The 56,133-nt window shown below is 64.9% G+C and carries 56 protein-coding genes, 1 tRNA gene and 1 pseudogene (2 of these 58 running past the window's edge); 38 read left to right on the top strand and 20 right to left on the bottom strand.

Annotation, left to right across the window (positions count from 1 at the left end; genetic code table 11):
- Window positions 1-326 carry the 5' portion of a DoxX family protein gene (locus IBJ06_RS05825; protein ID WP_292158143.1) on the bottom strand. 73 nt of this gene lie to the left of the window's left edge, so 326 of the gene's 399 nt are visible here — the first part of the coding sequence; the start codon lies at window positions 324-326; its stop codon lies beyond the left edge, outside the window.
- A gap of 76 nt (window positions 327-402) precedes the next feature.
- On the bottom strand, window positions 403-1,947 hold the full coding sequence (locus tag IBJ06_RS05820) for an AMP-binding protein (protein ID WP_292158530.1): 1,545 nt from the start codon (window positions 1,945-1,947) through the stop codon (window positions 403-405).
- A gap of 205 nt (window positions 1,948-2,152) precedes the next feature.
- Here IBJ06_RS05820 and lipA point away from each other — a divergent pair, with 205 nt between their 5' ends.
- The 15 genes from lipA to IBJ06_RS05740 all read left to right on the top strand — a co-directional run bounded on the left by lipA (window position 2,153) and on the right by IBJ06_RS05740 (window position 16,745).
- Window positions 2,153-3,115 (top strand): lipoyl synthase, encoded by a 963-nt coding sequence (lipA, locus tag IBJ06_RS05815; protein WP_292158528.1) that lies wholly within the window; start codon window positions 2,153-2,155, stop codon window positions 3,113-3,115.
- A 7-nt stretch (window positions 3,116-3,122) separates the two neighbouring features.
- On the top strand, window positions 3,123-3,575 hold the full coding sequence (locus IBJ06_RS05810) for a type II toxin-antitoxin system RatA family toxin (RefSeq protein ID WP_292158141.1): 453 nt from the start codon (window positions 3,123-3,125) through the stop codon (window positions 3,573-3,575).
- Complete coding sequence (locus tag IBJ06_RS05805) at window positions 3,572-4,681, top strand: NAD(P)/FAD-dependent oxidoreductase (RefSeq protein WP_292158139.1); 1,110 nt, start codon at window positions 3,572-3,574, stop codon at window positions 4,679-4,681. Before IBJ06_RS05810 ends, IBJ06_RS05805 begins: the two co-directional genes overlap by 4 nt.
- A complete protein-coding gene (locus IBJ06_RS13305) occupies window positions 4,674-5,708 on the top strand; it encodes a GNAT family N-acetyltransferase (protein ID WP_365812097.1) in 1,035 nt (344 codons plus the stop codon). Before IBJ06_RS05805 ends, IBJ06_RS13305 begins: the two co-directional genes overlap by 8 nt.
- Before the next feature lie 125 nt (window positions 5,709-5,833).
- Entirely contained in the window at window positions 5,834-6,016 is a 183-nt protein-coding gene (rpmF, locus tag IBJ06_RS05790; protein ID WP_292158137.1) for a 50S ribosomal protein L32, read from the top strand.
- Between the two features lie 106 nt (window positions 6,017-6,122).
- Window positions 6,123-6,740 carry a hypothetical protein gene (locus IBJ06_RS05785; protein WP_292158135.1) on the top strand — a complete coding sequence of 206 codons (618 nt, stop codon included), beginning with the start codon at window positions 6,123-6,125 and terminating at the stop codon, window positions 6,738-6,740.
- 81 nt (window positions 6,741-6,821) lie between these two features.
- Window positions 6,822-8,099: a phosphopyruvate hydratase gene (gene eno / locus IBJ06_RS05780; protein ID WP_292158133.1), complete on the top strand. Its 1,278-nt coding sequence runs from the start codon at window positions 6,822-6,824 to the stop codon at window positions 8,097-8,099.
- A gap of 110 nt (window positions 8,100-8,209) precedes the next feature.
- On the top strand, window positions 8,210-8,542 hold the full coding sequence (locus IBJ06_RS05775; RefSeq protein WP_292158131.1) for a septum formation initiator family protein: 333 nt from the start codon (window positions 8,210-8,212) through the stop codon (window positions 8,540-8,542).
- 117 nt (window positions 8,543-8,659) lie between these two features.
- Window positions 8,660-9,679 (top strand): pyruvate dehydrogenase (acetyl-transferring) E1 component subunit alpha, encoded by a 1,020-nt coding sequence (gene pdhA, locus IBJ06_RS05770; RefSeq protein WP_292158129.1) that lies wholly within the window; start codon window positions 8,660-8,662, stop codon window positions 9,677-9,679.
- A 2-nt stretch (window positions 9,680-9,681) separates the two neighbouring features.
- Window positions 9,682-11,070, top strand: coding sequence for a pyruvate dehydrogenase complex E1 component subunit beta (locus tag IBJ06_RS05765; RefSeq protein WP_292158125.1), 1,389 nt, complete (start codon window positions 9,682-9,684; stop codon window positions 11,068-11,070).
- On the top strand, window positions 11,067-11,366 hold the full coding sequence (locus IBJ06_RS05760) for a DUF5076 domain-containing protein (protein WP_292158123.1): 300 nt from the start codon (window positions 11,067-11,069) through the stop codon (window positions 11,364-11,366). Before IBJ06_RS05765 ends, IBJ06_RS05760 begins: the two co-directional genes overlap by 4 nt.
- Window positions 11,367-11,373: 7 nt before the next feature.
- A complete protein-coding gene (locus IBJ06_RS05755) occupies window positions 11,374-12,645 on the top strand; it encodes a pyruvate dehydrogenase complex dihydrolipoamide acetyltransferase (RefSeq protein ID WP_292158121.1) in 1,272 nt (423 codons plus the stop codon).
- Between the two features lie 10 nt (window positions 12,646-12,655).
- Window positions 12,656-14,059 (top strand): dihydrolipoyl dehydrogenase, encoded by a 1,404-nt coding sequence (gene lpdA / locus IBJ06_RS05750; protein WP_292158119.1) that lies wholly within the window; start codon window positions 12,656-12,658, stop codon window positions 14,057-14,059.
- 126 nt (window positions 14,060-14,185) lie between these two features.
- Window positions 14,186-14,902, top strand: a complete 717-nt coding sequence (locus IBJ06_RS05745) for a DUF305 domain-containing protein (protein ID WP_292158117.1) — start codon at window positions 14,186-14,188, stop codon at window positions 14,900-14,902.
- 22 nt (window positions 14,903-14,924) lie between these two features.
- Window positions 14,925-16,745, top strand: a complete 1,821-nt coding sequence (locus IBJ06_RS05740) for a hypothetical protein (protein WP_292158115.1) — start codon at window positions 14,925-14,927, stop codon at window positions 16,743-16,745.
- 118 nt (window positions 16,746-16,863) lie between these two features.
- Here the strand turns inward: IBJ06_RS05740 and IBJ06_RS05735 are convergent, their stop codons facing one another.
- The 5 genes and pseudogenes from IBJ06_RS05735 to IBJ06_RS05715 all read right to left on the bottom strand — a co-directional run.
- Complete coding sequence (locus IBJ06_RS05735) at window positions 16,864-17,667, bottom strand: MBL fold metallo-hydrolase (protein WP_292158113.1); 804 nt, start codon at window positions 17,665-17,667, stop codon at window positions 16,864-16,866.
- Window positions 17,664-18,452: a TatD family hydrolase gene (locus IBJ06_RS05730; protein ID WP_292158111.1), complete on the bottom strand. Its 789-nt coding sequence runs from the start codon at window positions 18,450-18,452 to the stop codon at window positions 17,664-17,666. The genes IBJ06_RS05735 and IBJ06_RS05730 overlap by 4 nt, the downstream gene beginning before the upstream one ends.
- Window positions 18,446-19,423, bottom strand: a complete 978-nt coding sequence (locus IBJ06_RS05725; RefSeq protein WP_292158110.1) for a DNA polymerase III subunit delta' — start codon at window positions 19,421-19,423, stop codon at window positions 18,446-18,448. Before IBJ06_RS05725 ends, IBJ06_RS05730 begins: the two co-directional genes overlap by 7 nt.
- Complete coding sequence (gene tmk / locus IBJ06_RS05720) at window positions 19,420-20,064, bottom strand: dTMP kinase (RefSeq protein WP_292158107.1); 645 nt, start codon at window positions 20,062-20,064, stop codon at window positions 19,420-19,422. The genes IBJ06_RS05725 and tmk overlap by 4 nt, the downstream gene beginning before the upstream one ends.
- Before the next feature lie 86 nt (window positions 20,065-20,150).
- Window positions 20,151-20,537: pseudogene (locus IBJ06_RS05715) on the bottom strand (septal ring lytic transglycosylase RlpA family protein); the annotation flags it as partial.
- 307 nt (window positions 20,538-20,844) lie between these two features.
- On the opposite strand from IBJ06_RS05715, the gene IBJ06_RS05710 reads away from it, so the two are divergent.
- Both IBJ06_RS05710 and IBJ06_RS05705 read left to right on the top strand, forming a co-directional pair.
- A tRNA-Ser gene (locus IBJ06_RS05710) sits at window positions 20,845-20,934 on the top strand.
- A 138-nt stretch (window positions 20,935-21,072) separates the two neighbouring features.
- The gene (locus IBJ06_RS05705) at window positions 21,073-21,423 is read left to right on the top strand and encodes an AraC family ligand binding domain-containing protein (protein ID WP_292158105.1); all 351 of its coding nucleotides are present in this window, start codon (window positions 21,073-21,075) and stop codon (window positions 21,421-21,423) included.
- 21 nt (window positions 21,424-21,444) lie between these two features.
- Here the strand turns inward: IBJ06_RS05705 and IBJ06_RS05700 are convergent, their stop codons facing one another.
- Window positions 21,445-22,227 carry a glutathione S-transferase gene (locus tag IBJ06_RS05700; RefSeq protein WP_292158104.1) on the bottom strand — a complete coding sequence of 261 codons (783 nt, stop codon included), beginning with the start codon at window positions 22,225-22,227 and terminating at the stop codon, window positions 21,445-21,447.
- A 410-nt stretch (window positions 22,228-22,637) separates the two neighbouring features.
- Here IBJ06_RS05700 and IBJ06_RS05695 point away from each other — a divergent pair, with 410 nt between their 5' ends.
- Entirely contained in the window at window positions 22,638-23,399 is a 762-nt protein-coding gene (locus tag IBJ06_RS05695) for a DNA polymerase III subunit epsilon (RefSeq protein ID WP_292158102.1), read from the top strand.
- 2 nt (window positions 23,400-23,401) lie between these two features.
- Here IBJ06_RS05695 and IBJ06_RS05690 read toward each other — a convergent pair whose 3' ends face one another.
- Window positions 23,402-24,058: an OmpW family outer membrane protein gene (locus IBJ06_RS05690; RefSeq protein WP_292158100.1), complete on the bottom strand. Its 657-nt coding sequence runs from the start codon at window positions 24,056-24,058 to the stop codon at window positions 23,402-23,404.
- Between the two features lie 282 nt (window positions 24,059-24,340).
- Between IBJ06_RS05690 and IBJ06_RS05685 the strand changes: the two genes are divergently transcribed.
- Window positions 24,341-24,553 (top strand): cold-shock protein, encoded by a 213-nt coding sequence (locus IBJ06_RS05685; protein WP_123286543.1) that lies wholly within the window; start codon window positions 24,341-24,343, stop codon window positions 24,551-24,553.
- 64 nt (window positions 24,554-24,617) lie between these two features.
- On the opposite strand, the gene IBJ06_RS05680 is transcribed toward IBJ06_RS05685, so the two are convergent.
- The 3 genes from IBJ06_RS05680 to IBJ06_RS05670 form a co-directional block, all read right to left on the bottom strand.
- Window positions 24,618-25,079, bottom strand: a complete 462-nt coding sequence (locus IBJ06_RS05680) for an NfeD family protein (protein WP_292158096.1) — start codon at window positions 25,077-25,079, stop codon at window positions 24,618-24,620.
- Window positions 25,080-25,097: 18 nt separating this feature from the next.
- Entirely contained in the window at window positions 25,098-26,105 is a 1,008-nt protein-coding gene (locus tag IBJ06_RS05675) for an SPFH domain-containing protein (protein WP_292158524.1), read from the bottom strand.
- 93 nt (window positions 26,106-26,198) lie between these two features.
- Window positions 26,199-26,606: an NUDIX hydrolase gene (locus IBJ06_RS05670; protein ID WP_292158523.1), complete on the bottom strand. Its 408-nt coding sequence runs from the start codon at window positions 26,604-26,606 to the stop codon at window positions 26,199-26,201.
- A gap of 73 nt (window positions 26,607-26,679) precedes the next feature.
- Here IBJ06_RS05670 and IBJ06_RS05665 point away from each other — a divergent pair, with 73 nt between their 5' ends.
- From IBJ06_RS05665 to IBJ06_RS05650, 4 genes are all read left to right on the top strand, one after another.
- Window positions 26,680-28,086, top strand: a complete 1,407-nt coding sequence (locus IBJ06_RS05665; RefSeq protein WP_292158094.1) for an FAD-binding oxidoreductase — start codon at window positions 26,680-26,682, stop codon at window positions 28,084-28,086.
- A 78-nt stretch (window positions 28,087-28,164) separates the two neighbouring features.
- Entirely contained in the window at window positions 28,165-28,935 is a 771-nt protein-coding gene (yaaA, locus tag IBJ06_RS05660) for a peroxide stress protein YaaA (RefSeq protein ID WP_292158092.1), read from the top strand.
- Window positions 28,936-29,067: 132 nt separating this feature from the next.
- On the top strand, window positions 29,068-29,856 hold the full coding sequence (locus IBJ06_RS05655; RefSeq protein WP_292158522.1) for a 3-hydroxybutyrate dehydrogenase: 789 nt from the start codon (window positions 29,068-29,070) through the stop codon (window positions 29,854-29,856).
- 4 nt (window positions 29,857-29,860) lie between these two features.
- Entirely contained in the window at window positions 29,861-30,895 is a 1,035-nt protein-coding gene (locus tag IBJ06_RS05650; RefSeq protein WP_292158090.1) for a patatin-like phospholipase family protein, read from the top strand.
- Here the strand turns inward: IBJ06_RS05650 and IBJ06_RS05645 are convergent.
- Window positions 30,892-31,812, bottom strand: coding sequence for an L-threonylcarbamoyladenylate synthase (locus IBJ06_RS05645; protein ID WP_292158088.1), 921 nt, complete (start codon window positions 31,810-31,812; stop codon window positions 30,892-30,894). The genes IBJ06_RS05650 and IBJ06_RS05645 overlap by 4 nt on opposite strands.
- The gene (locus tag IBJ06_RS05640) at window positions 31,809-32,351 is read right to left on the bottom strand and encodes a cytochrome b (protein WP_292158086.1); all 543 of its coding nucleotides are present in this window, start codon (window positions 32,349-32,351) and stop codon (window positions 31,809-31,811) included. The genes IBJ06_RS05645 and IBJ06_RS05640 overlap by 4 nt, the downstream gene beginning before the upstream one ends.
- A gap of 104 nt (window positions 32,352-32,455) precedes the next feature.
- Here IBJ06_RS05640 and IBJ06_RS05635 point away from each other — a divergent pair, with 104 nt between their 5' ends.
- From IBJ06_RS05635 to IBJ06_RS05625, 3 genes are all read left to right on the top strand, one after another.
- Window positions 32,456-34,240 (top strand): acyl-CoA dehydrogenase, encoded by a 1,785-nt coding sequence (locus IBJ06_RS05635; RefSeq protein WP_292158084.1) that lies wholly within the window; start codon window positions 32,456-32,458, stop codon window positions 34,238-34,240.
- Between the two features lie 91 nt (window positions 34,241-34,331).
- Window positions 34,332-36,605 (top strand): S9 family peptidase, encoded by a 2,274-nt coding sequence (locus tag IBJ06_RS05630; protein ID WP_292158083.1) that lies wholly within the window; start codon window positions 34,332-34,334, stop codon window positions 36,603-36,605.
- A 426-nt stretch (window positions 36,606-37,031) separates the two neighbouring features.
- Complete coding sequence (locus tag IBJ06_RS05625; RefSeq protein ID WP_292158082.1) at window positions 37,032-38,372, top strand: hypothetical protein; 1,341 nt, start codon at window positions 37,032-37,034, stop codon at window positions 38,370-38,372.
- Window positions 38,373-38,415: 43 nt separating this feature from the next.
- Here the strand turns inward: IBJ06_RS05625 and IBJ06_RS05620 are convergent, their stop codons facing one another.
- On the bottom strand, window positions 38,416-38,883 hold the full coding sequence (locus tag IBJ06_RS05620; protein ID WP_292158081.1) for a response regulator: 468 nt from the start codon (window positions 38,881-38,883) through the stop codon (window positions 38,416-38,418).
- 262 nt (window positions 38,884-39,145) lie between these two features.
- Here IBJ06_RS05620 and IBJ06_RS05615 point away from each other — a divergent pair, with 262 nt between their 5' ends.
- Window positions 39,146-39,622, top strand: a complete 477-nt coding sequence (locus IBJ06_RS05615; RefSeq protein WP_292158079.1) for a hypothetical protein — start codon at window positions 39,146-39,148, stop codon at window positions 39,620-39,622.
- Between the two features lie 3 nt (window positions 39,623-39,625).
- On the opposite strand, the gene IBJ06_RS05610 is transcribed toward IBJ06_RS05615, so the two are convergent.
- The gene (locus tag IBJ06_RS05610) at window positions 39,626-40,081 is read right to left on the bottom strand and encodes a surface-adhesin E family protein (RefSeq protein ID WP_292158077.1); all 456 of its coding nucleotides are present in this window, start codon (window positions 40,079-40,081) and stop codon (window positions 39,626-39,628) included.
- Window positions 40,082-40,368: 287 nt separating this feature from the next.
- On the opposite strand from IBJ06_RS05610, the gene IBJ06_RS05605 reads away from it, so the two are divergent.
- Complete coding sequence (locus IBJ06_RS05605; RefSeq protein WP_292158075.1) at window positions 40,369-41,112, top strand: 3'-5' exonuclease; 744 nt, start codon at window positions 40,369-40,371, stop codon at window positions 41,110-41,112.
- A 680-nt stretch (window positions 41,113-41,792) separates the two neighbouring features.
- On the opposite strand, the gene IBJ06_RS05600 is transcribed toward IBJ06_RS05605, so the two are convergent.
- Together IBJ06_RS05600 and IBJ06_RS05595 are read right to left on the bottom strand one after the other, a co-directional pair.
- Complete coding sequence (locus IBJ06_RS05600) at window positions 41,793-42,113, bottom strand: hypothetical protein (protein ID WP_292158073.1); 321 nt, start codon at window positions 42,111-42,113, stop codon at window positions 41,793-41,795.
- A 28-nt stretch (window positions 42,114-42,141) separates the two neighbouring features.
- The gene (locus tag IBJ06_RS05595; RefSeq protein WP_292158071.1) at window positions 42,142-42,459 is read right to left on the bottom strand and encodes a hypothetical protein; all 318 of its coding nucleotides are present in this window, start codon (window positions 42,457-42,459) and stop codon (window positions 42,142-42,144) included.
- A 74-nt stretch (window positions 42,460-42,533) separates the two neighbouring features.
- Here IBJ06_RS05595 and IBJ06_RS05590 point away from each other — a divergent pair, with 74 nt between their 5' ends.
- Entirely contained in the window at window positions 42,534-43,022 is a 489-nt protein-coding gene (locus IBJ06_RS05590; RefSeq protein ID WP_292158069.1) for a hypothetical protein, read from the top strand.
- 43 nt (window positions 43,023-43,065) lie between these two features.
- On the top strand, window positions 43,066-43,554 hold the full coding sequence (locus IBJ06_RS05585) for a hypothetical protein (protein ID WP_292158067.1): 489 nt from the start codon (window positions 43,066-43,068) through the stop codon (window positions 43,552-43,554).
- A 253-nt stretch (window positions 43,555-43,807) separates the two neighbouring features.
- Here the strand turns inward: IBJ06_RS05585 and IBJ06_RS05580 are convergent, their stop codons facing one another.
- Entirely contained in the window at window positions 43,808-44,374 is a 567-nt protein-coding gene (locus IBJ06_RS05580) for a recombinase family protein (protein ID WP_292158065.1), read from the bottom strand.
- Between the two features lie 1,084 nt (window positions 44,375-45,458).
- On the opposite strand from IBJ06_RS05580, the gene IBJ06_RS05575 reads away from it, so the two are divergent.
- Window positions 45,459-46,478: a hypothetical protein gene (locus tag IBJ06_RS05575; protein ID WP_292158063.1), complete on the top strand. Its 1,020-nt coding sequence runs from the start codon at window positions 45,459-45,461 to the stop codon at window positions 46,476-46,478.
- Between the two features lie 13 nt (window positions 46,479-46,491).
- Here the strand turns inward: IBJ06_RS05575 and IBJ06_RS05570 are convergent, their stop codons facing one another.
- Window positions 46,492-46,683 (bottom strand): hypothetical protein, encoded by a 192-nt coding sequence (locus IBJ06_RS05570; protein ID WP_292158062.1) that lies wholly within the window; start codon window positions 46,681-46,683, stop codon window positions 46,492-46,494.
- A 10-nt stretch (window positions 46,684-46,693) separates the two neighbouring features.
- Here IBJ06_RS05570 and IBJ06_RS05565 point away from each other — a divergent pair, with 10 nt between their 5' ends.
- The 7 genes from IBJ06_RS05565 to IBJ06_RS05535 form a co-directional block, all read left to right on the top strand.
- A complete protein-coding gene (locus tag IBJ06_RS05565) occupies window positions 46,694-47,332 on the top strand; it encodes a uracil-DNA glycosylase (RefSeq protein ID WP_292158060.1) in 639 nt (212 codons plus the stop codon).
- Window positions 47,333-47,701: 369 nt separating this feature from the next.
- On the top strand, window positions 47,702-49,018 hold the full coding sequence (locus tag IBJ06_RS05560) for a serine/threonine-protein kinase (protein ID WP_292158058.1): 1,317 nt from the start codon (window positions 47,702-47,704) through the stop codon (window positions 49,016-49,018).
- 91 nt (window positions 49,019-49,109) lie between these two features.
- Window positions 49,110-49,484 (top strand): hypothetical protein, encoded by a 375-nt coding sequence (locus tag IBJ06_RS05555; protein WP_292158056.1) that lies wholly within the window; start codon window positions 49,110-49,112, stop codon window positions 49,482-49,484.
- The gene (locus tag IBJ06_RS05550; RefSeq protein ID WP_292158054.1) at window positions 49,477-50,466 is read left to right on the top strand and encodes a hypothetical protein; all 990 of its coding nucleotides are present in this window, start codon (window positions 49,477-49,479) and stop codon (window positions 50,464-50,466) included. Before IBJ06_RS05555 ends, IBJ06_RS05550 begins: the two co-directional genes overlap by 8 nt.
- A gap of 103 nt (window positions 50,467-50,569) precedes the next feature.
- Window positions 50,570-53,653: a BPTD_3080 family restriction endonuclease gene (locus IBJ06_RS05545; protein WP_292158051.1), complete on the top strand. Its 3,084-nt coding sequence runs from the start codon at window positions 50,570-50,572 to the stop codon at window positions 53,651-53,653.
- The gene (locus tag IBJ06_RS05540) at window positions 53,650-54,399 is read left to right on the top strand and encodes a hypothetical protein (RefSeq protein WP_292158047.1); all 750 of its coding nucleotides are present in this window, start codon (window positions 53,650-53,652) and stop codon (window positions 54,397-54,399) included. Before IBJ06_RS05545 ends, IBJ06_RS05540 begins: the two co-directional genes overlap by 4 nt.
- A gap of 1 nt (window position 54,400) precedes the next feature.
- Window positions 54,401-56,133 carry the 5' portion of a site-specific DNA-methyltransferase gene (locus IBJ06_RS05535; protein ID WP_292158044.1) on the top strand. The gene runs 1,177 nt beyond the window's last position, so the window shows 1,733 of its 2,910 coding nt (coding positions 1-1,733); its start codon is at window positions 54,401-54,403; its stop codon lies beyond the right edge, outside the window.

Here is a 56,133-nt window from a genome sequence, read left to right as displayed (position 1 = left end):
CAGCAATAGAGCGCCGCCAGCTCTCCGCCGTTCACCAGCGGGAACAGGCCGCCGGACATGGCGTGAAACTGGAAATAGGCCACAGCCATCATGCCGGACAGCAGGAAGGCGATCGGTCGTGTGAACAGGCCCAGCACGATCAGGGCCCCGCCGACCAGCTCCAGTACCCCGCCGATGCCCATCTGGCTCAGCGGCTGGAACGGGCCCATGGCCTCGGCCGGAAAGGAGAAGATCTTCTGGGTCCCGTGCTGCATGAACATGAGACCGGTGATGATGCGAAGCCCCGCCAGGGCCGTAGGACGGTGACGCTCAAGCGAATCGAACATGGTGACAGCCTCCCTTGCTGAAAGAGCGAGACTGCAATGGCTACGGTTTCAGATCAACCGTTGTTCCGATGGATCGTCAGGCGGCTTCGGCCTCGCCCTCAACCATCCGCTGGATGGAAACATAATCGGTCTTGCCGGTCCCGAGAACGGGCACTTCCTGAACCTTCATGATCCGTTTGGGCACCGCCAGATCCGGTGCCCCATGGCTCCGGGCCCATTCTGACAGGCGCGCTGGATCGGCATCCATGCGGTCCGTGACCAGGACCAGCTTCTCGCCCTTGCGGCTGTCCGGCACGGCCACCACGGCGTGGCGGGACTCGGGCCAGACGGCGCTGGCCAGCCCCTCGACCGCCGTCAGGCTGATCATCTCGCCGCCGACCTTGGCGAACCGCTTTACCCGCCCCAAGATGCTGACATAGCCGTCAGCATCGATGTCCACGATATCGCCCGTGTCGTGCCAGCCATCCTTGAGCGGCTCCAGCTGATCCGGATCATCGGGCGAAATATAGCCGGCCATGACGTTGGGGCCGCGCAGATACAGCCGTCCGCCAGTGTCGATGCCGGGGACCGGATCGACCCGCCACTCCATGTCCGGCAGCATCTGGCCGACGGTGCCCGGGCGGTTCCGGTCCGGGTGGTTGACGGCGACCACCGGGGCGGCCTCGGTCGCGCCGTAGCCCTCCAGCAGCTTCAGGCCCCCGAACCGCGTGTTGAACAGGTGGTGGGTCTCGTCCCGGACCCGCTCGGCCCCGGCCACGACAAACTGCAGCGTCGCGAAATCGTCGGGACCCGCGACCCGTGCATACTGGTTCAGGAAGGTGTCCGTGGCGAACAGGATCGAGGCCTTCACGTCGGGCAGAAGCTCGACGATCTGCTTGGCATGCAGGGGCGAGGGGTACTGGAACGCCTTCATGCCCGTCAGCAAAGGCAGCAGAACGCCGCCCGTCAGGCCGAAGCAGTGGAAGGTCGGCAGGGGGTTGAACATCACCCAGTCGGGGTCCAGGTCGATGTGCGCCGCCACCTGACGCACATTGGATACCAGGTTCGACTGGCTCAGCATCACCCCCTTGGGGCTGCCAAAGCTGCCGGAGGTGAACAGGATCACGCCCGGATCGGCCGGCCGGGTTTCGACGCGGAACTGTTTCGGGAAAAATCCGGCCATCAGCCCGAACAGCTTGTCGGGCAGGCCGATGGTCTTGCGGATGTCGTCCAGCCAGATGATCTCGGCGACCTGGGCCAGGCTGTCGGTCAGCGCTTCCAGCTTGGCCTGGGTGATGAACCGCTTGGCCGACAGGACGCGCTTGACGCCCGAGGCCTTGATCGCGGCCTTCAGGTTCATCTCGCCGGAGGTGAAGTTCAGCATCACCGGGACGCGGCCCATGGCGTGCAGGCCATAGAAGGTGACCACGACGCCCGAACTGGACGGCAACAGGATGGCCACCCGCTCGCCGGGCTCGGTCATGGCGGCGATCTTGCGGCCCAGCACCATGGCCGCCCGGATCAGGCCCGTATAGGTCAGGGGGTTGCGGTCCAGATCCTCCAGGATCGGCTTGTCACCATACTTGTCCCGCGCCGTAATGAGGGCGTCGAAGATGGTTTCCTGAACGGCCCTGGCGTGCATGTCTGGCGACAAACGATACCTCCCTGTGAGGGGTCTTGGCGCCCCTCCTTGATGTTCGGGGCAAACTAGAGACCGGAACGCCCCTTGAAAAGATAAGTTACACGGCGTGAGGGCACGCCAAAGACCCTTGCGGCTTGCCATCCGGGTGCCGAAGGCCGACATAGCGGCTCTTGAGCCCTTACGCCGCCGCCGAAGCCCCGACGCCATGGTCACCCTGATCGACACCCTGCAACGGTCGCCCGCCGAACTGCGCCACCCGGAAAAGCGCAACCGGCCGGAAAGCCCCGTGCTGAAGAAGCCCGAGTGGCTGAGGGTCAAGGCGCCCGGCTCGGGCCAGTACAATGCCACGAAATCCATCGTGAAGGACAAGGGCCTGGTCACCGTCTGCGAAGAGGCGGCCTGCCCCAACATCGGCGAGTGCTGGAGCCAGAAGCACGCCACCCTGATGATCATGGGCGACACCTGCACCCGGGCCTGCGCCTTCTGCAACGTCAAGACAGGCCTGCCCCAACCGCTTGATCCGGAGGAACCAGCCAAGGTCGGTCTGGCCGTGGCCCAGCTGGGCCTGAACCATGTGGTCATCACCAGCGTCGACCGGGACGATGTCTCGGACGGTGGCGCGGCCCACTTCGCCGAGGTCGTGCGCCAGATCCGCCAGCAGGCTCCGAACACGACCATCGAGATCCTGACGCCCGACTTCCTGAGGAAGGATGGCGCGGCCGAGGTGATGATCGACGCCAGGCCGGACGTCTTCAATCACAACCTCGAAACCGTGCCGCGCCTGTACCTGAAGATCCGGCCCGGCGCTCGCTACTTCCACTCCCTGCGCCTGCTGCAACAGGTCAAGGAGCGTGATCCGAACCAGTTCACCAAGTCCGGCATCATGGTCGGCCTGGGCGAGACCAAGGAAGAGGTCATGCAGGTGATGGACGACATGCGCAGTGCCGGTGTCGATTTCATCACCATCGGCCAGTATCTGCAGCCGACCCGCAAGCACGCCGCCATCGACCGGTTCGTCACCCCGGACGAGTTCAAATCCTATGAGGCGATCGCGCGGGCCAAGGGCTTCCTGATGGTCTCGTCCTCGCCCCTGACCCGCAGCTCCCACCACGCCGGCGACGACTTCGCCCGGCTCAAGGCGGCGCGACTGGCCCAGACGGGACGCTGAAGCGCGCTTGGCCGTCCACACCCTGACCCGCATTCTGCCGTATGAGCCGCAGCAGCTGGCCGCGCTGGTTGCCGACGTGCGCGCCTATCCGGACTTTGTGCCGTGGGTCACCTCCATGCGGGTCTGGAACGAGCGTGAGGAAGCGCCCGGCGTCAGCCTGCTGGATGCCGAGGCAGGCGTGGGCTTCGCCTTCCTGAAAGAGCGCTTCTCGACCTGGGTCCGGTATGATCGCACAGCCCCCAAGGTCGAGGTCGGTCTGATCCGCGGGCCGTTCAGGCACCTGAAGAACCGCTGGGCCTTCTTCCCGCATCCCGAGGGCGCGCGACTGGAGTTCATGATCGACTTCGCCTTCCGGTCGCCGCTCCTCGACGCCATGCTGAAGGCCAATTTCGATCGCGCGGTCGAATCCCTGATCCGTCGCTTCGAGGCCGAGGCTGCCCGCCGCTACGGCGCGTCATGAGCTTCGATTTCGACGCCACGGTCGTGGGGGCAGGGGCGGTGGGCCTTGCCTGTGGTCGGGCGCTGTCGAGGCGGGGCCTGACGGTTCTGGTGCTCGAGAAAGAGGCCCACATCGGTCAGGGCGTGTCCTCGCGCAACTCCGAGGTCATCCACGGCGGGCTCTACTATCCGACCGGCTCGCTGAAGGCGCGCGCCTGTGTCGAGGGGCGGCGCCTGCTCTATGCCTTTCTGGAGAGCCGTAAGGTCGACCACTGGAAATGTGGAAAGCTGGTCGTGGCGACCGACGAAGCAGAAGTCGGGCGCATCGAGACCATCTTACGGCAGGGCACGACCAATGGCGTCGAGGGGCTGGAGCCTCTGACCGGCGACCAGGCCCGGACGCTCGAGCCCGCCCTCAATGCCCATGCCGCCATCCTGTCTCCCGAGAGCGGCGTGTTCGACAGCCACGGCTATATGTTGGCCCTGCAAGGCGAGATTGAGGACGCGGGCGGGTCGGTTGTCGTCTCGGCGCCGCTCAAGGGGGCGGAACCACTGAGCGGTGGCGGCTTCTCGATCCGGGTGGGCGGAGAGGGGGGCATGACCGTCACCAGCCGCCTGCTGGTCGCCGCCCCCGGCCTGTCGGCCCAGGCCGTCGCCCGTTCGATCGAGGACTATCCCGCAGACCGCATTCCCGAAGGTCATTTCGGCAAGGGCGTATATTTCCGCCTGACCGGTCCGGCACCCTTCAATCGCCTGATCTACCCGCCGCCCATCAAGGGGGCGCTCGGCACCCACTACCGCAAGGATCTGGGCGGGCAGGGGGTGTTCGGCCCGGATCTCGCCTTTGTCGAGACGGAGGACTATTCCGTCGATCCGGACAGGCGCGACGTCTTTGCGCATTACATCCGTCGCTTCTGGCCCGGTGTTGAGGTCGAACGTCTGGTCCCGGACTATGCCGGTATCCGGCCCAAGCTGCATGGCGAGGGTGAGGACCAGCCCGACTTCCAGCTTCACGGTACCGAAGTTCACGGCCTCGAGGGCCTGATAGCCCTGTTCGGCATCGAAAGCCCGGGCCTGACCAGCTCGCTGGCGCTCGGGGAAATCGTCGCGGACCGGCTGGATGTCTGAGATCCGTCCCGCCACGCCCGATGATCTCGAGGCGCTGCACGCCCTGGTCCACGCCGCCTATCGCGGTGACAGCGCCCGGCGCGGCTGGACACATGAGGCCGACCTGCTGGACGGCAGCCGCATCGACCGCGCCTCCCTGCTGTCAGCGATCACCCTGCCCGATCAGATCGTGCTGGTCGCGGTCGACGGCGAGGCCCTGACTGGCTGTGTCCATATCACCGACCGGGGGGAGGGGCTGGCCTATCTCGGTATGCTGACCGTCGATCCGGCCCAGCAGGCCAGGGGTTTGGGCCGCCGTCTGATCGCCGCGGCCGAAGCGTACGCCTTCCGGCATTTCCACACCCGGCGCATGGAGATGACGGTCATTGTCCACCGGCACGAGCTGATCCAATGGTATCAGCGGCGCGGCTACGGGCTGACAGGCGAGACCCGGCCCTTTCCGGCCACCGACCCCCGCTTTGGCCTGCCGAAGCGCGACGATCTGGCCTTCACCGTGCTGGAAAAGCCGCTGGACCGGATCGTCACCGACCGACTGGTGCTGAGACCCGCCGCGCTGGACGACCTCGACGCCCTGCACGCCGTCTTCACCCGGCCGGAAGCCATGACCTGGTGGTCCTCGCCCCCGCACGAGAGCATGGACCAGACCCGCGCCTGGCTGGACAGCATGATCACCCGTCAGTACTCCGGCCTCGACTTTCTGATCGAGCGCGACGGGCAGGTGATCGGCAAGGCCGGCTTCTTTGCTGCGCCCGACATCGGCTACATCCTCCACCCCGACCATTGGGGACAGGGGCTGGCCCGTGAGGCCACCGTGGCCGTGCTGGATCGCCTGTTCGCCCTGACCGATCACGCCGAGGCCACGGCAGACGTCGATCCCGACAATGCCGCCTCGATTCGTCTGCTGGAGAGCCTCGGCTTTCGCCGCACCGGCTTTGCGGAGCGGACCTGGAACGTGGGTGGCGAGTGGAAGAACAGCTATTTCTATGCCGTTTCCCGCGCGGAATGGCTGGCTCGCACAGGCGCTTGAACTCCGGCGCGGGTTGAGGCATAAGCCGCCCTCCGCTGGCGGCTCACCCGGTTTCTCCGGGATATTGGGCCGCCGCAATTGTTTTCGCGCCCGATCGGGTGCCTCTAACCAAGATTGAGACGGACATGGCCGTTCCGAAGCGCAAAGTATCCCCCTCGCGTCGCAACATGCGTCGCGCCCACGACTCGCTGGGCACCAACGCCTATGTCGAGGACAAGGACACGGGCGAGCTGAAGCGTCCGCACCACATCGACCTGAAGACCGGCACCTATCGCGGCCGCCAGGTCCTGACGCCCAGGGAAGACTAGGTCCACCGCTTCTTCGGCGACACCTGGCTGTCTGCACCTTTCAGCGCCGTCCGGGGCACCGGGCGGCGCTTTGTGCGTTTCGCTGCCGACGAGGGAGAGTCATCACATGTCACACCACCTGAAATCGCTGTTCGCCGCAGCCGGAATGATCGCCCTGGTCGCGGCCTGCAGCCCTGAAGCCGATACTCCGGTCGAGTCCACTGCGCCGCCCGCGGCGACCCAGCCGACCGCCGGGGCCACGACGGGCGTCAATCTGACGGGCGAGGGGTGGGAATCCCTGCGGATCGGCATGACCCGCGCCGAGATCATTGAGGCCCTGGGCGAGGATGCCAACCCGAATGCTGTGGGCGGCCCCGATCCCGAAAGCTGTGACCAGTTCCGTCCTGAACGGGCGCCCGGGTCCATGCTTCTGATGGTCGAGAATGGCCGCCTGACGCGTATTTCGCTGACCGATCCCTCCGACATCATGACCGACAGGGGCCTCCGCGTCGGCGACACGGCCGCCCGCGTCAAGGCCGCCTACGGGGATCAGGCCATTGTCACGCCGCACAAGTATCAGGCCGCGCCTGCCGAATATGTCACCGTCTGGAGTCGCGGCGGGGGCGAAGGCTACATCGAGGACCAGAACGCCCGTGGCATCGTCTATGAGATCGGCGGCGACGGCACCGTCACGGCTATCCACGCCGGGGGCCCCTCGATCCAGTACGTCGAGGGCTGCGCCTGATCCCGAGACGCTGATTGGCGTTTGGCCGGGGCTGCGCTACACCCGCGCGACCTGATAATTCGCAGCCCCGAGCCGAACGCCATGACCGACATCGCCGACATCACCGCCCGCCAGATTCTGGACAGCCGGGGCAACCCCACGGTCGAGGTCGATGTGACGCTGGAAGACGGCGCCTTCGGACGCGCGGCCGTGCCTTCGGGGGCCTCGACCGGTGCTCACGAGGCGGTCGAGCTGCGCGACGGCGACAAGGCGCTCTGGGGCGGCAAGGGCGTCATGAAGGCGGTCGATGCTGTCAACGGCGAGATCTTCGACGCCCTCAGCGGGCTGGATGCCGAGGACCAGCGCCGCATCGACGAGACCCTGATCGGTCTTGACGGCACAGCCAACAAGGGCCGTCTGGGCGCCAATGCTATCCTGGGCGTCAGTCTGGCCTGCGCAAAGGCCAGCGCCATGTCGGCGGGCCTGCCCCTGCACCGCTATGTCGGTGGCGTCACGGCCCGCATCCTGCCGACTCCCATGATGAACATCATCAACGGCGGGGCCCATGCCGACAACCCGATCGACATCCAGGAATTCATGATCCTGCCGACTGGCGCGGAAAGCTTTTCCGAAGCCCTGCGCATGGGCACCGAAATCTTTCACGCGCTGAAAAAGGCGCTCAAGGACGCGGGCCACAACACCAACGTCGGCGACGAGGGTGGCTTTGCCCCCAATCTGGCCTCCGCCGAGGCCGCGCTGGAGTTCATCACGAAAGCGGGACAGGCGGCCGGCTATCTGGCGGGCGAGGACTTCCACCTCGGCCTCGATGTCGCTTCGACCGAATTCTACAGGGACGGCAAATACCGCCTTGAAGGCGAAGGCAAGACGCTCGAATCAGACGCCATGGTCGCCTACCTGGCCGACCTGTGTGAGCGCTTCCCGATCGTGTCGATCGAGGACGGCTGCGCCGAGGATGATTTCGACGGCTGGAAGCTGCTGACCGATCGTCTGGGCGACAAGGTGCAGCTGGTCGGCGACGATCTGTTCGTGACCAATCCCGTGCGTCTGGCGGCCGGCATCGGTGAGGGCCTGGCCAACTCAATCCTGATCAAGGTCAATCAGATCGGCACGCTTTCCGAGACTCTGGATGCGGTCGATATGGCCCATCGTGCCGGCTATACGGCGGTGATGAGCCACCGCTCGGGCGAGACCGAGGACTCGACCATCGCCGATCTGGCCGTCGCCACGAACTGTGGACAGATCAAGACCGGATCCCTGGCCCGCTCGGACCGCACGGCCAAGTACAACCAATTGCTCCGCATCGAGGAGATGCTGGGTGACCAGGGTCTCTATTTCGGCGACGGCATGCTGCTCAAATAAGCCGGACAACTCTGTTCAGGCGCTGAAATCCTGCGGCCAAGCTACGGTTCGTTAGGCATTTTCATGCAGACATCGGGAACCATAGTTCACGCTCAGAAGGAGCGTTCCCAGTGCCTGAATGGATGAAACCCTACGCCCTGTCCGCCTTGCTTCTGTTGAGCGTCCTCTATCTGGGGGTGCAGGCCCTGACCGGGCAGTATGGCCTGCTGACCGGGGACGAGCGCGCCGCGACCCTGGCCGACCGTGAGGCGGCGGCCTTGCGGCTGACCGAGGAGCGCCAGGAGCTGGAACTGCGCGTTCGCTACCTTCAGACCGACCACCTGTCGCGCGACCTGCTGGAAGAGCGGGCGCGCGTGCTGCTGGGCTATGCCGACCCGGCCGACCACGTCATCCGGGTCAGCCTGACGACGCCGGCCCCGACACAGGCTGCGCCCGCTCTCTAAACTAATGTTACAGCCCGGGCGGGCCGCTTTGCGTTTTCGGAACGAAGGCTGCTAAAGCCGCTTTCGTAATGACAGGCCGCGCGCAGGTGCGACGGGCCGCAACGCCGGGAGGCCCGGATGGCGAAAGCCGCCGCACAGAAATCCACGTCCGCCAAACGGTCCAACGGCCCCGCCGCGACCAAGGAAGACCTGCTGCGCTACTACCGCGAAATGGTGCTGATCCGCCGTTTCGAGGAGCGGGCGGGCCAGCTGTACGGCATGGGCCTGATCGGCGGTTTCTGCCACCTCTATATCGGCCAGGAAGCCGTGGCCGTCGGCGTGCAGGAAAGCGTCAAACAGGGCCACGACAAGATCATCACCGGCTATCGCGACCACGGCCACATGCTGTGCGCAGGCATGGATCCCAAAGAGGTCATGGCCGAGCTGACCGGCCGCATTGGTGGCTCGTCGAAGGGCAAGGGCGGCTCGATGCACATGTTCGACGTGCCGACTGGCTTCTATGGCGGGCATGGCATCGTCGGCGCGCAGGTTGCGCTGGGCACGGGCCTCGCCTTTGCCGGTCGCTATCGCGGCGATGACTCGGTCGCCTTCGTCTATTTCGGCGACGGCGCGGCCAATCAGGGCCAGGTCTATGAAAGCTTCAACATGGCCCAGCTGTGGAAGCTGCCGGCCATCTACATCATCGAAAACAACCAGTACGCCATGGGCACGAGCATCGAGCGCTCGTCCTCGACGACGCAGCTCAGCGAGCGCGGCGCCAGCTTCGGCATCCCGGGCGAGCAGGTCGACGGCATGGACGTGATCGCCGTGCGCGACGCGGTGGCAAGGGCGGTCAAGCGCGCGCGCGAAGGCGGCGGCCCCTACATCCTCGAGATGAAGACCTATCGCTACCGCGGCCACTCCATGTCGGATCCCGCCAAATACCGGGCCAAGGAAGAGGTCGATGAGGTCAAGACGACCCGCGACCCGATCGACCATGTGAAGAAGTTGCTGGCCGACGCCAAGGCCACCGAGGACGAGATCAAGGCCATCGACGCCGAGGTGAAGTCCATCGTCGCCGAGGCCGTCCAGTTCGCCCAGGAAAGCCCCGAGCCGGACCCCTCCGAGCTCTACACTGACGTCTACGTGGAGGCCTGAACGTGACCGACATTCTGATGCCGGCGCTGTCGCCCACGATGGAAGAGGGCACGCTGACCAAATGGCACATCAAGGCGGGGGACACGGTCTCTGCCGGGGATGTGATCGCCGAAATCGAAACCGACAAGGCGACCATGGAGGTCGAGGCTGTCGATGAGGGCGAAGTGCTGGAAATCCTCGTGGCCGAGGGCTCCGAAGGCGTGAAAGTCAATACGCCCATCGCCCGTCTGGCCGGTGAGGACGGCGCGGCCGCGCCTGCGCCGACGTCGGACGCTCCGGACTCTGCCAGGGCCGAGGCCGACGCACCGAAAGCCACGGCCGAAGGCAAGACAGGCGATCCCGAAAAGGCCCCGCCGGAGACGTCCACGCCCAAGGTCGAGCTGCGCGATCCCGAGATTCCCGGCGACGCCAAACTGGTGAAGACCACCATCCGCGACGCCCTGCGCGACGCCATGGCCGAGGAGATGCGCCGCGACGAAAGCGTCTTCCTGATCGGCGAGGAGGTCGCCCAGTACCAGGGAGCCTACAAGGTCAGCCGCGAGCTGCTGCAGGAATTCGGCGACAAGCGCGTTGTCGACACCCCGATCACCGAGCACGGCTTTGCCGGTCTGGGCGTCGGCGCGGCCATGGCGGGGCTGAAACCGATCGTCGAGTTCATGACCTGGAACTTTGGCATGCAGGCCATCGACCACATCATCAACTCGGCGGCCAAGACCCTCTATATGTCGGGCGGTCAGATCCGTGCGCCGATCGTGTTCCGCGGGCCAAACGGGGCCGCAAGCCGTGTCGGCGCCCAGCACAGCCAGGACTATTCCGCCTGGTACGCCCAGGTGCCCGGCCTGAAGGTCATTGCCCCCTATGACGCCGCCGACGCCAAGGGCCTGCTGAAGGCGGCGATCCGCGATCCCAATCCGGTCGTCTTCCTCGAGCACGAGATGATGTACGGCCTGGAGTTCGACGTGCCCGAGGTCGAGGACTACGTCCTGCCGATCGGCAAGGCCAAGGTCCGCCGCGAGGGCACCGACGTCACCATCACGGCCCACAGCCGCATGGTCGGCTTTGCCCTGCAGGCCGCTGAAAAGCTGGCGGAGGAGGGGATCGAGTGCGAGGTCGTCGATCTGCGGACCCTGCGCCCTCTGGATCACGAGACCATCGTTGAGAGCGTGAAGAAGACCAACCGTCTGGTCTCGGCCGAGGAAGGCTGGGGTCCCATGGGCGTCGGAGCCGAGGTCGTGGCCCGGGTCATCGAACACGCCTTCGACTATCTGGATGCCCCGCCCCTGCGCGTGCATCAGGAAGATGTGCCGCTGCCCTATGCCGCCAATCTGGAAGCCCTGTCGCTTCCGGGCGTCGACAAGATCATCAAGGCTGTGAAATCGGTGACCGCATGACCCAGGAAATCTCCGAATTCCAGCTGACGACGCCGGAAAGCGTTGCCTCCGACCCTGATGCCGTCGAGTTCACACGCATGTGGTGGTCGCGTGGCGAGCCGGTCATGTCGATCAAGCCCGCCTTCAACGACCCGCGCCAGTACGGCCACATGCTGGCGCTGGCGGCGAAACACATGGCCCACGGCTATGCCGTCCGTCACGGCCAGGATGAGCGGAAGGCCTATAACGCCATCCTCGAGGGCTTCTCGGACATCCTGAAGCGCAACGACGTCCAGACCCTCGTCGAGAAGGAGTGAGCGCCGCATGACCGACATTTTGATGCCCGCCCTGTCCCCGACGATGGAAGAGGGCGTTCTGGCCAAATGGCACGTCAAGGTCGGCGACACCGTCTCGGCCGGGGATGTGATCGCCGAGATCGAGACCGACAAGGCGACCATGGAGGTCGAGGCCGTCGATGAGGGCGAAGTGCTGGAAATTCTGGTCGAGGCCGGGACCGAGGGCGTGAAGGTCAACACCCCCATCGCCCGCCTGGCCGGCGACGACGCTGCACCCGCGCCGAAGAAGGCTGAGCCTGCGAAGGACGAGGCCAAGGCTGAAGCGACGCCCGAGCCCAAGCCGGAGCCGAAGGCTGAGAAGGCGGAGGCTCCCAAGGCCTCACCGGCCCCCGCGAAAGACGGCGAACGCATCTTCGCCTCGCCGCTGGCCCGGCGTATCGCCGCGCAGAACGGCGTCGACCTGAAGTCGGTCAAGGGCACGGGTCCGCACGGGCGTATCGTCAAGCGCGACGTCGAGGGCCTGAAGGGCGGCACCGTTGCGACCTCGACCGCCGCGACCCAGGGCGAACCCCGCAAGGTTCAGTCTCTGGCTCAGATGGGCATCCCGGACGGCAGCTATGATCTGATCCCGCTGGACGGCATGCGGAAGGCCATCGCCCGCCGCCTGACCGACAGCTTCCGCGACGTGCCGCACTTCCCGCTGACCATCGATTGCGAGATCGACGGCCTGCTGGCTGCCCGCGCCCAGGTCAATGCGATCCTCGAACCGCAGGGCATCAAGGTTTCGGTCAACGACTTCATCATGAAGGCCGTGGCCATGGCCCTGAAGGCCGTCCCAGAGGCCAACGCCAGCTATTCGCCGGAAGGCATCGCCCTGCATCACCACGCCGATGTCGCCATGGCGGTGGCCATCGACGGCGGCCTGATCACCCCGATCATCCGCAAGGCCGAGACCAAGTCGCTGGCCGAGATCGCCACGGAATCCAAGGACCTGGCCAAGCGCGCCCGCGACCGCAAGCTGAAGCCCGAGGAATTCCAGGGCGGCACCTTCTCGGTCTCGAACCTCGGCATGTTCGGCATCAAGTCCTTTGCCTCGATCCTCAACGAGCCCCAGGGCGCGATCATGAGCGTCGGGGCAGGGGAGAAGCGCCCCGTCGTGCGTGGCGACAGTCTGGCGGTCGCGACCGTCATGACGGTCACCCTGACCTGCGATCACCGCGTGGTCGACGGGGCCATCGGCGCCCGCTTCCTGCAGGCGTTCAAGCCGATGATCGAAAACCCCGTGACGATGCTGGCGTAAGGACGACACCGTGGCTGAATTCGATCTCATCGTCATCGGCTCGGGCCCGGGCGGCTATGTGGCGGCCATTCGGGCCAGCCAGCTGGGCCAGAAGGTCGCCATCGTCGAGCGCGAAAACCTGGGCGGGATCTGCCTGAACTGGGGCTGTATCCCGACCAAGGCCCTGCTCAAGTCGGGCGAAAAGTACGAGAGCCTGAGCCACCTCAAGGACTATGGCCTCAGCGCCGACAAGGTCGGGTTCGACTTCGAGGCCATCATCCAGCGGTCGCGGAACGTCGCCAAACAGCTGAACAGCGGCGTCGGTTTCCTGATGAAAAAGAACAAGATCGAGGTCATCGAGGGCACGGCGAAGCTGGAAAAGGGCAAGGCCGCCCCCAAGGTCGTCATCGACCTCAAGGCCGGGGGCAGCCGCACGGTCGAGGCCAAGGCCGTCATGCTGGCGGTCGGCGCCCGCGCCCGCGCCATCCCCCAGATCGGGCTGGAAGCCGACGGCGACCGCATCTGGGCCTATCGCGAGGCCATGGCGCCGAAATTCATGCCCAAATCCATCGTCGTGATCGGCTCGGGCGCCATCGGCATCGAGTTCGGCAGCTTCTATCGTGCGCTCGGGGCCGAGGTCACGGTGGTCGAGGCCGTCGACCGCATCATGCCGGTCGAGGACATCGAGGTCTCGAAGGCCGCGCAAAAGGCGTTCGAAAAGCGCGGCATGAAATTCCGCACCGGCTGCACCGTCAATTCGGTGAAGAAATCGACCAAGGGCGTCGCCGTTTCGATCAAATCCGCCAAGGGTGACGAAACGCTCGAGGCCGAGGTCTGCATCTCGGCGGTCGGCATCACTGCCAATACCGACGGCATCGGGCTGGAGGCGCTGGGCGTCACCATGGACCGCGGCCACATCACCATCGACGGCCACTGCCGCACCAATGTGAAGGGCCTCTACGCCATCGGCGACTGCGCCGGCGCGCCCTGGCTGGCGCACAAGGCCTCGCACGAAGGCATCCACGCCGCCGAGCACATCGCGGGCTTCAAGACGCCCAATGTCCATTCCCCCATCGCCGGCTGTACCTATGCCCAGCCCCAGGTCGCCTCGGTCGGCATCACCGAGCAGCAGGCGAAGGAAGAAAAGCGCGAAGTGAAGATCGGCCGCTTCCCTTTCAAGGTGAACGGCAAGGCCATCGCCTCGGGCGAGACCGAGGGCTTTGTGAAGACCATCTTCGACGCGAAGACGGGCGCCCTGATCGGGGCCCATATGATCGGCGCCGAGGTGACCGAGATGATCCAGGGCTATGTTACCGCCATCACGCTTGAGGCGACCGAAGAGGACATCCACGGCATTGTCTATCCGCACCCCACGATGTCCGAGGCCATGCACGAGGCCGCGCTGGATGCGTATGGCCGGGTGATCCACATCTAGGATCGCGCGCCGCGCGGGGCGAACATGAGCGATTTGTAAGGTTGGGGCAGGGGCCTTTCTCCTTGCGCCTCCGACCCTTGCGGACCTAGTCTGCCCCGCGTCGAGAATGGGTAGGGGTTTCGCGTCTTGTTTCACTATCTGGGCATTGCCCTGGCCGGTCTGATCGTCGCCCAGGACCCCGTTGCGGCCCCGATCGTGAACCCGGGCGCCCCCGGTGCCGCCTCGCGCCAGATCACGGCCGCCGAGGCCGTCGACCTCAGCCGCACGACCTATACCGAGCAGGACGTCCGCTTCATGCAGCACATGATCGTCCACCACGGCCAGGCCGTGGAGATGGTCGAGCTGCTGCAGACCCGGGCCAGTTCGCCCGCCGTTCGCGCCATCGGTCGCCGCATCGCCCTCAGCCAGGAAGCCGAGATCGACCTGATGCAGAACTGGCTTCTGTCGCGCGGCCTGCCGCTGGAAGCCGCAGACCTGCACGCTGGCCACGGACCTGCCCCGTCGGCCTCAACGGCCCACGACGCTCGTACGGGCCACGACGCCCACGCCGGCCATGGCGGCCACGGCGCGGCGCCGGTCGATCCCGACACGGTTCCGATCATGCCCGGCATGTTGTCACCGGCCCAGATGCGCGCGCTGGCCGCCGCCGAAGGGCCCGAATTCGATCGCCTGTTCCTCGAGGGCATGATCCAGCACCATCAGGGTGCCCTCGACATGGTCGATGAGCTGCTGTCCTGGCCGGACTCCGGCAATGATCCGATGCTGTCGGACTTCGCGGCATCCGTCGTCGCCGACCAGTCGGCCGAAATCCTGCGTATGCAATCCCTTCTGTCTGAACTCTGAACCCTTGACCCAAGGAGCGGCCATGTTTGTTCGCAAAGCCCTGTATTCATCCGTCGCCGCCATGGCCGTCCTGCTGGGGGCCAGTGTCGCCTCGGCCCAGATCCAGACCATTCCCTCCGACGAGCGGACCACACTTGCCCCGGGCATCTATGATGCGGCCTCGGCCAGCTCGGGCCTCGCGCTCGAACACACCCTGGCGCCGCCTCCCGGCTTCTTCGATCCGGACGCCATTTTCGCGCCGCCGACCACCCGCGAAGAGGCAGCGGCCTATCGTGCCAATCCGCCGCGCTACAGCCCGCTGGCCCTGGCCAACAGCGACATGGCCGTCTCGGGCGGCCGCCTGTTCGTCGGCAATTTCAACGGCTTCAACATCTATGACATCAGTGGGGCAGGGGCCCCCGAACTGGTGACCTCCGTGGTTTGCCCGGGCGGGCAGGGCGATGTCTCGGTCCACGGGAATCTGCTGTTCATGTCGGTCGAGCAGAACAACGGCCGTCTGGACTGTGGCGCTTCGGGTGCCGACGGGGCCGTGAACCCCGAACGTTTCCGCGGCGTGCGGATCTTCGACATCAGCGACATCAAGGCCCCGCGTCAGGTTGCGGCCGTCCAGACCTGCCGTGGCTCGCACACGCACACCCTGGTGCCGAACCCGGCCGATCCGAACATCCTCTATATCTATAACTCGGCCACGGCCGGCGTTCGCCGCAGCGATGAACTGGCCATCTGCTCGGATGGTGACCCCGCCACCAACCCCGACACGGCGCTCTATTCGATCGACGTGATCGAGGTGCGTCTGGACCGTCCCCAGGACGCCGCCATCGTCAACCGTCCGCGCATCTTCGAGGATCGCGAGACCGGACAGGTGGCCGGTCTCTGGAAGGGCGGTCGCGCGGGTGTCGCCAGTCAGGCGACGGCGCAGACCAACCACTGCCACGACATCACCGTCTTCCCGGAGATCGGACAGGCCGCCGGAGCCTGCTCCGGAAACGGCATCCTGCTCGACATTTCGGATCCCAAGAACCCGCAGCGCATCTCGGACATCTTCGATCCCGACATGGCCTACTGGCACTCGGCGACCTTCGACAACACCGGCACCAAGGTGGTCTTCACCGACGAGTGGGGCGGCGGCACGGCACCGCGCTGCACGGCCGATGCACCCGGCAACTGGGGCGCCAACCTGATCGCGACCATCACCAACGGTGAACTGCGCGGACGGTCCTTCCACAAGCTGCCGTCGATCCAGGGACCGGCCGAAAACTGTGTGGCCCACAACGGCAACATCATTCCGGTGCCCGGCCGCGATCTGATGGTCCAGGCCTGGTACCAGGGCGGTGTCTCCATCATGGACTTCACCGATCCGATGGCCCCGACCGAGATCGCCTATTTCGACCGGGGGCCGCTGGGTGACCGGCTGATGATCGGCGGTTCGTGGTCGGCTTACTGGTTCAACGGCCGGATCTATTCCGCCGAGATCGCGCGCGGCCTCGACGTGCTGCGTCTGGTGCCGTCCGACCAGCTTTCGGCTGCCGAGATCGCCGCCGCCGAAGCCATCATGACGGACGAGATCAACCCCCAGACCCAGACCCGGATCAGCTGGGCCGACACGCCCGACGTCGCCGGGGCCTATCTCGATCAACTGCAGCGCGCCGGCGCGATTGAGGCAACCCTGGCCCAGCAGGTGACCGGAGTGATCACCGGCTGGCGCGGAGGTCGGATCGACGCCGCCGCCGCCACCGCGGCGTCGGCTTCGCTGAAGGCAGCTGCCGGAGCCCAGGGCGTGGCGCCGCTGGCGGCGCGCCGTATGAACGCGCTGGCCGATGTTCTGACCCGCGCCGCAGGCTAGTCTGCCGCGAACCGAAAGGGCCCGCCGGGGAACGCACTCCGGCGGGCTTTTTCGGCTCTCCGTTTATCGCCTAAGATATATTATGCGAAATAAAGAACGGGCCGCAGATTGCCTCTAATCAAAGACTGAAGTTTGCGGTCCACCCGTCATGGGCGACATCGACATGGGCCGGCAGGCGCGACTTCAGCGAGCGGTAGTCGAGGTCGAGGTGCAGGTTGGTCAGTAGAGCGTTCGGCACGCCGGTTCGTTCAATCCACTCCAGCGCGCGGTCGACGTGGGCGTGGGTCGGATGCGGCGTCCAGCGCAGCGCATCGACGATCCAGAGCTCACTGCCCCGCACGGCCTCCAGCGCCGTTTCATCCAGGGCATCCACATCGCTGGAATAGCTGACCGGGCCCAGCCGATAGCCGACGGACCGGATCGGCCCATGCCCCTGGTCAAAGGTCACGACGGGAATGGCCCCCCCTGCTCCCTCGACCGACCACGGCGTGCCATGCGGAGGGATGTCCCGCGCTTCCAGCAGAGCAGGATAACCCTGCTGGCTCTCGAAAATGTATCGGAACCGTTCCTCCAGGGCCTCGCGCGTCGGGGCGTCCATCCAGGCCGGAATGCGCGCGCGGTTGCGCAACACGAAGACCCGGAGGTCATCAATGCCGTGCGTCTGGTCGGCGTGGTCGTGGGTATAGAGCACGGCATCGACGTGCTTGAGCCCGGCCGCCAGCGCCTGCTCGCGCAGGTCCGGCGAGGTATCGATCAGGGCCGTTGTCTCACCGTCTGCGCCCGTCAGACGCGCCAGCATCGAACAGCGCATGCGCCGGTTCCGGGGCTCGGACGGATCACAGGCGCCCCAGTCGCCATCGCCACGCGGCACGCCGCCCGACGAGCCGCAGCCCAGGACGACGATCTCCAGTTCACCGCTCATGCCCCCTCCGGCCGGGGAATGCGGTCGAACAGGGCAAAGAAGGCATCGGTCGTGCGCGCCTCGGCCTCATCGCGGGTCCAGCCCCGGATCTCGGCCAGCTTGTCCAGCACGTGCCCGACCCAGGCCGGCTCGTTTCGCCGGCCCCGGTGCGGCACTGGCGCCAGATAGGGACAGTCGGTCTCGACGATGATTCGGTCGCCCGGCATGTCGCGGATCACCGCCCGCACATCCTCGGCCGCCTTGAAGGTCGCAATGCCCGAGACCGAGAACCATGCGCCCAATTCTGCTGCCAGTTCCGCCAGTTCCGGACCACTGGTGTAGCAGTGCATGAGGAGTTTGAACGGTCCGGCTGCCATCTCCTCGCGCAGGATTCCGGCCATGACCTCATCGGCCTCCCGCGTATGCACCACCAGCGGCAGTCCCGTCCGCCGGGCCGCCTCGACATGCACCCGAAACACCTCCGCCTGCGTCTCGCGCGGGCTGAGATCATAGTGGAAGTCCAGCCCGCACTCGCCTATTCCAACGACCTTTTCTCGCTCTGCCAATTTCACCAGTCGATCGACGGTCAGATCCGCATAGTGCCGCGCCTCATGCGGGTGCACCCCGACCGTGCACCAGATGTCGTCATGCGCCATGGCCAGCCCGTGGGTGGCTTCGAAGGTCGCCAGCCGGTCGGAAATCTCGACCATCAGGCCGACCCCGGCCTCGCGCGCCCGGGCGATCACCGCATCGCGGTCTTCATCGAACTGCGGCGCGTGCAGATTGACGTGGCTGTCGATCAGCATGCGGCGCGCGCCCTTGCCCGGTCCAGTTCGGCCATCAGGGTGAACAGCACATCCTGCCGGTCCAGGTTCAGCCCCGCCGTCTGGTCCGCCCGCGTCTGGATGCTGGACCACAGCTCGGCCCAGGCCTCCGCGCCCGGCCCGCCCGACAGGGCCCGGCCCTTCACTGCGGCGGCCAGCCGATCAAGGATCAGCTCGAACCGGGGCCCCGCATCCGCGCGCTTCAGGCTCTCGGCGACCGGGATCACCGCGCTCAGGTCGGAATCCCGCATCCAGCCGTCGACCAGGGCGTCGATACCCGCGACCTCATCTCCTGCCAGCGCCAGGGCCCGGCCCGGAGATCCTCCCGCCGCCCGCGCCGCCGCCCGCGCCTGGTCTTCGTCCAGCCCCAGCCGACCCTGCAACAGACTTGTCAGCCGGTCCTCACGCCACACCGGAAAGCTCAGCCGCCGGCATCGCGACCGGATGGTCGGCAACAGCCGCCCGGGCGAGTGGGCCACCAGAAACAGCACGCCGCGCTGTGGTGGCTCCTCAAGAATCTTCAGCAAGGCGTTGGCAGCATTGACGTTCAGGTCATCGGCGCTGTCCACGATCGCGACCCGCCACTCGGATCGCGACGGGCTCTTGGAAAAGAAGCCCGGCAATTCCCGCGCCTGATCAACCGAGATGGTCCGCCGGGCCTTGCTGCCCTCGGTCACCCGTTCCAGCACCATCAGGTCGGGATGCGACTGGGCCGCAATCAGCTGGTTGGTCGGATCTCCGGGCGCACTGCCCAGCGGCCCGCGCGCGGGGTCCGGTGCCGCCCCCAGCAGGCGCCGCGCCGCGCGATAGGCAAAGCCCGCCTTGCCCACGCCCTCCGGCCCGCACAACAGCCAGCCGTGATGCAGCCGCCCGCCCGCCATGGCGTCAACGAACGCCTGCTCGGCCGCCTCATGGCTGACCTCGTCATAGCGATCACGTGGGTGAGCCGTCACGCCGGAACCTTCGGCAGGGGCAGCCGCGCCTCGATCGCGTCCCAGACGCGCAGGGCCACGCCGTCCTCCGTGCCCCGCGCATCAATCACCCGACAGCGCTCGGCATGGTCGGCCGCGATGTCCAGAAAGGTCCGCCGCAGTCGCGCGTGAAACGCCAGCCCCTTGGACTCGAACCGCGTCTCGAACAGTCCCCGGCCAAAGGCCCGCTCCAGCCCTTCCTCGACCGGCAGGTCAAAGATCAGCGTCAGGTCCGGCTGGTCCGTCCCGACCACGGCCTGGTCCAGTGCCTCGATAAAGGCCCGGTCCACCCCGCCGCCCCCGCCCTGATAGGCCCGGCTGGAATCCGCGAACCGGTCACAGATCACCCAGTGGCCGGCGGCCAGGGCCGGGCGGATGGTCCGCTCCAGATGGTCATTGCGCGCTGCGAACATCAGCAGCACCTCGGTCGTCGGCGACCAGCGTTCGCCCTCGCCATTGACCACCAGGTCGCGAATCGCCTCGGCACCTGCGGAACCGCCCGGCTCCCGCGTCAGCAGCACTTCCAGACCCCGCGCGCGCAGACGCTCGGCCAGCCGCCCCGCCTGGGTCGACTTGCCGGTACCCTCCCCGCCTTCAAAGGTGATGAACCGTCCGCGCGTCATCCGCTCAGAATGGCGACATGCCGGGGGGAAACCAAGCCCGATGCGTCGATATCAACAGCCGCGATGGCAGCAACCCCGCGCTATATCCTCGGGGCCGGTCCCAGATAGCGCACCCGCACCCGGCCCACACCCCGCTGCAGCAGCCCCAGCTCATCCGCCGCCCCGCGCGACAGATCGATGATCCGCCCATCCACGAACGGTCCCCGGTCATTCAGTCGCAGAACCACGCTTCGGCCATTGTCCAGATTGGTCACTTCCACCAGACCGGGCAGCGGCAGGGTCTTGTGCGCCGCCGTCAGGGCGTTCTGGTCGAACCGCTCGCCGGTCGCCGTGGGCCGTCCGTCAAAGCCCGGCCCGTACCAGGAAGCCAGGCCAACCTCCTCATAATTCGGATCTTCGGCCGGATGGTACCAGCGCCCGCGGATCTGATAGGGCCGCATGGTGCCCGGCACGATCGGTGCGGGATTGTCGACCCGCACTGACGCTCCGGACCGCGACCCGCCCGTCAGCCCCGTCGCCCGCGCGCCCAGCCGCACCGTGCCCGCCGCGATGTTGTAACCGCCTTCGGCCACATCGCCCGCCAGCCCGGCCGCGGCCCCCACCGTGCCACAGGCCGACAGGCTCAATCCCGCCAGCGCAATCAACAGGATGCGAACTGCGGATGCAGATGTGGACATGGCGCGCCGACCCCGAAGCCAATTTGAGGCGGCCAGCATGCCCGCATCATTTTCTTCTTTGGTTAACGCCCCCTCCCCCTGCTATGACGCCGGTCCACTCCGGGGACAGGTGGCCGAGTGGTTTAAGGCAGCGGTCTTGAAAACCGCCGTAGGTGGAAGCCTACCGTGGGTTCGAATCCCACCCTGTCCGCCACGCCCGTCGGAGGAGCCTCCGACCAGGGTCGACCGCGAGATCCCGACCGATACCTTGCATTGACCGGTGCGCTTCCAGGGACGGCGGAACCTCGAGGTTGACGGGCGATTTCCATTGTCTGTTCAGCGGAGCGAGACAATGAAGGTGCAGAAGTTTTCGATCGCGGACGCCGTGATGGAGCGATCACCGGGTCAGGAGGCCGATGTGTTCGCCGGCAATCTGCTGGACGAACGACACGGTGGTCCGGTCACCATCGGCTATGGCCGCTACGGACCGAACCAGAGCCTCAGTGAAACCATGGCGGTGCACGACGTCATGGTCGTTCTGGAAGGCGAGCTTTCCGTCTCGACCGATGACGCCACCTTGACGGCGCGGCCTGGCGAGATCGTCTACATGCCCAGGGGAGAGGCCGTCACCCTCCGCTCGCACGCCGAGGGGGCCGTCACCGCCTATGTCACCTATCCGCACTGGCGACAGCCGGAGGGGTAACAAGGGGATCGCTGCGAAACCTCACCCTTTCTGTCCGCGCGCGTCCAGGACCTTGCGAAGCGAGGCTTCGATCTTCCCGCCGCTCCAGCTCTCTCCATACTCGGCGCCCGACCGCTCCGCCCGGGCGGCAAGGGGCGGCAGGGCCCCCACCCTGCGGGACAGGGCGGCGGTCATCGGCGCGGCCTCCCTTGTGATCTCGTCGAGCGCGGGAAAGCGGTCGCCCATCGTATTCCACAGCGTCGCCGTCACGATGTCCGCCAGCCCCGGCCGGGTTCCACCCAGAAGAAATCCCGAGCGCCTTTTCAGACCGTGGCGCCGCCCGGTCTCCTCCCACAACGACAGCCATTTCCTGAGACGCGGCTCGAACGCCGCCCAGCGCGTGTCGGTCCACATCTGGCGGCCCCCGTCGAGGGTCAGTTCGTCGATCACATCATTGGCGTCACCGACGATCTTCAGTGTCATCGCGCGGCCCCCCGGCGTGTCCGGCAGCAGATCCAGCGTCTCGCCGAGATAGGAGAGGATCGCGGGCATCTGGGAGATCACGACCTTGTTCGCCTCGTCGACAAGCACGGGCGGCCCCATGAACGGGACGGGCATGGCGTGCACCGGGCCTTCCATGAGCCGGGAAATTTGCCGGCTGTCCGGCTCTGTCCAGGTCTTGCCGGCAAACGCCAGGATCGCCCGCACGAATTCGCCCCGAAAGGGCAGCGGCCAGTAATAGAGGGTATAATCGGTCATCGCGTGCACTCCATGGAGGCTTGCTCCGGTCAACGCGTGCGAACGGCCGACGTTCAGGGGGCGCATGGCAGTGTCGCCCGGGATCGGGTCTCTTGACCGAGGTCCCATACGCCTTCGCGCCACGATGTCCGCCGATCGCGGATGCTCGAGACAATCTTCCCGACCAGGCTGCGGGTTGTGGCAGGATAAAGTCTCGGCAGGCGCGGGGTGCATCCATGAAGGAACGATGGGTCATGGCATCCGCTTTGAAGCGGTTGAGACTCAGAGGTCGGGTTCAGACCTCTCAGGCGTTCAAGGTGGAGTCAGGCCTGGAGTACGGACAGCTGACTCCAGCCCGCAGGAGAGCAGAACCTCCTGTGCAGACAGGGATTTCCGGCCTTATGGAGAAAGTGGAGTCTGTTTTTGGCCTTTGACTCCCCCCGGTCCCGTTTCAGACTATTCAGACGGTTCAGACGGTTTTTTCTGCGGAACCCCGAATGAGTGAAGCTGTCATCACCCGCGTCCGGGTCATCGACCTGGAGACCGCCGGAAGCAGCGCGTCGGATGTCTGCGAGGTCGGCTGGCAGGATGTCGAGCAGCGGGCGGACGGGACATGGCAGGTCTCGGCCATGTCGCGCGGGGCCCGTTTCGTCGACCCGGGGCGGCCGATCTCGCCCGGCACCATGGCCGTGCATCATATCCTCGACGAATGGGTGGCCGGCGCGGGCTACTGGCGGGATGTGGCCCCCGATGTTCTGCGGCCTGAAGGGGGTGCGCGCGCGCTGGCCGCCCACCGGGCCGGCTTCGAGCAGCGTTTCTGCACCCCGGACATGACCGGTGCGGCGGACTGGATCTGCACCTGGAAATGCGCCCTGCGCCTGTGGCCGGAGCTGCCGCGCTTTTCCAACCAGATGCTGCGGTATCTGCGGCGTCCCGAGGGGCTGGACCATGATCTGGGCCTGCCCGCCCACCGGGCCCTGCCCGATGCCTATGTCACCGCCCACCATCTGCGTGACATGCTGAACACCGTGTCGCTGGACCAGCTGCTGGAGTGGAGCCGCGAGCCCGGCCTGCTGCCGCGTGTGCCGAGCGGCCCGAACCGGGGCCGACCCTGGTCAGACCTCGGCGATGCGGCTCTGGCCGTGCTCGCCCGCGACCGCGATATCGACATCCGCTTCAGCGCCGAAACGGAGATCGGGCGGCGCACCGGACAGGCCGGGACCAGGGGGCCCGGTCCTGTCCAGCGGACCCTGCTGTGAGATCAGAACTTGCGTCCCACGCCGATCGACACGACCCACGGGTCCAGGTCGACGTCACTGGTCAGGGCACCGCCGTTGATCTCGGCGTCGGTGTTGAACCACACCTTCTTGACGTCGACGTTCAGGCTCCACGGCCCGGTCAGGCCAACGTCGGCACCGGCCTGCAGGGCCAGCCCCAGGCCATCGTCCAGATCGACGGTGAAGCCGTTCTTGTCGTCGCCCGAATAGAACAGCATGGCGTTGACGCCGGCACCGACATAGGGGCTGAAACGGCCTTCGGTCACCGGGCGGTATTGCACGGTGACGACCGGCGGCAGAACCCAGGTCTCGTGCACAACCACATCGGTGGCCCCGCCCTGGGCACGGATCTCATGTTTCGTGGTGCCCAGAATGGCCTCGACCGCGAAATGGTCGGTCAGAAAATAGGTGAAGCCCAGGGTCGGCATCAGGTCGTCGGACACATCGACCCGCAGGCCGGTGTCGGCCCCGGCCGCTGTCAGAATCTTGTCCTCGGTCGTGGGCGCGACCTGGGTCAGGCGACCGGTCACGATCCAGTCGCCGGCGCGCGGCGGGCTCCATGGTTCGGCGGTCTGGGCCTGTGCGGCTCCGGCGGCGCCGACCATCAGGGCGAGGGTCAGCAGGGCGGTTCTGGCGGTCATCTCGGACATCCCCGGCGGTGGACTCGCACCATGCGTTCCAGCGCCCGGGTCATGCGGTGCACCCGTCCGGCGACCTTGGCCTTGATCCAGGTCAACGCCGCGCCGGGTGCGGCAATTCGGCCAAGGCCTTGCTTTCGCCCCGGTTCACGCGCATACGGGGCGGGTCAACATCTCTGCGCAACGCCCTTTTTCTACTTTGCGACGCATCGAGATAAGCCGTTACCTCAGACACGACGGGCCCAGGGAGTGTTTCCCCGGGCCAACGCCAACGGAGGTCTCAACATGGCTACCGGCACTGTTAAATGGTTCAACACCACCAAGGGCTTCGGCTTCATTCAACCCAACGATGGCGGCACGGACGTGTTCGTCCATATCTCGGCCGTCGAGCGTGCGGGCCTCGGCTCGCTGAATGAAGGCCAGACGGTCTCGTACGAGCTGGAGCGCGATCAGCGCAGCGGCAAGACGTCGGCCGGACAACTGCAGGTCCAGGCCTAAGCCTCGGATTTAGTTGCGTTTAAGGGGCCCGTCTTCTCTTCAGAGAGGGCGGGCCCTTTGCTGTTCAGGATGCCCGAACCTTGAGCCGGGCCCCCTGCACCGCCTCGACCACGACGCGCGAGCCGACGGCCGGCGCGGCATCACCCTCAAGCTCGGCAGCCCATTCCGAGCCCGAGATGAACACCCGCCCGCGTCCGTCGAGGAAGGGGGTGATGACCTGGGCATGCTGGCCGATCAGGCGCGCGTCCCGGTCGTTGATGTCCGGCACGTCTGCCGGATTGACCCGCGTGACCACCCGCCGAGACAGCAGCGTCAGAACCGCCGTCAGCAGTCCGAAGACGATGATCTCGACCGCGAAGCCGTAGCGCAGGCCGATGGCGGTCAGCACCGCCACGACCCCCGCCGACACCGCCGGCCACAGCAGCCACTCGGTCGAAAAGGCCGACTCGATGGCCAGCAGGACAAGACCGACGCCCAGCCAGATCCAGTACGGCTGGGTGGCGTGAAGGGAAATGAGCGCTTCCATGGCCGGATCCCTTCAGGGTCAGGTACGGGGCACGGACCCACCGCCGGCCGGGCGAGTGGGCGGGGTGAGCGGGGTGCGCGGCGCGGCGGTCCGCGGGGCTTGCGGCGCGGTCGGCGGCGTACGGGTCTGCTGATCCCGGGCCAGGCCCACCAGTTCGCTCACCCCGGCCAGGGTGCCGACCAAGCCGGACATCTCGGCCGGCACGATGACGGTTCTCTGCTGCGGGCTGCGGGCCAGTTCGGCGAATGCCTCCACATACTTCTGGGCGACGAAGTAGTTGATGGCATTGACGTCGCCGGCGGCGATCGCCTGGGACACCATGGCGGTGGCCTTGGCTTCGGCCTCGGCTTCGCGTTCGCGGGCCTCGGCGTCGCGGAAGGCAGCCTCGCGACGGCCCTCGGCCTCCAGAATGGCCGACTGCTTGGCCCCTTCGGCGCGGGCGATGGCGGCCTGCTTCTCGCCGTCGGCCTCGGTGATGACGGCGCGACGTTCGCGCTCGGCCTTCATCTGGCGGGCCATGGCATTGGTGATGTCGACCGGCGGGGTCAGATCCTTGATCTCGATGCGGTTGACCTTGACGCCCCACGGCTCGGTCGCGGCGTCGATCACGGTCAGCAGGCGGCTGTTGATGCTGTCGCGCTGGAACAGGACCTCATCCAGTTCCATCGAGCCGATCACGGTCCGCAGATTGGTCGAGCACAGCTGGGTGATGGCGTAGTGCAGGTCCTCGACCCGATAGGCTGCGGCCGAGGCGTTCATCACCTGGATGAAGACGATCGCGTCGACCTTGACCATGGCATTGTCCTTGGTGATCACCTCCTGCTGGGGAACATCCAGGACCTGCTCCATCATATTCATCCGACGCCCGATGCGCTCGACGAAGGGCGTCAGCAGGCTGATGCCCGGCGACAAGGTCTTGGTATATTTACCGAAACGCTCGACCGTGAACTCGCGGCCCTGCGGCACGATCTTGACCACGCTGAACAGCAGGATCACCGCAAAGACGACGACCACAATTCCAAAGATATCCAGCATTCCCATCAGCCACGCATCTCCCTGTGTTTGCGACAGGCTAGGCCGGAAAATGCCGGTCCGCCACAGAAACCGGACAGAGCCGCATCACTCTGCCGCGAGCCGGGATGCCGCCAGCCGGATGACACGCACGGTCTCGTCCCAGGCGACGTGGCGCTCGATCCCCTCCAGCGGCCAGAACCGGGCCTCGGCGGCATCGTCCCCGGCGACCGGATCACCGGATCGCCAGCGCGCAGCAAAGTCGATCAGGACATAGTGACGACCGCTGTCGGGGAAGATCCCGTCGACCACATCGATCAGCGGGCCCAGGTCGGCTTCGACCCCTGTTTCCTCGGCCAATTCCCTGAGCGCGGCCGTACGCAGGGTCTCTCCGGGTTCGACCCGCCCTCCGGGCAAGCTCCACTCCCCCAGTCGTGGGGGCCTGCCTCGCCGAATCAGCAGCACCTGATCACCGCGCAGGCAGATCACCCCCACGGCCGCCACCGGCGCGGTCATGGGCGGACAGTCGGTCGGCGAGAGATCGGCCATCCGCCCTTTTCCCCGGCCCCGGCATCTGAGACAAGCGGATATGGCTGTCCCCTCCCCTGCGGCGATCTCCGAACTGAAAGCCGCCCTTGGTCCGAAGGGATGGAGCGAGGATCCGGCCGCGCTGGCCCCGCATCTGCGTGAATGGCGGGATCGCTGGCAGGGCCATACCCCGCTTCTGCTGCAGCCCGGCTCCACGGCGGAGGTCGCCGCCGCCGTGACGATCTGTGCGCGGCACCGGGTGGCCATCACGCCCCAGGGCGGGAATACGGGGCTGGTGGGCGGTCAGATCCCGATGGGCGAGGTGCTGCTGACCACGCGACGGCTGCGTGCCATCCGCGACGTCAGCCCGCTGGACGACGCCCTGACGGTCGAGGCCGGCGTGACCCTGCATGAAGCGCAGCAGGCGGCCCTCGCGGTCGACCGGCGCTTTCCGCTGAGCCTCGCGTCCGAGGGCACGGCGACCATCGGCGGGGTCCTGTCGACCAATGCCGGAGGCACGTCGGTGCTGCGCTACGGCATGGCGCGCGATCTCGTCCTGGGGGTCGAGGCGGTGCTCGCCGACGGCCGGGTGTTCAACGGGCTGAAGCGGCTGCGCAAGGACAATACCGGCTATGACCTGAAGCAACTGCTGATCGGGGCCGAGGGGACCCTGGGCATCATCACCGCCGCGACGCTGAAGCTGTCCCCGGTCCTGCGCGGGCGGGCGACGGCGATCGTCGGGCTGGAGACCCCGCAACAGGCTGTGGCCCTGCTGGCCCGCGCCAAGGCCGAATCGGGTGGCGGGGTCGAGGCCTTCGAGCTGATGAAGCGGCTGGGCACCGAACTGGTGCTGAAATGGATCCCGGATACGCGGGCGCCGCTGGAGAGCACCCCACCCTGGTCGGTGCTGATCGAGCTGGGTTCCGGGGATCCCGACGCGGCGTCTCTGGCCCTGGAACGCCTGCTGGCGGGAGCCCTCGAGGACGGGCTGATCACGGATGCCGCCATCGCCGCGAACGAGACCCAGGCCGCGGCCTTCTGGCGACTGCGCGAGGAACAGTCCGCAGGGCTGAAGCCCGAGGGGGGCGGCTGGAAACACGATGTCTCCGTGCCCGTCTCGCAGATCGCCGACTTTATCGAGGAGACCTCGGCCGCCGTCGAGGCGTTCGAACCGGGTGCCCGGATCAGCGTCTTCGGTCACGTCGGCGACGGCAACCTGCACTATGACGTGCTGTGCCCCGGGGGCGCGGACCTGACGGCTTTCCTCGGTCGTTGGGAGGCCGGGTCGCGAATCGTCCACGACATCGTCGCGCGCTACGACGGCTCCATCTCGGCCGAGCACGGCCTCGGCCGCCTGAAGAGCGACGAGGCCCGCCGCTACAAGTCGGAGGTCGAGCTGGACGCCATGCGCGCTGTTCGCAAGGCTCTGGACCCGTTAGGCATTCTCAACCCCGGCGTCCTTTTCTGACGCCCTGCGACGGACTGCCGCCGGTTTCATTCCCTAGCGAACCTGCCTAAGTCAGCCGTCGTCACAGGGAGACCCGACGTGCTGATGATCCTGTCTCCGGCCAAGCGGCTGGATTTCTCCGTCCCCGTAACCGCAGTGCCCGCGACGACGCACCGGATGACGGACGACGTCCGCAGCCTTTCGGTCACCGCCCGTCGCCAGACCCAGGCGGATCTGCGGCGGCTGATGGGGATTTCGGCGGATCTGGCGAAACTGAATCAGGCCCGGTTCAAGGCCTTTGATCCAGACAGCGAAGAAGGGCTGCAGGCCGCCCTCGCCTTTGCCGGCGATGTCTATCAGGGCCTGGACGCCCGCAACCTTACGACCGACGATCTGGCCTGGGCCCAGGACCATTTGCGGATTCTCTCGGGGCTGTATGGCCTGCTCCGCCCGCTGGACCGGATCCAGCCCTATCGGCTTGAAATGGGGACCCGGCTGAAGACCCGGCGCGGATCCAGCCTGTATGATTTCTGGAGCGACCGCATCTCGAAGGCCCTGAATGCCGATGCCGAGGGCCATGCCGATCCCACCCTCGTCAACCTGGCCAGCCAGGAGTATTTCGGGGCCGTGGACGCCAAGGCGCTGAAGTTGCCCGTGGTCAACATCCATTTCCGGGAAGAGAAGGACGGCGAGAGCCGGATCATCTCCTTCTTCGCCAAGAAGGCGCGGGGCACCATGGCGCGCTATGCCATCGAGAACCGCATCGACCGGGCCGAGGATCTGAAGGCCTTCGACCGCGACGGCTATGGCTTTCAGGCCAGTCTGTCGACCGATAGCGACTGGATATTCACCCGAACAGGAAATTCCTGACACCGCCGCGTGGCGCAGCGCAGCATCACCGGCTATAGATCACGCCACGTTTCACTCACGAATAGGCATTCGATGTTCCAGTGGCCCAAGCGCGGTGACAAGGCAGAGTCCGAACAGGCCCGCCCGCGCGACATGAACGACCTGCGTGGCCAGGTCGCAGTGATCACGGGGTCGACCTCCGGGATCGGTCTGGCCCTGGCCCGGGCCGTGGCCGCGCGTGGCGGCGATGTGGTGCTGAACGGACTGGGCGACCCGTCCGAGATCGAGCGCAACCGGGCCGAGATGGAAGCCGCCTGCGGCGTGCGTGTCCGCTATCACGGGGCTGATATGCGTCATGGCGAAGAGGTCGCCGACATGGTGGCCTTCGCCAAGCACGAGCTGGGCCGGCTGGACATTCTGGTCAACAACGCTGGGGTCCAGCACGTTGAGGCCATCGAGAAATTCCCCGCCGACAAGTGGGAACAGATCATCGCCATCAACCTGTCGTCGGCCTTCTATGCCACGCGGGCGGCGGTGCCGATCATGAAGGCCCAGGGCCGTGGCCGGATCATCAACGTCGCCTCGGCCCACGGTCTGGTGGCCAGCCCCTTCAAGTCCGCCTATGTCGCGGCCAAGCACGGCGTGATCGGCCTGACCAAGACCGTCGGCCTGGAGCTCGCGCGCGAAGGCATCACCTGCAACGCCATCTGCCCCGGCTTTGTCGAGACGCCGATCGTCGACAAGCAGATCGCCGATCAGGCCCGCACCCACGGCATCTCGAAGGATCGTGTGCTTGAGGAAGTAATCCTCAAATCCCAGCCGACCAAACGGTTCGTGACGACCGATGAACTGGTTGGCATCTTCCTCTATCTGGTGTCGGATCTGGGCGCCTCGGCCAACGGGACGGCCTTCTCCATCGACGGTGGCTGGACGGCGCAATAGCTGGATGGTGCATCAGGCCCCTCCCCCGCCGGTCTGTCTGGCCCTGCAGGGGGGAGGCTCGCATGGGGCCTTCCAGTGGGGTGTACTGGATCGGCTGCTGGAAGCAGGGGCGCTGGATTTCCGCGCTGTTACCTGCGCCTCGGCCGGAGCGATGAACGCCGCCGCCCTGATCACCGGACTGGAGGCCGGCGGCCTTGAGGGCGCGCGCAAGGCGCTGGACAAGCTGTGGCGCGAGATCAATCAGTCCGGCGGGCGCAATGTCTTTGGCGACAGCTCGATCTGGAGCGCGACCTTCAGCCCGGCCTGGATGAAGGACACGCCCCTGTGGCGGTCGGCCGAAAGTCTGGCCATGACGATGTCGCCCTATCAGTTTAACCCCTTCAACCTGAACCCCCTGCGTCGGGTTCTGGACACGGTTGTCGATTTCGACGCCGTTCGGGGTTCGGACATCCAGCTGTTCGTGGCCACGACGGCGGTCAAGCAGGGCCGGGTCCGCCTGTTCGACAATACGGAACTGACCATGGATGTGCTGCTGGCCTCGGCTTGTCTGCCGCATCTGTTCCAGGCGGTCGAGATCGAGGGCGAGCCCTACTGGGACGGGGGCTATCTGGCCAATCCGCCGCTCTGGCCGCTGTTCTACGCCTCGACGCCCGACGACATCCTGCTGCTGCCGCTCAACCCGTTCCGGCGGGACGAGACCCCGCGGGATGCCGATGTGATCATGGATCGCCTGAACGAGATCGTCTTCAACGCCCCGCTGGTCGCCGAGCTGCGGGCCGTGGCCTTCGTCCAGGATTTGATCGAGGCGGGGCGTCTGAACCAGACGGGCGACGACGGCTATCGCAAGCTGCGCATGCACGCCATCGAGGCGGACGCCCATCTGTCGGACCTGCCGCTGCGGTCGAAATTCGACACCGAATGGACCTTCCTTAACCGGCTCAAGGACAAGGGCCGGGCAGCGGCCGAGGTCTGGCTGCGGGACTGTCTGGTCCAGATCGGGAAGTCGCCGAGCATCGACCTGAAGGCGCGCTTCCTCTAGCCGACGAAGCCGGCGGCCCGACGCAGGCGGTCGTTGATAGCCTCGCCCAGACCTGTGTCGGGAATCGGCGACACGGCGATGCCCGTCGGATGCTCACGGTCCGCCTCGCGCAACAGGCGGAACAGGCGCGCGGCGGCTTCGGTCAGGTCACCCGTGGTACTCAGACTCCAGCGCGCCTCACCCACGCCCGGGCCAAAGCCCAGCAGGATCTCTCCGGGACGGGCGTCCGGAGCCTCGATCCGGACCGGCGCATCGGGCGCATAGTGCAGGGTCAGGCGGCCCGGCGACCTGTGCCCCTCCCCCGCATCGGCCTCCAGGGGGCCGACCACGCCCTCGATCTCCGCCCGCGTGACGCTGCCGGGCCGCAGCAGGCGCGGGCGATCCCCCAGCAAGGACACGACCGTGCTCTCCAGCCCGACGATGCAGTCGCCGCCGTCCAGCGCCACCGATGCCGCAGGACCGGTCTCGTCGACCGCGTCGCGGAAGGTCGTGGGACTGGGGCGCCCCGACCGATTGGCCGAGGGAGCCACCACGGGCCCGCCAAAGGCCGTGATGACCGCGCGGGCCAGAGGATGTCCGGGCACGCGCACCGCCACACTGTCCAGCCCCGCACGTGCGAGATCACAGACCGGACCGTCCGGCAGGGCCTGCAGCACCAGGGTCAGGGGACCGGGCCAGAACCGGTCAGCGAGGGCCTCGGCCATCGAGGTCATTTCGCCCACGCGTGCGGCCGCCTCGACGCTGTCAACGTGGGCGATCAGGGGATTGAAGCGCGGACGACCCTTGGCGGCAAAGATTCGCGCCACGGCCTCCGGGTTCGCGGCATCGGCGGCCAGTCCATAGACGGTCTCGGTCGGCAGGATGACCAGATCCCCGCGATGGAGGGCCGCAGCGGCCTCCGCGACAGGATCGCTCACGGTCGGCGCGGAATGAAGGGCAGCATGCGGTGCAGCACATTGTCACGGTCGACGAAGTGGTGCTTCAGCGCGCCGATGATGTGCAGGGCCAGCAGGACGTACAGCAGCTTGGCGCCCATCTCGTGCGCGTCCATGAACCGGCCCGCGACCTCGCGCCCGCCAGAGATCGGCAGCAGGGGCCAGTTGAACAGCCCGAACCAGGGAATGTCGCGGCCCGCCGCGGACGACGCCGCCCAACCCCCCAGCGGCATGCCGATCAGCACGACGTAGAACAGCACATGGGTGCCGCGAGCCATAAGCCTTTGCCATTTCGGCATTTCCGCCGGCAGCGGAATGGCCGGATTGGCGATCCGCCAGCCCAGCCGCACCAGGGTCAGGACCAGGATCGACAGGCCGACCGATTTGTGAAGGCCCATCCATGGCCCGCCCTCGGTCGCATCGTGAACCATGATCAGGGCGATCTGGCCGATCACCAGCACGCCAATCAGCCAGTGCAGGAACAGGGACACCTGGGAGTATCGATTCCGGGGCTCGGCCATGACTTCCCTTCCGTGACGGCAGTGGACCAAACTTGGCAAATCCGGCCATCGCGGCCAAGTGTCTGAATGATCCTATCGTTACCCGCTCGATCAAGGGAGTCCCGATGAGCTACCGCGCCCCGCTTCGCGACCTGGGCTTCACCCTGAAGCACGTCCTTGGCCTTGAGGACCTGCAGGCCACCGGGGCCTTCCCGGACCTTGATGTCGATCTGGTCGATGCCGTGCTGGAAGCCGCCGGTCAGGTGGCCGAGGGCACGCTGGCGCCGCTCAATGTGCCGGGCGACCGGGCCGGGGCCCGGCTGGACGGCGACGGCGTGGTCCCTGCGCCCGGCTTCGCCGAGGCCTACAAGACCTTTGTCGAGGGGGGGTGGATGGGGCTGGCGGCCCCGGTCGCCCATGGCGGACAGGGCCTGCCCAAGGCGCTCGAGCTGGCCGCCTACGAGCCGGTGCATTCCGCCAATATGGCCTTTGGCCTGTGCCCCATGCTGTCACTGGCGGCGATCGAGGCGCTGGAGGCGCACGGCACCGAGGCGCAGAAGGCAACCTATCTGACCCGGCTGATCTCGGGCGAGTGGACCGGGGCCATGGTCCTGACCGAACCCAACGCCGGGTCGGACCTCGGAGCGCTCACGGCGACCGCCACGCCGAACGGCGACGGCACCTACAGCCTGACGGGCCAGAAGATCTTCATCACCTGGGGCGACCACGACATGACGGACAATATCGTCCACATGGTGCTGGCCCGACTGCCCGATGCCCCGCCGGGCCCCAAGGGCATCAGCCTGTTCCTCGCCCCCAAATTCCTTGTGAATGCCGACGGCTCATTGGGTGAGCGCAACGCCTTCCGTCCCGTCGGGGTCGAGCACAAGCTGGGCATCCACGCCTCGCCCACCTGCGTCATGGCCTATGAGGGGGCGACTGCGGAGCTGGTCGGGCGGCCGAATGAGGGGCTGGCCCATATGTTCGTGATGATGAACGCGGCCCGCGTCGCCGTGGGTGTCGAGGGCGTGGGCATCGCCGAGCGCGCCTATCAGCACGCCCTGGCCTATGCCACGGACCGCCGTCAGGGCCGGTCGGTGTGGACGGGTGAGGCCTCGGCGCCCATTCTGGACCACCCCGATGTGCGCCGCACCCTGTCGGTGATGAAGGCAAAGGTTGCCGCCGGCCGCGCCATCTGTCTGGCGACCGGCATGGCGGCCGATCTTGCCCGCAGCTCGTCCGATCCCGACGTCGCCCGCCAGTGGAAGGGCCGCGAGGACCTGCTGACGCCGATTGCCAAGGCGTGGTCGACCGACATGGGGGTCGAGGTCGCCTCCATGGGCATCCAGGTTCACGGCGGCATGGGCTTCATCGAGGAGACGGGTGCGGCCCAGTACTATCGCGACGCCCGCATCGCCCCGATCTATGAGGGGACCAACGGCATCCAGGCCATGGATCTGGTGGGCCGCAAGCTGTCGCAGGACGGCGGGGCCTCGGCGCGCCTGCTGATCGAGGAGATGAAGACGGTGCTGACGCCGCTGGCGGCCCTCTATGACGGCAAGCCGGTCGAGCGGATGGCCAATGCCCTGTCGGCGGTCGAGGACGCCACGCTCTGGCTGCTGGACCGCAAGGCGACCGAGGACGGAGCTGCCGATGTGCTGGCCGCTGCCGATGCCTATCTGAAACTGATGGGCGATGTCATCGGGGGCTGGTTCCTGGCCCGCGGTGCGCTGGCCGCCCAGACGCTGAAGGCCAATGGCCAGGGCGATGCCGACTGGTTGGACGGCCGCATCGCATTGTATGAGGTCTATGCCGCCAATGTGCTGGGCCATGTGTCCAGCCGTCTGGCCGCCATCGGCCAGGGCGGCGACCTGCTTCTGCGGATGACCCCCGCGGTGCTGGCCCCCTGATCTCCATCATGGCCGTTTGTTCATTTGACGGGTCGACACGACGCCGATCATGGTGCCGCATTCCGATTTCCGCCCTTTGCTGGAGCCTGTCATGAACCGTCGGCAGATGATCGCGTCCACCGCCGCCACCGCCCTTGCGGCCGCCGCCTCCCCGACCCTTGCCCGCCCCGCGAAAGGCCCCCTGCCCGACATGCCCGTGCCCCCCGTCGCCAAGAAAATCCCCGTCACCATCGAACAGCTGGGCCGCATCCGCGTGGACGAATATCAGTGGATGAAGGACGACAACTGGCAGGCGGTGCTGCGCGATCCGACCCTGATCAAGGCGGACGTCAAGGAACACCTGATCGCCGAGAACGCCTATCGCGAGGCGATGATGGCCTCGACCGAGCCGCTGCAGGCCACGATGTTCGAGGAGATGAAGGGACGGATCAAGCAGGACGAATCCTCTGTTCCTGTGCCGGATGGTGCCTGGGAATATTACGTCGAGTACCGGACGGGCGAGCAGCATCCGCATTACATGCGGCAGGGGCGGGCGGGTCCGTACAACCTGTTCGATCTCGACTTCCATCCCGTCACCCCGCCGCACGCTGCGGAAGAGCTGCTGGATGCGAACGCCCTCGCCGCTGGAAAGGCCTATTCTGAGGTCTCCGCGACCGAGCACAGCCCCGACCACAAGCTCTTTGCCTATGCTGAGGACGCGCAGGGCTCGGAGGTGCACCAGATATATGTGAAGGACTTGGCCACAGGCGAGGTACTGCCTGATCCGATCCAGTCGGCGACGGGGAATTTCACGTTCTCGCCGGACAGCCAGTGGATCTTCTGGACCAACCGCGACGACAACGGGCGGCCGGACAAGATCTTCCGTCGCCCCGCCCGCGGCGGCGTAGCGGCTCTGGTCTATGAGGAAGCCGACGACGGCATGTTCATCAGCGTCGGGCGGACGTCCGACGACGCCTTCGTAATCATCTCAATCGCCAACCAGGAGACCTCCGAAACCCGTTACATCTCCCGCGACGAGCCCACCGCCGAGCCGAAGGTGCTCGCCCCCCGTCAAGAAGGCATCCTCTATGACGCCGACCATGCGATGTATCGCTGGCTCATCCGCACAAACGCCGACGAGGCAGTAGATTTCAAGATCGTCGAAGCGGTCGGCGAGGAATTGGGCCGGGCCCACTGGCGGGATGTCATTCCTCACCGGCCGGGTCGTTATATTGAGGGGTTTACCCCTTACGTCGGCAATCTGGTCCGGCAGGAGAGGGCCGACGCCAATACGCGGATCATCATCACACAGTATCCTGGCACGCGTGCCTATCCCGTCGGGACACCCGTACCGCCACTGGGATTCGGAGAGGACGAGCACGAGATCGAAGTCGCCGAGCCGGCCTATTCGCTGGCACTCTCAACCGCCTTGGAGTTCGGCGGAGATACCATGCGCTACAGCTACAACTCGCCATCAACACCAACGTTGATCTACGACTATAGTATGGGTACCCGCGAGCGGACCCTGCGCAAGGTCCAGGAGGTCCCCTCGGGCCACAACCCGGAGGACTATGTGGTCGAGCGGCTGAACGCCCCGGCCAGCGACGGCCAGCTGGTGCCCGTCACCATCCTGCGCCGCAAGACGACCCCGGTGAACGGCTCGGCCCCGCTGCTGCTGTACGGCTATGGCTCCTACGGCATCCCCATGTCGGCCAGCTTCTCGACCAACCGGCTGTCGCTGGTGGACCGGGGCTGGATCTATGCCATCGCCCACATCCGGGGCGGATCGGACAAGGGCTGGGGCTGGTTCCTCGATGCCCGCCGCTTCACCAAGAAGAATACCTTCACCGACTTCATCGCCGCCGCCGAGCACCTGATCTCGACCGGCCACGGCAAGGCCGGGCACATCGTGGCCCAGGGCGGCTCTGCGGGTGGCCTGCTGATGGGCGCCGTCAACAACATGCGGCCCGACCTGTGGGCCGGCGTGATCGGTCAGGTGCCGTTCGTGGATGTGATCAACACCATGAGCGACGTCAGCCTGCCGCTGACCCCGCCCGAATGGCCCGAGTGGGGCAATCCGCTCGAGGATGCCGAGGCCTATGACTACATCGCCAGCTACAGCCCTTACGACAACATCGAGGCCAGGGCTTATCCGGCAGTGCTGGCCACCGGCGGCCTCTCGGACCCCCGCGTGACCTATTGGGAGCCCGAAAAGTGGGTCGCCCGCCTGCGCCCCGCGACCACTTCGGGCAAGCCGGTGCTGCTCAAGATCAATATGGAGGCCGGCCACGGCGGGGCCTCGGGGCGCTTCGACTATCTCAAGGAGGTCGCCCATGACTTTGCCTTCGCCATCTGGGCCATCGACAAGGGCTGGGAAAAGGCCTGACAACGTGGGCTCGACCCGGCCGAATCTGCGGTCTAGAAGACGGTGATGGCAATCCTCCGCACCCTGTCGATCCTGATTGGCGTCCTCGCGGTGCTGGTGCTCGGCGCTGCGTCGGGGCCGGTGGAAGCCGAACCCATGCCCTGTCACGAGCAGGGCATGCAGATGACTTCGTCTTCTGAGACACCCGAGCCCTCCAAGCCGGTCGGCACCGCAATGGCCTGCTGTGTCATGTGCGTGGTTTCGCCCCTGCAGGGCTCTGTCACCCCCTTGGTGTCAGTTGCCCCTTCCACACCGGCCACCTGGGCGGGCCAGGGGTCAACAGGCCTCGTCTCGTCTCCGGAAGCGCCCCCTCCACGATCGCCTGCCTCACTCTGAAAGCCGCGCTGGTTCGCCAGCACTCTCAAGACCTTTCAAGAGGAGGCCGTTATGGCTGTCCGATACCTTGCCGCGCTGCTGTGCGGCACCTGCCTGACCGTGGTTGCACCTGCCGCCATGGCCCAGGACTCCCACGACCACCACCCCCCTGCCGACCCGCATGCCGGCCATGACATGGGCGCAGATGTCCGGTCGGCTGATCCGCACGCCGGCCACGCCATGCCCATGACCAGCGTGCTGAGCGGCTATCCCATGACACGCGATGCCTCCGGCACCAGCTGGCAGCCGGACATGTCCGAACATGGCGGCATTCATTGGGGTCAAGGCGACTGGTCCTTGATGGCCCATGCGGTCCTTGATCTGGTCCATTCCGACCAGGGCGGGCCGCGCGGTGACGCCAAAACCTTTATTGCCGGCATGATCATGGGCTCGGCCCGTCGGGACTTTGCCGACGGCTCGACCCTCAACTTGCGGGGTATGATCAGCCCCGATCCGTTGATGGGCAAGGAAGGTTACCCCCTCCTCCTCGCGGCCGGCGAAACCGCAGACGGCCTCACGCCGCTGGTGGATCGCCAGCACCCCCATGACCTGTTCATGGAGTTGTCGGCCTCCTACGCCCGCCCCGTCTCGGATCGCGACTCACTGTTCATATACGTAGGCTTGCCGGGAGAGCCTGCCTTTGGACCGCCCGCCTTCATGCACCGCATGAGCGCCATGGCCAGCCCCGAGGCGCCGATCACGCACCACTGGCTGGATTCGACCCACATCACCTTCGGAGTCGTTACGACTGGCTGGATCCGGGACGGCTTCAAGCTTGAGACCTCGGCTTTCCGGGGTCGCGAGCCGGATCAGGACCGGTACGACATCGAAAGCCCTGACCTCGACAGTTGGTCGGTGCGGGCGTCGTGGAATCCCTCACCGGAATGGTCCCTGCAGGTCTCGTGGGCGGACGTCAAGGCGCCCGAGCAACTTGAGCCCGATGAAGACGAGACCCGCATGTCGGCCAGCGCCATTCACACGCGCCGGATCGGCACCATGGGCTGGTGGTCCACGACCCTGGCCTGGGGGGCAAAGACCAATGACCACGATGAGACCAAGGCCGGATGGGCTCTTGAGAGCGCCTTCAGCCCCGACGACCGCTGGACCCTGTTCAGTCGGTACGAACGGATCGAGACCGATGAGCTCCTGCCCGGTCATGGGGGTGGCCACGGCGACCTCTACACCGTGTCCAAAGTGTCGGTCGGCGCGGTACGGGAGTGGCAGATTCGTTCGAACGTCCGCTTCGGTGTCGGTGGCCTTTACTCTGTAAACCGGGTGCCGGATGGGCTTGCCGGCGAATACGGTGGCGATCCAGATGGCGGGATGCTGTTCATCCGGTTGCGACTGAACTAGCCTGGGTCCCCGGATAGTGTTCGACCACTGTCCGGGGGTGCTCCTAGTGCGGGGCGATGTCGCCCGGCGGGGTGCTTAGCCACGGTGCCAGCTTCAGCCGGCGCGGGGGGCGCGTGATGTCGCCGGAGGTCCGGAAACGACGGGCAAAGTCGACCACCTCGCGCAGGGTCGTTTCGTCGAATGGTTTGCAGACGACCCCCAGCGCGCCCGAGAATCCCTCGGGAATCTGCTCGGGGTTGGCGGTCATGAAGACGACGGCGACCCCGTGGCGCTCCACCAGATCATGGGCGACCTGGGGGCCGGTCAGGCCGTCGAGCAGATTGACATCAACAAGAGCCAGGTCTGGCTCGCACCGCCGCGCCAGCATGAGGGCGCTGGCCTGATCCATGGCCAGACCCACGACCTCACAGTCGGAGTCGGTCAGCATGAGTTCCAGCTCCATAGCCAGGATGGGCTGATCCTCGACGACCAGAACCTTGATGTCCTTGGGGACGTTAAGCTTCAACAGCACTACCAAGCACCGCTGAACAGGGCGGTGTCACAGACCAAAGACCGCAATTGTCCGATTGCGTACTTCAAACGCACCTGTATCGGATTGGTTCGACCTTTGCTATTCACCCGTTCGGGGCGTGATTTCAGGGTTCAGTATGGGCGTGTCAGCAATCGATCCTCTGGACGGGGCGCAACCGGCGTCAATACGCGAACTGAGGCTCATCCAGACGCTGATTTCCATTCGCCTGCGCGGCGTAACCGACCCTGAGGGGCGACGGCACATGAACTGGGTCAGCGACCTGGTCAGCGCCATGACGCTGATGGCCGAGCGGGGCACACGGTCCGGCGCTCCGGACTTTGCGACCTATATGAGCGAGACGCTCGGCTTCTGGGCGAGACTGTGCGAGTCGCGCGGACTGAAGCTGTCGGTGAACGGCGACGTTCCTCCGCTCCCGATCACCCTGCACCTGCCGCTGGCCATCGTCCTGCACGAGATCATGGGCGAGGTCGTTCGCAACTATGAACCCGGTGCCGTCGGCCAGGCCGCAGCCGTGGCCTTTGCGGCATCGGCGACCGACATCAGCATGGTCGTCAGCGCGACCACGCCCGCTGGCAACGACGCGGTCCACGCGGAGAGCATGGCTCTGGTTGAGGGACTGGTGTCCCTCCTGGGCGGCCAGGCCGTTTGCTCCGAGCCCGGACGGGGCGGGCTGACCGTCAAGGTCCACTTGCCCCTCGCCGCGCGGCAGTTGCAGTAGGACCTACTGGCCCTGTTCCGCCACCCGCCACGCGCCGACCGCAAAGTCCTGCGCGGTGCTGAAATATCCCTTGCGCGACGGGTTGCTGCTGCAGACCTCACGGCGGACATCGCCCATGATGGTGCCCTCGGCGAGCGGGGTCCAGCTGCCGTCGCCGACGAAGTCCTCGACCACGGTCCGGCCGCGCCGGTCAAAGAACTGCGAGCGGATGGTGGCGTAGCGCAGCTGGGAGCAGTCCATGTCGATGGTCGAGACCGCATAGTCGAACGGAACGGCCCCGGACTGGAGCGAAACCATGGCGAAGGTCACCTCGCGGCGGCTGCCGTTGATGTCCAGCGAGCCCCAGTCGACCGCCGCCACAGCCGCGTCGTTTGAAGACACCGCTTCCCAGCTCTGGGCCAAGACGGGGGTTGCCCCCGTGACCGCCAGGGTCGCTGCAATACCGATGGATCTGAACATGTTGGCCTCTCCCGATGAGGGGTAGAGCTTGCCCGACGACGGGCGGGCCGTCGAGAGCGGCATCCTGACCAAATCTGATGGAGATGGGCCGCGAGGGCGGTGGCTGGGGAACTAGGAAACGGGCCACCAAGCCAAAAGGCCAGAGAAATCAATAGCTGAACTCGGCGGTGAGTGACCGCTTTGTGCCGAGTTTGTATCGAGCGATTTGGGCCGAGTCGTCAACGCACCAACTCTGGGTGACAAGCTGCCGATTGGAGAGACAATAGGACCGTTAGCCCGGAGGTCTCTTGAGCCAGCACGTCATCGTCTTCGATCTCGAAACCGTCCCCTGCGTCGAGACGCTTGCTCGGCTTCATGGCCGGGCGACTTGTAGTGATGACGAAGCGGCCGAAATCCTCGGCGACAAGTTCCCGAAGTTGCCGCTGCACAAGGTGGCCGTTCTCGCCGCTCTCGTTGCCGAGCGAGTCGATGGCGTTTGGCGCATCAGGTCGCTGGGCGCACCCCACATTGGGGACCGAACTGAGAGCGATCTTATATCGGCCTTCGCCGCTCGTGTGGACGCCCTCCGGCCGATACTCGTGAGTTTCAATGGCAATGGGTTCGACCTGCCGGTCCTCCGCTATCGAGCGATGGTCAACTGCATCGCAACGCCGGGCCTGACATCCCGCCCCTATTTCAAACGCTACGATCAGGCTCACGTCGATCTGTGCGACGAACTCGCCAGCTTCCAGTCGAACGCTAAAGCTCCCCTCGATGATCTCTGCAAGATGATGGGACTACCGGGGAAGCCGGAGGGCATCGACGGCTCGAAGGTCTGGGACCACATCCGAGCAGGTCGTATCCAAGAATGCGCGAACTACGGTGAGACCGACGTCGTGAACACCTATCGGGTCTGGCTACGCTACGAACTCTTTCGCGGGGCGATCACGCCCGCACAAGCGGCAGACAGCGAGGCGGACCTGACTGCGTTCATCACGTCACGGCTCGCTGAGCGACCCCACCTTGCCTTTCTAGTGAACGAATGTCCTTGAGAGGGACAGTTCCGGTCATGATTGAGGGGATTACGGCGCCGCTTGACCTCCAAAAACAGTGGTGTTCAGATTCCTGAATGGGCCAGTTCCTCGACCGACTGCGACAGGACAATCCCGCCTATTCCCTTGAGGCGAGCGACAGCGGCTACCTGCTGATCCGTCGCGAAGGACAGGACGACAGCTTCAACAAGGTCGCCCGCTTCTCGACGAAGCTGGCACCGAGTTCGTGGTGTTCCCGACCCCCGATCACGAAGGATACGAGCGGGTCTTCCTCGTCCCGATCTAAAGGTCGATGAACTCGTTGGGACCGGGCGCGTAGGCCCGCAGCTTCATCCGACCGGGACAGAACATGCGTCGGCACCGGGCCGACTTCCCCCACGGCGACCAGTCTCGACCACGGGCGCGGATGATCTTGTCAGGGTCAGCGACCATCGCCAGACGACAATGCTGGCAATGGACCGAAAGGCTCCAGCCCCTGTCCATCATCCGGCCAATCGTCGGGCAGTAGCCTTGCCAGTTTTCGCGGGTCCACAGCCGGTATCGCGGATTGTGCGCCACGTCAGTTCGGGCGCTGGGGCTTCTTCGCAGCGGCCAGCTTGTCGGGGTCAGGGTCTCGGGACATCCCAAAAGAATGTTCCACTTTTGTTCGCGGTTCAATACGGTCTGGCTGGCCGTTCGAATTAAGCCGTGAGCGTTCGCCGCCGGTCCACGCGGCGAGCGATCAGGACAGCCACGACTGCCGCCGCGATCAGGATTGCGCCACCAACGAGCGCGTTCCTGATTGCCTCCTCGCGCAGATGTTCGGCGTTAGTGATCAGCCACGCCACCTCTTCTGCGGTTTTTAGAACCTGCTCTCGGAAGGCGTCGGTCGGCGCCCTCGCGAGAAGAGGCGCAAGAGAATCCATATCGCCCTTCAACGCGCCGACAAGAGAGTGGAGGCTTGCGATCTTGTAAGTCCAAAACGCCGCCCAGCCGCAGATCACGACGGCGGTGCCGATCAAAGCTTTCCTTTGAAGCGTCACTCGCCGGTCACCGCATGTCAGTCTGGTTGGTCATAACGACCCGGACGAACTTGCCTTGAGCGTCAAACAGCAACGCCACTGACCGCGCTTCGCCCGTGCCCCATGCCGTTCCGGTTGAATGCATCCAGAGTAGCTGTGTCTGGCCGTTGGCGAGGGTCATTCGATTGTTGGGCTGACCGAGCCGCGCGATGACTTCCGCCATTGGAGTGCCCGGCACGATCTGATCGACGGCGGTCGGATCGTAGTCCGTCCCCATCGACACGCAGCCGCCCAAGGCGACGGTTGAGAGCGTCAACGCGGACAGAACCGTGGCTAGGCGTTTCATTGTCTCTCCCCGTGATGCTGGGCGCAGGGTAGTATGCCAGCGGCGTAGTCTCGCGCCAAGGCGGAGGAAACGACGTGCGTCTTCTGAAATCACGAGCCTACAAGGCACTCGATAGGCCCCTCGCTACTACAATGGGCGAGAGATTTGCGGACTGGTGCAGGCGTAGAGGAGAGACGCTTACCTATGCAGGACTGGCCCATTACCTCGGCGGGTTCCTTGGGTTCGCTACAGCACAAGCCTTGACTTATGGCGATCTCAAGGACGCGGAAATAGATGAACTTCTCTCAATCTACTATACAGCCGCTACGATGTGCGGCGTCCATAATCTTGCCGAAGGAAAAATGACGACACTGGAGGAGTTCGATCAGATATTTGACGCGATGAACGCCTCCACGTTCGGCTTTAGTATGGACGCAGGTAGCGCCTTAGGGACATTTCTCCGACAGCGGCAGCGCAAATACATGCAGACCAGAGAGACATTGGGAAGCGCGCTGATCAATGATATCCGCGCAGCCAAGACCATCTGGCCCGGCGGCCCCGCATTTGAACGACCGCAGCCTTGAGGTTGCTGAGTTAGCTTCAAAGCCATCCTCGCAGGAAAGCTTCATGAGATTCAATATTGCTCTGGCCAGTCTCGTCGTCCTGTGTGCGGCACCGGCTCACGCGGAAACGCTGCTGCTGAATTGTCGGACTATCGACAACCTGAATGCCGACCCGCGAACGTGGTTTGCTTCGCCACCCGAAACCACCGAGGCCATGCTTCGGGCTGGCTTTGAACTCGGAGTGGCAGGGTTCATGGTCGAGCCTTTCACGACTTGGGCCATCGACATGGAAGCCCGGCAAATAAGTTCGCCGGAAAGCGCGGGACCACCTTACGAGAACGCCGAGATTTCGAGCAGCCTAGTATCAGCGGCGATGGTCTCGCCTAGCGGTTCAGTCCTGACGTTCCGCTTCAATCGGATCAACAATCAGGTGACCCTTCGCAAATCTCTGGACGAGGAAGGCAGGACGGCTTGGAAAGTGGCGCACGGGCGCGATTTTCCCGTTCTCATTAGCTTTACGCAGACATGCTCGGTGAGGTCCGTCCCAAACTGATTTTGGGTCGCGTATCCAAGACAGGGTATTTGCGTGTGCGCGGGAGACTGACCCCCCGGCGCCCCTCCTCCATCTGGCCACGCTCGCCCTACCCTCTCCCACGCTAGGCCATAGGGGCGTTGCGAAGTGCCTCCGAAAGCGATTCCGAGACGTTGCCTCGCCACGGTTCCGGCACGGTTGGCGCGACGATCTGGCTAACGCGCTGCAATGATTGAGCTTCGCTCCCATAAGGCATGGCAGCGATAAAAGCCGCCTAAAGCAACGCCGCCCGTCCACCCGGCATCGTTCGATACAAGGTGCTCGGAGCAACGCCGATCTGCCGTGCGATCTCGGACATCGAAAGCTGATCATCGGCCATCAGCGCCTTCGCGATCTTCAGCTTGGTCTCGTCCATCGCCTTCGGACGGCCCCCCATGCGGCCACGGGCGACTGCCGCTCGTCGGCCCGCCTCGCAGGCCAAGCGCTTCTGTTCAACTTCATATTGGCCGAGCGCCGCCAGCGTGTGGACGGCGAGCCGTCCGCTGGGGGTGGTGCTGTCGATGGCCTCGTTCAAGGACTTCAGGCCGATATCGCGTCGAGTGAACTGATCGACCAGATCGAGGATTTGGCGGACATCCCGCGCGAGACGGTCGAGCCGCAGGACGACCACGGTATCTCCGGGGCGGGCGAAGTCGAGAAGCTCGGTTAGCTGCGGCCGATCAGATCGCGTGCCAGATGCCGTCTCGATGAAGATGCGCTCGCACCCTGCCCGCTCCAGCGCGTCGATCTGCGATTCGTGGTTCTGTCCGCGAGCCGAGCACCTCGAATAACCGATCAGCATCCGTTTCCGAAAACCTCTTAAAGCCCCGCGTTGTCGGAGATAGATTTCAGGATACGGTATTCGGAGAGTCTGTCATCCATATCCGATGATTAACGAGAGACTTCCACGCGCCCTGCCCGACATCTCCTAGAAGTATACCTTTTCGGACGCGCATGAATAATGCGTCGAAGGCTCGTTCCTGCTAATTTGATAAATAGAAATGAGCGCGCTGGTTTGGGTCCAGCCAAAGGGAGTTCGTCGCAGCCTTTCCGGCAGAGGCGGCGCAAGCCCCGGCCGGTGACCCAAACCCGGTCGGGGCTTTTCTGTTTCGGCGGGACGTCAGGCCGTTATCTGGCAGGATCATCACACTCGGGGGTATAGAGGCGGGCGACCCCACTCGCAGACTGGAAAAGGCCGGAATACGAGACCGGCACAGGCGCCAAGGGTGGGCAAGCGGAATCCGATCTGTCGGAGCCGTCCGCAATACAAGGTCCGAAAGGATCATCGTCCGCTGGCCACGGGCGTAGGCAAGATGATCTGGGGTCCGTCGAGACAGAGTTGAAGCCCCAGAATCTCACCGACCGTTCCCTCGTTCTGCGCCGGTGAGATGCGCCGCCCGTGAGCAATGGGCGGTCAACCGTTGTGAGGTGGATACGTCACTCGGAACTCGCCATTCAGTTGGCAGCGGATCGTCCAAGAGGCGGCGCGGTTTCGATACCCCTGTCCACCATTCAGGATGGGGCGATTGGCTGGCACCGGGCAACCACCAGCGGGATAACACCCAAACGTCGCTGAACGAGGTTCATACCGACTCAGGAATGGAACATCCCCCTGTCCCTCCCTCCTCTGCCCCGGCTGTGCCGGATTCCAGTGTGTGGGAGGGGCAGGGGGAATTGTTCAATTGATCTAGGAATGGAGGAGAGCATTCTCTGACCGATTGCTCTGTTCTGCGGCCTAAAGCTGCTCCGTGCGGCTTGACCGCGAACGGCAGTGAGCGAGGCAAACGCGCGAGAGCCGTTCGAGCGAAGCTCGGACGACAGAGGCCGTCTCCTGTGTTCACTACGCGGTAGTTGCTCCCAAAAGCAAAGAGGCCGATGTTCGAAGGGTGATCACCTTCATCGACGAGTCTGGCTCTTTTGCAGGTATCGGACAGAAGAACGCGATCTCATGTGTGGGCGCGCTGACGCTACCGCACGGGAACCTTGCGCAGCTTCAGAAGCTCTGGACGCGCCTCCGGGCCAAGCTTCCGAAGGAGAAAGGTGAGGTAAAAGGCCGTCTGCTGACCGAAGATCAGGTAGCGAGCGTCGTTGAGATCATCCGACGCAATCAAGGGCTGTTCGAAGCCTCGGTCGTAGACCTTGGCTCCCATTCAGAAGTGGGCTTGGTCGCTCACCGACAGGCGTTGGCCGACGCGCTGACTGCGAAGCTGACGCCCATGCATCAACCGAACGTGCACCGGACGATGAATGGGTGGCGAAGCGAACTGCTGAATATGAAGCTGCCGGGCTACGTTCAAAGCGTGCTCACGTTCAACCTTCTGGGCCGAGTAATCGAGCATTCGACGCTCTACCACTGCCTCCGAAACCCCAAGGAACTCGGCCAGATCGCGTGGGTGGTCGATGCCAAGGACGGCGGTTCCATCCAGACACCGTGGGAACGATGGTGGCAGGAGGTAATGCTGCCGACACTCCAGTCGCAGTCGCTTCGCGAGCCGGGGAGCCGACTGGAGGGTGGCGACTACAGCCACTATGGACGATACCTCCTCAAGGATGGTCTACCGGATTGGCTCGTCGCCGAGGCTAAAGTCAAAGTTCAGCCGGGCGACCCGCTGCCGCTGAACCTACGAGCGATCTTCGAAGACCTCCGAGTTTCGTCCTCCAATGGCATGGGATTGGAATTAGTGGACATCCTAACGAATGGTCTCCGTCGAGCGCTGCGCGGCCATTTAGGACCGACCGGATGGCTCCCCATTCGGACGCTCATGATCCATCGGAAGCAGCAGTATATGGAGTTCGTCTCTCTGAATCGGGAGGACAGCTACGAGATGGAATATTCTCCCGTCGTCCGTGCCTTCCGACAAGGCGGCAGGAATATGGGCACCCCAAGCCTCTACCGGTCGATCTAGTGCGAGGTCGTCTTCAGGCAGACCAGTGTCCTGCCTTGAACTGCTCCGGTGTCCAGACGTCGCCGGTGTCGAGGTGCTCGATCATGACGTCTCGCTCGCCGTCTCGCACCCAATCAGCCGCGATCCGAGCGGCGTCCTCGGCGGCCATGGGATAGCTACGGGCGATCTCACCGCTGCTATGGGCGTAGCGGACCACGAACCTCATGGTGCCGACTATGCGTCAGCTTCTCCCGAACATCGAGCGGCCGACAACTCCGCGCACATTGCGCGACCCGGATGCTCGGGCGGCACGTCGCGCCATGCTCGATCTCCCGCACATCGCGCCACTCGCCCGCTTCGCCGCCGATCTCCGTGAGCGGCACAACGTCGAAGTTCCTGACTTTGACCCTCTGGATGGCGGCATCCACGCTCGCATGCTCTTCCTGAAGGAGAAGCCGGGGCCGATGACATCTGCGTCTCGCTCCGGCCGCGTCGGCTCGGGTTTCATCAGTCGGGACAACGACGACCCAACCGCCGAAGCCACATTCCGCTTCATGGAAGCGGCTGGCATCCCGCGCGAGGAGACCCTCATGTGGAATGTCGTTCCCGGCTGGAACGGCACGCGGAAGATCACGCGACAGGAATTACTCGACGGCGTGTCCGAGGTGCGGAACCTGATGACCCTGCTGCCCCGCGTCGAAGTTGTGGTGCTCGTTGGAAAGAAGGCCGCCAGAGCCGAGCCGCTGCTGGCGGGGACCGGCCTCGTGGTTCGGCACTCGCCTCACAACTCGCCTCTGGTTCGCGCTTCCAGACCCGACGAGTGGACGCGAATACCGGAGATGTGGGCCGAGGCTTACGCGCTCATTCGCGACTGACTCTGGTGCGCGGATCAGCGCTCGGATGTTAAGGATCGCGACGGCCACACGAAGAGGAAGATGGCTGGATCGGTAGCTGTGCGAAAGCCTGATCCGCCCCGTCGCCGCCCCCTCGCCCACGGTCCAGATTGGCTCGCTCCCGAAGTGTTGACGCGGCCATTCTCAGTATCATGCTCGCGACGAGTTGCCTCGTTTTCTATTGTTGTGGTCTGATCCGCTCGGGATAGCTTGGGCCGCCGGGGGACTATGCGACTTTTCAATAGGACGCCGCCTTCAAGAACTCCAAGCGCAGGGGATCGGCTAGGCGGCCGCTATCTGGTTCTGAAGGTCTTCGAGGGCGGTCTTGGCATAGTCTGCGTCGTGTCAGACTTGTCGCCCTCTCCCGATCGTGGGGATGCGCGCTTCGTCCTTAAGTTCGCGAAGGCCGACCTGCCGCCGGAGCAACAAGAAGCTTTTCGTCATGAAGCCTCCGCATGGGTGGCGATGGGCCGTCATCCTTCCATCGTCCCGGCATTCTGGGTCGACGAGGTAGGCAGTCGGCTATGTATTGCGGCGGAGTATATCGAGCCGGATGAACTCGGGCGCGGATCGCTCCTAGATCATCTTTGCGGACAACCAAAGGCACCCCAGCAAATCTTTCGCTGGACCGCACAATTTTTCGATGGTCTGTCCCACGCCATTTCGCGGGGACTTGTAACGCATTCGGACATTAAACCGGCGAACCTGTTAGTCAGTAGGTGGGGCGATTTGCAAATCACCGACTTTGGAATGGCAAAGGTGCTGGGGTTGCAAAGCTCTCGCGGGGGGACTCCAAAGTATATGTCCCCGGAACAGTGGCGAGGGCTGTATTGTAATCACAAGTCCGACCTTTATTCGTTTGCTTTCATATTGCATGAAATGTGCTTCGGGTTTCACCCGTTTGCCGATGATGAGATGGATCAGCTTCCATTTCGCCATTCGAGTGTCTCACCCCAGCTACCAATCCACCCCCTATCACCGCTCATAGAGCGGCTCTGGGCTAAAGCGGTCTCAGACCGGATCGACGTCTCACAGGCTAGGTCAATGCTCAGCGAGATTGCCGGGCGTTGCGGATTGAAACTCCCCGTTGTCAACGTGTCCACTGAGCCTGCGCTCGAAGAGCTTCGGGCCAAAGCGACCGTTGAGGGTCCGAATGGATTCCAAGACGCGCTCGATGCTGCGATTAAGATCACTCGTCGATGGCCCGGCGATGCAAGTGGCTGGACCCAACTAGGAAGGTTGTATCTGTCAGCGGGAGACCTGCGTGAAGCTCACGCAGCGACGGTTCGAGCCATCTCGATTGATGACACGCGCTCAGCAGCTTGGAACAACCTCGGTGTGATTTGGGGCGGGCTGGAGGAGCCGGAGCGATCAATCCTGTCATTTCGGAAGGCTCTGCAATGCGATCCCGACAACACCGGGGCGATGCTGAACCTAGCGAAACCACTCACCATTCTGGGTAGGAATTCCGAAGCCATCCGCATCCTTAAAGGCGCGATTGCTCTTGCGCCCGACAAGTTCTCGGCTTGGGTCAACTTAGCGGGCTGCCTGAAGGAGACCGGCGACCTACCAGAGGCACTCTCTGCCCTCGATCAGGGTTACGAACTCGCACCCCCCAGCATGAAGGCAATCATCCTTCGACAGCGCTCTGATTGGTTGAAGACGTGACCCCGGCATCTGCGGGTGAACGTCGGGGCGATTTGGTTGACGGATTCGACTTCCATGAGAGCCTGAACCCTCCACAGCACATGGAGGTCGCTTGGCGCCGGTCGAACAACCGCTCCGATGTCTCGCCGTTCGCGTCGTTCTCGACGAGGCAGGTGAGATCGATGGTCTCGAACTTGAAGCCTACCTCAACGATGTGGCCGGTGCCCGCCAGTGGCTCTCGACGACGGAGTGGCTCTTCGTCGATCCGCCCACGGAAGCTGGCGGGAAAGTCACCGTGCCGGTTGTCGTCCCTGAAGCGGTGGCTACGAAGGCGATCCTCGCCGACCTGACGTCCGAGCCGAACCGTATCGTCTTCGATCATCAGGTGACGCCTGCCGAGGCGCGGAAATGGCGCTGGGTCGCCTTTCAGGTGGCACCCCATCCGCAGGGGCAGGGCTACTTCCCGTGGGAGCGCCTGAATGCGTGAGGGGCTGCTCGGCTGGGCTACCGAAGCCTTGATCCGCCACGATGACGAAACGGGCGGCGTCATCGCTCGCACGCTGACGGCGGCTCCTGCGCGGAAACAGGCAATCTTCGCCGCCTTGGCCGTGGCCGAAGATAAGGCCGGGGTTATTGGCACCAGCGACGACCTCCTTCCGCCGTCGCTTGGGGAGGTGCTGCGCCATGGTCGGTCGATGGACATCCTTCGGCATGCTTTCGGCGATCTGCCCGTGGGCCTTCCGGGCTTGCTTGAGCGCATTGGCGAACGGCCGTTGCCGCGAGCGCGCGATTACCTTGCTCTGCGCGACCTCGCCGCCAGCGCGGACCCTCGCGGCGCCGACGCCCTGCGGCAGGGCGGCCGTATCACGTCCCGCAAGCTGGAGGTGCTGGCCGCGCTCGATACCCGGTGGCGTCACGTCAACACGCTGGAGCGCCTCGACACCACCTCCGAGGCTCTGACGTTTAACGCTGCCGTGGCCTTCATCCAGTCGGTGAACTCCAAGGCGACCGACGAGGCGGTAGCGCAAGCTATCGCGCAGATGCGGCCGTCCTCGACGTTGGCCCGGCTCCTCGACCGATTGCTTCGACGCGCCGACCGCTTGCCGCCCCACCCCGTCCCTGATGGGGACAACGAGCTTGTTCCGCTGACCAGCGTGCCCGCCCTTCTCCAAGCCAGTCGGAAGTATCGGAACTGCCTCTCTCACCGCTTGTCGGACGTCGCAGCGGGCCGCATGGCCGTTGGCGAGTTCCGTGGCGAATGGCTCGTAGAGTTCCGGCCGCTGACCTTGGGTGCGGGATGGATACTCCGTGACGTCCATGGTCACCGAAACGGGCCGGTGCCGCTGACTGTGGTCGCCGATGTCGAGGCAAGATGCGACCAGATCGGCGTCCCCCATATCGACGAGACTGTCGGAAGCGGCCTTTGGGAAAACTATCGCCGGTTCACTGGCGAACTGGAGTGGGGCTGAAGTGTTGCGACCGATATTGACGCACATCCCTGCAAGTAGCGAAGCTGTATCAACACAAGCAGGGGATTTGTGGCACACCGTCCCCTGCGAATGATAAGACCGAATGGTCGTCGCTTCGGGGGAATCGAGATTGGCCGACCAGTTCTTTCAGCGCCCTATCCTCAATTCGCCATACGAGCGGCCGACACTTCACTGGGAGCTTGATGCCGAGGGCCAGCCCACGGGCAACCTCGTGGAGGCGCGACGCCATTCCGACCTGATCACGCCTGTTCCGAAGCCGAAGAAACGGAAAAAGAAGGCTGCCCAAACCGAGATGGCCTTCGACGCGGGCGACGACCTCTCCTCGGCCGATCAGGAATACAACCCGACCCCGATCATCAATGAGGTTCGGCAGCACGTCGATGCGTGGCGCAATCTGGCGAACCCGAAGGACTGGCTGGTCACGCCCGAAACCGAGCGTCTCCTGAAGCACTGGCGCCACCACAAGTTTCAGGGCGTCCGCCCCTTCTTCTGTCAGGTCGAAGCTGTCGAGACGGTGATCTGGCTGACGGAAGTCGCCCCGAAACTCGGTGCGCGCGGCTCCAAATTCTGGGATCACATCAAGGGCGCCAACGCTCAGGCCAATCCGGCGTTGATCCGCATGGCGCTGAAGCTCGCCACAGGCGCTGGCAAGACGACCGTCATGTCGATGTTGATCGCATGGCATACCGTCAACGCCGTCCGCCATCCGAACAGCAAGATGTTCTCGCGCGGCTTCCTCATCGTTGCCCCCGGGATCACCATCCGCGACCGCTTGCGGGTGCTGCTCCCCAACGATCAGGAGAGCTACTACCGGACCCGCGAGATCGTCCCACCCGACATGCTGGCGGACATAGATCGCGCCAAGATCGTCATCACCAACTATCACGCCTTCAAGCTACGAGAGCGCGCCAAGGTGGCGGCGGGCACGCGCACGGCTCTGGAAGGTTGGCGTAAGGAAAAGCTGGAGACCCTCGAAACCGAGGGCCAGATGCTCCAGCGGGTCATGCCCGATCTCATGGGCATGAAGAACATCGTGATTCTGAATGACGAGGCCCACCACTGCTACCGCGCGCGCGTTCAGGACGCGCAGGGCGACACCGAGGCGGACCTCACCGGCGACGACAAGGAGGCCGCCAAGGCCGACAACGAGGCCGCCCGGATGTGGATCACCGGGCTGGAGACGGTGAAGAAGAAGCTGGGTCTGTCGATGGTTTACGACCTGTCGGCCACACCCTTCTTCCTGCGCGGCTCCGGCTACATCGAAGGCACGCTCTTCCCGTGGACCATGAGCGACTTCTCGCTGATGGACGCCATCGAATGCGGAATCGTGAAGCTGCCGCGTGTGCCCATCGCCGATAATGTGCCCGGCGGCGACACGCCGAAGTTCCGAAACCTGTGGGAGCACATCGGCAAGGAGATGCCGAAGAAGGGGCGTGGCGCTGGGAAGGTGCTCGACCCGCTCAGCCTGCCATCCGAGCTTCTGTCGGCGCTGGACGCTCTCTACGGCCACTACAAGAAGACGTTCGAGCTTTGGGAGGCCGAAGGCATCGGCGTGCCACCGGTGTTCATCGTGGTGTGCAACAACACTGCCACCTCCGAACTGGTCTACAAATACATCTCGGGCTTCTTCCGTGAAGGCGACGACGGCTCGCAGACGCTGCACAACGGCCGCCTCGAACTGTTCCGAAATTACGACGACTACGGCAACCGGTTCGCCCGCCCGAACACCATCCTGATCGACAGCGAGCAGTTGGAGTCGGGTGAAGCGCTCGATAAGGACTTCCGCGCCATGGCTGCGGAAGAGATCGAGCAGTTCCGTCAGGCCGAGGTTCAGCGCACCGGCGATATTCGGGCGGCCGAGAACATCGACGACGCCACCTTGCTGCGCGAGGTCATGAACACGGTCGGCAAGAAGGGGCGTCTGGGCGAGCAGGTGCGTTGCGTCGTCTCGGTGTCGATGTTGACCGAGGGCTGGGACGCCAACACCGTCACCCACATCCTCGGCGTCCGCGCCTTCGGCACCCAGCTACTTTGCGAACAGGTCGTCGGCCGGGGTCTGCGCCGCCAGTCCTACGAACTGAACGAGGAAGGGCTGTTCAACGTCGAATACGCCGACATCCTCGGCATACCCTTCGACTTCGCCGCCAAGCCGGTCATCGCCCCGCCCGCCAAGCCGCGCGAAACTGTGCGCGTCCATGCGGTGCGGCCCGAGCGCGACAAACTGGAGATCGTCTTCCCGCGCGTCGAGGGCTACCGCGTCGAACTGCCTGATACGCGACTGGAGGCGAACTTCGGCCCCAACTCCTATCTCGATCTGACGCCCGATCTGGTTGGCCCCTCGAAGACCAGCAACCAAGGCATTATCGGCGAAGGCGCCGAACTGACGCTCGACCATCTGGAGGACATGCGGTCCTCCAGCCTCCTGTTCCACCTCGCCAAACACCTGCTCTACACCAAGTTCCGCGATCCCGGCGAAGAGCCGAAGCTGGCGTTGTTCGGCCAGTTGAAGCGGATCACCAAGCAGTGGCTGGATGGCGGTTATCTGCGCTGCTCGGGCGGCACCTTCCCCGCACAATTGGCCTATCAGGAGATCGCCGACATGGCGGCCGAGCGGATCAAGGCTGCCATCGTCGAGAGCTTGGCGGGCGAGCGGCCGGTGAAAGCGATCCTCGACGCCTACAATCCGACCGGCTCCACGGCCTATGTGAACTTCAACACGTCCAAGGCCGACCGCTGGAAGACGGACCCCCGCTACTGCCACATCAACTGGGTCGTGTGCGACAGCGACTGGGAGGCGGAGTTCTGCCGGATCGCGGAGACGACCGATCACGTCCGGGCCTATGTGAAGAACCACAACCTCGGCCTCGAAGTGCCCTACCTGATGGGCAGCGAGCCGAAGAAGTATCGCCCTGACTTCATTGTCCAGATCGACGACGGCCGCCCCGATCCGTTGAACCTGATCGTCGAGACCAAGGGCTATCGCAAGGAAGACGCGGTGGCCAAAGCGAACACCATGAACGCCTACTGGGTGCCGGGCGTGAACAACCTCGGCAAGTTCGGTCGCTGGGCCTTCGCCGAGTTCACGGCCGTCTTCGAAATGGAAGATGAGTTCAAGAAGCTGATCCAGTCGTTCCGGGCCACCGCGCCGGTGAAGGAACTGGCATGAGCGGGGCGTGGGCGGACAATCAGGTCTATTGGGCGACGCTCGCCTATGCGCGTTGGTGGCTCGCTGTAGACGGTCCATTCCTCGGCGCAGTCGTGGCCGAGGGAGGCTTCACCGAACCGCTGCTGCGGCGTGTGGCGGTTCGCTACAACGTCAATCGCGGTTTGCTCCAGCCGGAAGAACAGCAGGAAGGCGAGGATGTATCCGCCAGCGGCATGATCGGTCTGGTGCGAGAAGCCGCAGCCGCTTGGCCCGCAAGCCTTCGGGAACGCGCCGCCTTGTGCATTGAGACAGCGGAGGCGGCCCAGAGCGCGGGTTGGACCGACAAGCTACAGGTTTCCGGCATCAGCAAGTTCATCTGGTTCCTGAAACCAGAGCGCTGGACCTTGTTCGACCGCTTCGCTGCCAAAGGCATGGGCGTCCCGGCTCACTGGAGCCGCCGCCGTCAGTTCGAAGCCTTCTACGAGGCGCTGGACGATGGCGAGTTTGACGGCGTGGTCGCGCGGATCGAGCCGCTCGTCGCGAGTTCAGTCCTCCCCGGCCTTCCCGCAGCCCGCATAATCGACTCCCTGTTGATGGCGCGCGGCGCGCGCGGATCAGCGGCGCATGAGGTGGAGGAAAGCCGCGCCTTTCTGGCCCTGCTTCCGCCCGAGTTTCGCGACGCTCTGAACCATCTCGCGACGCAGCTTCAGGACGAGATCGGCAACGACGTCCTGCCCCCGATGACCACCAAGCGTAAGAAGTCCTGACATGGCGAAGAAGCCGATCTCCGTCGAGGCGCTGAAGCACGACGCCAAGCGGATCAACATCCCGACCGCCGAGTTCGAGTCGCTGATGCGCGAGGAGGACAAGTCGCCGGTTCAGGTGGCCTACGAGCGCCGCAACCGCGACCTCGATCCGCAACTGGTCTGGCGCGGCAAAGACGAGCAGGACTGGTCCGACCTGATCGTTCAGGCGCCACCGCTGTATGTGCAGGAGAAGCTGCACCCGAAGGCGCTGATCGATGATCTGAAGCGGCAGACCAAGGCCCGGAAGGCCGAGGATGACGACTCCATTCCCGACCTATTCGCCGACTTCAACGGCCTGCCCGACAAGGAGGCGGTGACCGAGTTCTACCAACACGACCTACACTGGTCGAACAGAATGATCTCGGGGGACAGCTTGTCAGTGATGGCATCGCTGGCCGAACGTGAGGGGCTTCGCGGTCAGGTCCAGTGCATCTACTTCGACCCACCCTACGGCATCAAATTTAATTCGAACTTCCAGTGGTCCACTTCCTCGCGTGATGTGAAAGACGGTGCCAAGGATCATGTGACCCGAGAGCCAGAACAGGTCCGCGCATTCCGCGACACATGGCGAGACGGCATTCACTCCTACCTCACCTACCTGCGAGATCGCCTCCTCGTAGCGCGTGATCTGCTGGCCGATACTGGCTCGATATTCGTCCAGATTGGCGATGAAAACGTGCACCGTGTTCGGGCGGTAATGGATGAAGTGTTCGGTGAAGAAAACTATATAAGCCAGATAGACTTCAAAAAAACGGCCGGTCTTGCATCGGATTTTCTTGCAACATCTAAGGATCATATCCTTTTCTACGCCAAAGACCGAGAGTCCGCCAAGTTCAGGCGAGTTTTCAATCTCAAACAGGCAGGATCGGAAGGAGCCACCCAGTTCGGCTGGATTGAAAGCGAGGACGGGACGGTTAGGCGGTCGCTTCGGTCATCCGAGGAGGTTCCAGACAACTGGAAAGTCATATCCCACGACAACATTACCTCCACCGGATTCGCGACGACGACCAACTATCCGCTGAGCCTATATGGTCGCCGGATTGTGCTTAAGCAGGCAAACCAGCGCTGGAAGACGACGACTGAAGGAATGTTCCGAGTCAAAGCGGCAGATCGTGTGATGCTCTTGGGAAGCACACCGCGATATGTGCGGAAATTGGACGACTTTCCCGTATTTCCGATCACTGATGTTTGGTCAGATACGGGCGTGTCAGGCTTCGCTGATCCTCGGGTCTACGTCGTTCAAACCAGTTCCAAGGTGGTCGAACGCTGCATCCTAATGGCTACCGACCCCGGCGACCTCGTGCTCGATCCAACCTGTGGTTCAGGAACGACGGCATATGTGGCGGAGCAATGGGGGCGGCGCTGGATCACCATCGACACTTCGCGTGTAGCGGTTGCCCTCGCTCGGTCACGGCTGATGGGTGCACGCTATCCCTATTATGTGCTCGCTGACAGCGTAGACGGTCAGCGGAAAGAAGCTGAGATCACGCGCAGCCCGCCCAAGACGGCGGCCACCTACGGCTCTATCCGGCAGGGTTTCGTCTATGAACGCGTGCCTCATATTACTCTGCGGGACATCGCAACTAACACCGAGATCGACGCGATCTGGGAGCAGATGCAGCCATCCGTCGAGGCGGCCGTCGCGACCTTGAACAGTGCGCTCGAAGGTCATACGACGCCGTTCAAAGTCGAAAC

It is taken from the genome of Brevundimonas sp., assembly GCF_016742135.1.
Classification (GTDB): domain Bacteria; phylum Pseudomonadota; class Alphaproteobacteria; order Caulobacterales; family Caulobacteraceae; genus Brevundimonas.
The sequence above is the reverse complement of the archived record's forward strand: the minus strand, read 5'-3'. Positions and strand labels throughout refer to the sequence as shown.

What these genes read in the sequence shown, in the direction of transcription:
- IBJ06_RS05820 (WP_292158530.1), bottom strand. Translation starts at nt 1,947, where the DNA reads ATGCACGCCAGGGCCGTTCAGGAAACCATCTTCGACGCCCTCATTACG.
- lipA (WP_292158528.1), top strand. Translation starts at nt 2,153, where the DNA reads ATGGTCACCCTGATCGACACCCTGCAACGGTCGCCCGCCGAACTGCGC.
- IBJ06_RS05805 (WP_292158139.1), top strand. Translation starts at nt 3,572, where the DNA reads ATGAGCTTCGATTTCGACGCCACGGTCGTGGGGGCAGGGGCGGTGGGC.
- IBJ06_RS13305 (WP_365812097.1), top strand. Translation starts at nt 4,674, where the DNA reads ATGTCTGAGATCCGTCCCGCCACGCCCGATGATCTCGAGGCGCTGCAC.
- rpmF (WP_292158137.1), top strand. Translation starts at nt 5,834, where the DNA reads ATGGCCGTTCCGAAGCGCAAAGTATCCCCCTCGCGTCGCAACATGCGT.
- IBJ06_RS05785 (WP_292158135.1), top strand. Translation starts at nt 6,123, where the DNA reads ATGTCACACCACCTGAAATCGCTGTTCGCCGCAGCCGGAATGATCGCC.
- eno (WP_292158133.1), top strand. Translation starts at nt 6,822, where the DNA reads ATGACCGACATCGCCGACATCACCGCCCGCCAGATTCTGGACAGCCGG.
- pdhA (WP_292158129.1), top strand. Translation starts at nt 8,660, where the DNA reads ATGGCGAAAGCCGCCGCACAGAAATCCACGTCCGCCAAACGGTCCAAC.
- IBJ06_RS05760 (WP_292158123.1), top strand. Translation starts at nt 11,067, where the DNA reads ATGACCCAGGAAATCTCCGAATTCCAGCTGACGACGCCGGAAAGCGTT.
- IBJ06_RS05755 (WP_292158121.1), top strand. Translation starts at nt 11,374, where the DNA reads ATGACCGACATTTTGATGCCCGCCCTGTCCCCGACGATGGAAGAGGGC.
- IBJ06_RS05740 (WP_292158115.1), top strand. Translation starts at nt 14,925, where the DNA reads ATGTTTGTTCGCAAAGCCCTGTATTCATCCGTCGCCGCCATGGCCGTC.
- IBJ06_RS05735 (WP_292158113.1), bottom strand. Translation starts at nt 17,667, where the DNA reads ATGAGCGGTGAACTGGAGATCGTCGTCCTGGGCTGCGGCTCGTCGGGC.
- IBJ06_RS05730 (WP_292158111.1), bottom strand. Translation starts at nt 18,452, where the DNA reads ATGCTGATCGACAGCCACGTCAATCTGCACGCGCCGCAGTTCGATGAA.
- tmk (WP_292158107.1), bottom strand. Translation starts at nt 20,064, where the DNA reads ATGACGCGCGGACGGTTCATCACCTTTGAAGGCGGGGAGGGTACCGGC.
- IBJ06_RS05705 (WP_292158105.1), top strand. Translation starts at nt 21,073, where the DNA reads ATGAAGGTGCAGAAGTTTTCGATCGCGGACGCCGTGATGGAGCGATCA.
- IBJ06_RS05700 (WP_292158104.1), bottom strand. Translation starts at nt 22,227, where the DNA reads ATGCGCCCCCTGAACGTCGGCCGTTCGCACGCGTTGACCGGAGCAAGC.
- IBJ06_RS05695 (WP_292158102.1), top strand. Translation starts at nt 22,638, where the DNA reads ATGAGTGAAGCTGTCATCACCCGCGTCCGGGTCATCGACCTGGAGACC.
- IBJ06_RS05690 (WP_292158100.1), bottom strand. Translation starts at nt 24,058, where the DNA reads ATGACCGCCAGAACCGCCCTGCTGACCCTCGCCCTGATGGTCGGCGCC.
- IBJ06_RS05685 (WP_123286543.1), top strand. Translation starts at nt 24,341, where the DNA reads ATGGCTACCGGCACTGTTAAATGGTTCAACACCACCAAGGGCTTCGGC.
- IBJ06_RS05680 (WP_292158096.1), bottom strand. Translation starts at nt 25,079, where the DNA reads ATGGAAGCGCTCATTTCCCTTCACGCCACCCAGCCGTACTGGATCTGG.
- IBJ06_RS05670 (WP_292158523.1), bottom strand. Translation starts at nt 26,606, where the DNA reads ATGACCGCGCCGGTGGCGGCCGTGGGGGTGATCTGCCTGCGCGGTGAT.
- IBJ06_RS05665 (WP_292158094.1), top strand. Translation starts at nt 26,680, where the DNA reads ATGGCTGTCCCCTCCCCTGCGGCGATCTCCGAACTGAAAGCCGCCCTT.
- IBJ06_RS05655 (WP_292158522.1), top strand. Translation starts at nt 29,068, where the DNA reads ATGAACGACCTGCGTGGCCAGGTCGCAGTGATCACGGGGTCGACCTCC.
- IBJ06_RS05650 (WP_292158090.1), top strand. Translation starts at nt 29,861, where the DNA reads ATGGTGCATCAGGCCCCTCCCCCGCCGGTCTGTCTGGCCCTGCAGGGG.
- IBJ06_RS05640 (WP_292158086.1), bottom strand. Translation starts at nt 32,351, where the DNA reads ATGGCCGAGCCCCGGAATCGATACTCCCAGGTGTCCCTGTTCCTGCAC.
- IBJ06_RS05635 (WP_292158084.1), top strand. Translation starts at nt 32,456, where the DNA reads ATGAGCTACCGCGCCCCGCTTCGCGACCTGGGCTTCACCCTGAAGCAC.
- IBJ06_RS05630 (WP_292158083.1), top strand. Translation starts at nt 34,332, where the DNA reads ATGAACCGTCGGCAGATGATCGCGTCCACCGCCGCCACCGCCCTTGCG.
- IBJ06_RS05625 (WP_292158082.1), top strand. Translation starts at nt 37,032, where the DNA reads ATGGCTGTCCGATACCTTGCCGCGCTGCTGTGCGGCACCTGCCTGACC.
- IBJ06_RS05615 (WP_292158079.1), top strand. Translation starts at nt 39,146, where the DNA reads ATGAACTGGGTCAGCGACCTGGTCAGCGCCATGACGCTGATGGCCGAG.
- IBJ06_RS05610 (WP_292158077.1), bottom strand. Translation starts at nt 40,081, where the DNA reads ATGTTCAGATCCATCGGTATTGCAGCGACCCTGGCGGTCACGGGGGCA.
- IBJ06_RS05595 (WP_292158071.1), bottom strand. Translation starts at nt 42,459, where the DNA reads ATGAAACGCCTAGCCACGGTTCTGTCCGCGTTGACGCTCTCAACCGTC.
- IBJ06_RS05585 (WP_292158067.1), top strand. Translation starts at nt 43,066, where the DNA reads ATGAGATTCAATATTGCTCTGGCCAGTCTCGTCGTCCTGTGTGCGGCA.
- IBJ06_RS05580 (WP_292158065.1), bottom strand. Translation starts at nt 44,374, where the DNA reads ATGCTGATCGGTTATTCGAGGTGCTCGGCTCGCGGACAGAACCACGAA.
- IBJ06_RS05570 (WP_292158062.1), bottom strand. Translation starts at nt 46,683, where the DNA reads ATGAGGTTCGTGGTCCGCTACGCCCATAGCAGCGGTGAGATCGCCCGT.
- IBJ06_RS05565 (WP_292158060.1), top strand. Translation starts at nt 46,694, where the DNA reads ATGCGTCAGCTTCTCCCGAACATCGAGCGGCCGACAACTCCGCGCACA.
- IBJ06_RS05550 (WP_292158054.1), top strand. Translation starts at nt 49,477, where the DNA reads ATGCGTGAGGGGCTGCTCGGCTGGGCTACCGAAGCCTTGATCCGCCAC.
- IBJ06_RS05545 (WP_292158051.1), top strand. Translation starts at nt 50,570, where the DNA reads ATGGTCGTCGCTTCGGGGGAATCGAGATTGGCCGACCAGTTCTTTCAG.
- IBJ06_RS05540 (WP_292158047.1), top strand. Translation starts at nt 53,650, where the DNA reads ATGAGCGGGGCGTGGGCGGACAATCAGGTCTATTGGGCGACGCTCGCC.